This is a genomic window from Thermodesulfovibrio sp. TK500a, from assembly GCF_055381765.1.
Window position 1 is genome coordinate 1892168 of sequence record NZ_AP041606.1, and the last position, 57671, is coordinate 1949838.

Below are 57671 nucleotides of genomic sequence, written 5' to 3' on the forward strand. Positions count from 1 at the left end.
ACCTATAAAATTAATATTATTAGAATTTGAAATGAAAAAGAGAAAATTTAAACTCAAAAATAGAATTCCTATAGACAATCTTCATTTCCATTATTTTACTGAGAATAGTATAATGGATTACTTATCAAAAGTTGGAAAACTTATTGATATTAAAAAGTGTTATGGTTCAAATTCTATTTTTGCTGCGATAAAACCTCATATTTAATAAAATAATCATTTTCAAGTAAATTACAAATCTATCATTGGCTAGTTATGATTTCTTAAATCTAAAAATTTGTTGTTAATTTAATCAGAAAACATGATGACATCGCATGATAAAGGAATTCTTTAAAAATAGCTTATTATATTTCTTGAGTAATATTTTAATAAAAGGTTTGCAGGTTCTTTTGTTACCAATATATACGAGATTTCTATCTCCCTATGATTATGGAGTTCTTGATTTGTTTAATGTTGTCTTTACATTCATAAATATTATATTTACTGTAGAAATCACACAAGCCATAGCAAGATATTATCAGGAAAGTAAAAATTTGAAGCAAAACAAAGAATATATATCAACAGCCTTCCTATTCACCTTATTTATATATTCAATCTATTTATTGAAATGCATTGTTTTTGCTGAAAGTCTTGCAGAATTTTTGATTGGGGGAAAGACATCTAAAAAAATTTTTATTTTAGGTAGCGTTTCTATATTTTTTAATGGTCTTTTTTACTTTACAATAAATCTTCTTAAGTGGAGAGTAGAACCAGGAAAACATCTAATCATTTCAATAATAAATTCAACTCTAACGATTACTATTTCAATACCTTTGTTGATTCATTACAATCTAAAAATTGAAGCAATATTTTTAGCACAGATAATAACAAATTTTTTAACTACTATTTTGGCAATCTATTATTCAAGAGATGATTACGCAATTATATTTAAATATAAGAAATTTCAAAAACTTGTTAGATTCTCTTTTCCTTTGATGTTATCAAGCATGGCAATGATAGGATTTATTTACGAAGATAGAATCTTTATAAACTATATGTTAGGAATAAATGATTTAGGCTTATACGGCGTAGCATATAGATTTTCAACTATAGCTGGATTATTTATGTATGGCTTTCAAAATTCACTTATGCCACTAATATATAGGGATTATAGTGACATTGAAACCCCAAATAAGATTGCTCATATTTTTCTTTTTTTTTATTTTTCTGGTTATTTCTGTAACATCTTTTACAATTATTTTTTCTCGTGATTTAATAGTATTACTAACAACAGAATCTTACTATGGTTCCTATACTGCTATTCCTTTTCTAACAATGGCTACTTTTTTTTTGAATAGTTATATATTTACGCCCGGAATGTGGATTAGAGGAAAAACAAAAATTTTTTTTATTATTACAATTACAGCTTTTCTGATAAATAGCATTTTAAACTACATATTTATTAAATTAACTGGATTTAATGGTGCTGCAATGGCTACATTAGTATCATCGATAATATTTTTTTCTTTGAATATTCTTATCTCTCAGAGATATTATCCTATTCCCTATAAATTAGAAAAGATAATTTTTATTCTATTATTTGCCATAATGAGTTTTGTCATTAGTTTGTTTATTTCAGCAAATAATCAATCGATTATTACAAAGATTTCTCTATATTTATTAATTAATTTTGCTTATTTGTTTTTTTTAATTGACAAGCAAAAAATTTTTCCTTTCATAAGAAATCTAGTTGAACTAAAAAAGAAAAAATAGATGAATATTTTAATTACTGGAGCAAATGGCTTAATTGGTAGACATTTAGTTGCACTTCTTAGTAAAAAAAATAAAATTTATGCTATTGTGAGAGAAAAGACAGGGATTCAATTTGAAACTAACAATAATGTATTTATTAAAGAAATGGATTTAACTAAATTTGATACTCAAGAATTGCCGACTAAAATTGATGCTATATATTATCTGGCCCAATCCAGAAGATTCAGGGAGTTCCCAGAGGGGAGCGAGGATACTTTGTTAGTGAATGTTGTCGCACCGATAAAATTGGCTAATTGGGCGATAAAGAATAATGTAAAATTTTTCTTATATGCCTCAAGCGGGGGTGTCTATACAAATCCAAATCAACCAGTAAAAGAATTTTTGGAGATAAATGCAAATGAAAAATTGGGATTTTATCTCAATAGTAAGCTAAGTGCGGAGATGCTTTTAAGAAATTATGCTCGTATGTTTAAAACATTCGTTATTTTACGCTTATTTTTTGTCTATGGTCCAGGACAAAACAAGTCAATGCTAATCCCAAGATTGATTAATAATGTCAAAAATAAAATAGAAATATTATTAAATGGGGAAGAGGGTATAAGCATAAATCCTATTTATGTTTATGATGCTGTTGAAGCAATAGAAAAAACTTTATATTTAAATGGTGAGTACATTTTCAACATAGCAGGAGACGAAATAGTTACGATAAAGGGTATTTGTACTAAAATACAGGAGATAACAGGTATAGAACCTATTTATAAAAGAGTAGAAGAAATCCAGAATGATTTAATAGCAGATATTACCTTAATGAAAACTTTACTTCATGTACCTAAAATTTCTATAAAAGAAGGATTACAAAGACTAATAAAGGAGGATTTCAATGACGAATACTGAGAGAAGTTTCAGGGACAAATGGGAAAAAAATGAAAAGGCTTTTTTTGAAATAACAAATAAAGAAGGAAGCGAAATTCAAAATTGGATTTTAAATAGAAATGGTTGGAAAGATTTAAAAGAATTAAGAGAGTTTTTAAAAAACAAAAAAAGGATACTTGATGCAGGATGTGGAAATGGAAGAGTAACGAAATTGCTCAGAGAAAATAGCCCTTGCGAAACCGAGATAATAGGCATTGATCTGGTCTCAGCCTCAATTGCCCACAAAAATCTTAAAGGTTATAAGAATATTTTTTTCTATGAAAGAGATTTATTAAGTAATCTAAGGGATTTAGGTAAATTTGATTTTATATATTGCCAAGAAGTGTTGCACCATACTAAAGATCCAAGGACTGCTTTTAATAATTTAATCCAAATACTTGAAGAAGAAGGGATAATAGCTATATATGTTTATAAGAAAAAAGCTCCCATAAGAGAGTTTACAGATGATTATATTAGAAATATCATAAAAAAATGAACTATGACGAAACCATGAAATTAGCAGATAAAATAACCATATTAGGCAAAACACTTAGTGACACAAATTGTTTTATAAAAGTTCCTACTATTAAAGAGTTGGGTATTGTTGGAGGAGAATATAGTATTCAGAGATTTATCTATCATTTCTTTATGAAATGTTTTTGGAATGATGATCTTACTTTTGAGGAGAATAGATTAGTTAATTATGACTGGTATCACCCTGAAGATTGTTCAAGACATACTTTGGAGGAGGTTATTACTTGGTTTGAAGAATCAGGCCTCTTAATAGTTCATAAATTTGAAGATTTTTACGGCATAACTGTGCATGGAAAGAAGTTATCATGAGAGTCTTGCACTTACCTACATCTGTAGGAGGAATGCCTTGGAGTTTAGCTCAAGCAGAGAGAAAGCTTGGCTTGGAATCTAAAGTTCTTCTCACTGAGCAAAATTGGTTAGATTACCCTTACGATTTTTGTTTGCATTTGGAAAACAAAACAAGATTTGAAAAATTAATAATGAAAATTAAAACTTTTTTTGAAGTGAGGGATAAGTATGATGTTTTTCATTTTAATTTTGGTAGCACACTAATAGATTATTTTAACTATGGAATACATCTGATTGATTTACCATTCTATAAGGGTAAAAAAGTATTTACCTACAATGGTTGTGATGCAAGACAAAAATATCCTACGATAAAAAGGACTCAATTTTCCGCTTGTCTTGAGGAAAATTGTTATGGAGGTATATGTAATAGTGGAGATAGAGATCACATAAAGAAAAAGCGAATTGAAAAAGTCTCAAAATATGCAGACCATATTTTTACAGTGAACCCTGATCTAATGTATTTTTTGCCTGAGAAAAAGAGTAGTTTTTTGCCATATGCAGTTGCTGGGTGGGATAGTATTAAATTTGATGATTATAAGATAAAAAACAAGCTCTGTTTAGTTCATGCTCCAACAAACAGAGGAGCAAAAGGTTCAAAATATATATTAAAAGCTTTAGAAAATCTTAAAAATAGATACAAAAATATTGAGATTTTAATAATTGAAAATATTCCAAATAAAGATGCGCTAAACTTATATAAAAAAGCTCATATCGTAATTGACCAAGTCCTTATCGGCTGGTATGGAGGCTTAGCAGTAGAGGTTATGAAAATGGGAAAGCCTGTTGCAGTGTTTATAAGAGACGAGGATTTGAAATTTATACCAAAAGAAATGGCAAAACAGCTAAAGGATACAATTATAAATGTAAATCCATTTAATCTAGAAGAGGAACTAAGCAAGTATATAGAGAATACAAATTTACTAATTCAGAAAAGTCAAGCATCTTTAGAATATGTCTATAGATGGCACGATCCTAAATATGTAGCATCTATCACAAAAAGCGTATATGAGAAATATTTATGAGTCAATCTAAATGTGCGGTATTGCTGGAATAGTATATAAACACCAAAATCTTCTCCGAGATGAGATAAAAATCATGACCGATACCTTGGCTCACAGAGGTCCTGATGGAGAGGGTTTCTATTTTGGAGAAAATTTTGCCCTCGGACACAGAAGACTGGCTATTATTGACCTTTCCCCCTTAGGTCATCAACCGATGATTTATAAAAGGGGAAAAGAGGAATATGTGATTGTATTTAATGGGGAAATTTATAACTATATTGAATTAAGAGAAGAGTTAAGAACATATGGCTACATGTTTAACACTAATACAGATACTGAGGTTATATTAGCTGCATATGATATGTGGGGAACTGAGTGTCTTAAGAAATTCAATGGAATGTGGGCTTTTGTTATATTTGACAGGAGAAAAAATATTTTTTTTGGTTCCAGAGATAGATTCGGTGTAAAGCCTTTTTATTACCTAAACAACAACAAAGTGTTTGCATTTGCTTCGGAAATAAAAGCATTATTGAAGCTTCCTCATCAAAAATTAGAATTAGAGGAAGAGATTATATTTGACTATTTATTATTAGGTTATGAAGAACAGGACAATTCAATATTCAAGGGAGTATATGAACTATATCCTTCCAGTGCTTTTATTCTAAATCTTGATGACTTTTCTTTTAGAGAATGGAGATATTATGAGTTGGCATATGTTGATAAATATGAAAAATTTGATGAAAAACAATTGTGGAAATATAGAGAAGAAGTTAAAGAACTGATATTTAATGCTGTAAAACTAAGATTGAGGTCAGATGTGCCTGTAGGTTCTTGCCTAAGTGGTGGTTTAGATAGTTCTACTATTGTGTGTGTAATAAATGAAATTATAAAGAAAGAAACTGTTCCACAAGTAGGATTCAAGCAGAATGTTTTTACGGCTACTTATACAGACAAAGCAGTTGATGAGAGCAAATACGCTGAGGCAGTTGTAAAACATACGCAAACTGAATGGCATCAAACCTATCCCACAGCAGAAAATTTGATAAATGATTTAGAGGATTTGATTTACTATCAAGAAATTCCTTTTGGCTCTACAAGTATATATGCCCAATACAGTGTCATGAGGTTAGCAAAAGAAAAAGGCGTTAAGGTTCTGCTTGATGGACAGGGAGGAGATGAACTCTTTACAGGTTACATTGGATATTATCCAGTTTTCTATAGAGAGATTTTGATGAATTTTGATTTGAAAACATTTTGTAACGAATTGAAAAATATAAGAAATTCTCCTATTTCAATAAAGAATTTAACACATATATTCATTAGAAACTTCGTTGCTCATACGATACCTGATAGATTATTAGCCATCTTTTACTTACTATTAACTAACAGGGCTAAGTATTTTAATAGGGAGTTTCTAAGCAAATTTAAATATAGGATTGAAAAGTATGTGGAAGAATTGCCTAAAACTCTTAATCAACAACTTCATCAATATATTACTGGTAAGAATTTAAAAACTTTGCTAAGGTATGAGGATAGAAACTCAATGAGATTTAGCATTGAGTCAAGAACCCCTTTTGCAGATGATATAAATCTTATTGAGTGCTTGTTCAAAATGCCATCAACATATAAAATTCATAAAGGATGGAGTAAGTATATTTTGAGAGAAGCCATGAGAGGAATTATTCCAGAAAAGATTCGTCTGCGGACAGACAAGGTTGGCTTTGCAACACCAGAGAAAAACTGGCTTTTGAGTAAGAGAGATTTTATTGAGGACATCTTACATTCAAATAATGACCTAATAAAGGATTATCTTAGTTTAAACAGGCTTCTGAAAGACTATGGGAGTGGTAAAATATTCAAAGAAGGATTTCTCCTGTGGAGAGTTATTAATTTTATAATATGGAGAAACATTTACAGGGTTTAGAGGAAATAGTCGAATATATATTTGGAAAATAGTAAAAATCGCTAAATGTATTAGCAAGTTCAATAAACAATGTTGAAAATTTTATCCGTAGTTGGTGCAAGACCTCAGTTTATAAAAGCGGGTATTATTACAAGAAAATTAAGGGAAAAGGGCATAAAAGAAATCTTAGTTCACACTGGACAGCATTATGATTATAATCTGTCAGAAATATTTTTTAGAGAACTTGAAATTCCTGAACCAGACTATTATTTAGGAGTAGGGTCTGGGTTGCATGGAGAGCAAACTGGTAAAATGCTAATTGAAATAGAAAAAATATTATTAAGTGAAAAACCTGAGATTGTTATAGTATATGGAGATACAAATTCTACTTTGGCAGGAGCACTTGCTGCATCAAAGCTTCACATTCCTGTTGCACACGTAGAGGCAGGCTTGAGAAGTTACAATAAAAATATGCCTGAAGAGATAAATAGAATATTGACTGACCATATTTCTAATTATCTTTTTGCTCCTACAGATTTAGCGGTTGAGAACTTAAAAAAAGAAGGCATAATTGAAGGTGTTTATAAAGTAGGAGATGTTATGTATGATGTAGCCCTTGAAGCAATTAAAAAAGTTAATGAAAGAGATGTTTTGTCTAAATATAATCTAAAGTCTAAGAATTATATTTTAGTTACAATTCACAGGGCTGAAAATACTGACAATATTGATAATTTTAGAAACATTTGGCAAGCATTAAATGAACTTGCTTTAGAAGGATTCAAAATATTTTTTCCTGTTCATCCAAGAACAAAAAAAGTTATTAATGAGACTGGATTTGAACGGAATTCAAAAAATCTGATTCTTTCAGATCCGGTGAGCTATTTTGAGATGTTAGCTTTAGAAAAGAATGCAAAGCTCATAATAACAGACTCTGGTGGAGTGCAAAAGGAAGGTTACTTTTTCGGAACTCCGTGTGTAATTACAAGAAAAGAGACGGAATGGGTAGAGTTGGTGGAGCTTGGGTTCAATTCTTTAGCAAGTACAGATAAAGAGAAAATAAAAAGGGAAGTTTATTCAAAAATTAATACTTGTACTAATGAAATCAAATCAGGTTTATATGGTAAGGGCATTGCATCAAATATTATTGTAGATGTTTTCATTAATAGACAAAGAAATGAAAAATAAATCAAAATTTAGAGCATTAGTATGTTGTTTAGCAGACCCAAGTAAAAATCCGAGACCAAACAGGATTATTAACCTTTTAAACGAATTAAATTTTACAGTTGATATATTTTCTCACAAAAAAAGTTCAGAGTTAAAAGTTAATAAAGAGTATGTAATACCTAATTTAAACACGACAATGACAAGTAAACTTTCCAGAGGATTTTTAAAACTATTTAGAAAATTCTCCCCTTCTCTAACAGCAAAAATAAAAATTACTGAAAAGTTAGCTCGAATTTCAAATTTAAGAAAAATTGAATTTAAAGTTTATAATTTAATTGTCATAGAAAATTTAGAGTTTTTACCTATAGTTATGAATTTAAAAGATAAGAACAACATGGTAATATGTGATCTAAGAGAATACTATCCTCTGGAATTCGAAAATTCCTTTTTTTTTAGATTTTTTGAATCTGATTTCAGAGAAATTATATGTAAAAATTTTTTATCAAAATGTGACTTAATTATGACAGTATCGAATGGTCTATCTGACGCATATGAAAAAAATTTCGGTATAAAGCCAATAGTTGTTTACAGTACTCCTTTTTATAATAATTTAAGTCCTAACATTGTATGTGACAAAAAAATAAAATGTGTTCATCATGGCATTGCAAATAGAGATAGGAAATTAGAAAACATGATTTACATGTTTAAATATTTAGACAATAGATTTTATTTAGATTTTTATCTAGTTGGCAATAAAAATTATATAAACGAGCTAAAGAGAAAATCTGAACCATTTAAAGAGAGAATTAGATTTTTAGATCCCATTCCATTCAATCAAATAATTACTTCCCTTCATAATTATGACATAGGGCTTTATCTTTTGGAAGATACCAATTTTAATACAAGGTTTTCCTTACCAAATAAATTTTTTGAATTTATACAGGCAAGACTAATGGTTGCTATTGGTCCTTCCCCTGAAATGTCAAAAATAGTAGAGCAATATGAACTTGGAGTTGTCAGTGAAAATTTTAAACCCTACTCTTTAGCTAAAAAATTAAATTCTTTGCAAGCAGATGCTATTTTAAAATTTAAACAAAATTCATCGGTAGCAGCAAGAATTTTTTGTTATGAAAATGAGGCTACTAAAATAAAATCAAAAATAGAGGAAATTTTTAATAGAAAATCAAAAATTACTATTATTTAAGGATGTAAGTTTTGCCTGCTTAAAAAAGCAAAAATATCAAAAAATATAATAATGTAAATGTATAACATTTAAATAAGAGGATAAATAAATGCATATTTTATATGTATATGGAGCTTCAAGCTTTGGCGGTGCAACTAAAAGTTTACTTTATTTGATAAATAAACTCTTAGAATTTAATGAAAATGTAAGTATATCAATATTAACAATAAAAAAATTGAAAAAATACTTTGATGAAGAGAAATTTAATTGTATTGGAATAAGATGGATATCTAAGTTTGATATAACTCAATATGGACATTATAGGGGTTTACGATGGTTAGTATTATTTAGAGAAGTACTTTTTCTGGCAAGTTCTATTCTCAAACTTTACAAGATAATACGTTCAATAAAACCTGATATTGTTCATTTAAATGATGCTACTTTCTTTTTTTATGCTCCGATAATAAAATTTTTTCAAAAAGATATAAAAGTTATTCTTCATGTCCGTTGTCTAATTCACGATAAAAAAAATTTGAGAATCAAATTTTTCAAACATATATTGGACAATTACATAGATCAAATTATTTCTATTGATGAGACTGTTAGAGAAAATTTACTCCAACTAACCAGGCGGGAAATACAAACGATCCATAATGGATTTGAGATAAATAATTATCTAAATACAAGTAAATCAAGTCGCTGTTTTTCTGTAGGCTTTATAGGTGTATTATATCGTGCAAAAGGAATATACGAACTAATGGAAGCAATTAAAATTTTATTGTTAAAAAAGGAAATTAAAGATATTAAGTTTATAATAGCAGGATTAAATACAAGAGAGATTAAAAATTCTTTATTTAGGGTGATTCTAAAAAAATTGAAGCTTTATGAGGATACAGAAAAAGATTTGCTTGATTTCATCAAAATTCATAATTTTGAAGAAAACGTAATTTACATGGGGTTTGTTGAAGATGTTAATACTTTTTATACTAAAATTGATCTTTTAGTCTTTCCATCTCATCTAAATGCAGTTGGAAGACCTGTATTTGAAGCGGGATTTTATGGAATTCCGAGTATTGTTGCTGTCAGAAATCCTAAACCAGATACTATTATAGATATGGAAACTGGTATTTGTATTGATTATCCAGATCCTGAGAAAATTGCTGAGAAAATTGAATTGTTATACAAAGACCGAGCCTTACTAGAGAAACTTGGTAGAGGTGCAAAAAGGTTAGTTAATAAGTATTTTGATGCTAAATTGAATGCTAAAAGAATAATGGATATTTATAATATATTACATTGACAAGAAATGTGTATGAAAATTCTCATTACTGGTGGCTCAGGTTTTATCGGAACAAATTATGTAGATTATGCAATGTCAAAAGGTTGCGAAGTAATTAACATTGATATAAAGCCTCCATTTAAAGAAGAACATCACAAATATTGGGAAAATTGTGACATTATGGATTATCAAAAACTAAAGTCAATTATTTTTGAATTCCAACCAAAATACGTAGTCCATCTTGCTGCAAAGACAGGAGCCCACTCTATAACAGACATACAGGAGTTTGCTCCTAACATGCAGGGAGTGAAGAATTTGATTAAGGCATTAATAGATTATAGTGGCTTAATGAGTGAAAGGGTAAATGGGATCAGGGAAGGATGTTTAAAAAGAGTTATTTTTACTTCATCGCTGCTTGTGTGCAAAATGGGATATATTCCTAAGCATGATGAGGATTATATGCCAACTACTGCTTATGGACAAAGTAAAGTAGAAGGGGAAAAGATTGTACGTAATTGGCAGAATTTGCCCTTTGAATGGACTATCATACGACCTATTTCTGTTTGGGGACCTTGGATGATTGAACCTTATATTAATTTTTTTAGAGCCATCAAGCAAGGTTGGTATTTTCATATAGGGCATGGTCATTATAAACGCTCCATGGGATACGTGGAAAATATCGCCCATGAGATACATAGTATTTTACTTGCACCAAGTGAAAAAGTTCATAAAAAGACTTTCTATGTAGGAGACCCAGAGCCAACAGATCTACATGATTTTGCTGAGTTGGTAAGAGAAAAAATGAAAGCTCCGAGAATTCACAAAATGCCGATGTGGATGGCGAAAACTTTTGCAAAAGTTGGAGATATGTTAAAATTTTTAGGTTGGACCAATGTGCCCCTCACAAGTTTTAGGCTTAACAACATTACTACTGAATATGTTTTTGATTTATCTCCCATTTTAGAGGTATGTGATGGCAAGCTTCCTTATGATAGAGAAACTGCCGTAGAGAAAACGGTGGAGTGGTTTAAAAAATGCTGCAACTAATCCAGAACTATCGCACGGGAAAGATTGAATTGGTTGATGTTCCGGTGCCAAACTTGGCAGCAAATACCTTGTTAGTTAAAAATTATGCATCATTAGTGAGTATTGGCACTGAACGCTCAATAATAGAGCTCGGCAGAAAATCGTTGCTGGGTAAGGCACGAGCCCGTCCAGATTTGGTAAAGAGATTTTTAGATAAGGCAAAGAAAGAGGGATTCTTGAAAACTTTTCAGGAAGCAATGGGAAGACTGGACAATCCTGTACCTCTTGGATACAGTTCTGCAGGAGTTGTAGTTGAAGTTGGAGGTAATATTCATAAATTTGCCCCAGGTGACAGGGTTGCTTGCATTGGTGCGGGATATGCCTCTCATGCAGAATATGTGACAGTGCCTGAGAATCTTTGCTGTAGAATTCCAGAAAATGTTAGCTTTGAAGAAGCTTCTTTTGGAATGCTTGGGATAATTGCCATGCATGGTATAAGATGCGGTAATCTAACCTTTGGTGAAAGGGTTGCTGTTATTGGACTTGGTTTGCTTGGATTGTTAACTATTCAGATTTTGAAAGCGTATGGTTTCATGGTTATGGGATTTGATATTGATGAGTCAAAAGTTGAAATGGCAAGAAAATTAGGAGTAGATGAAGTTAGCTCAGATGCTGAGAATTTTAAAAATTTGGTTGATAAATACACAAATGGATTTGGTGCAGATACTGTAATAATTACTGCTGCAACAAAATCTGATGCTCCTATTCATTTGGCAGTAGATATAGCAAGGTTTCGCGGCAGAATTGTTGTTGTAGGAGTTGCCGATATTCACCCTGATAGAAATGAACTCTGGCATAAAGAATTAGAACTTATAGTCTCCAAGGCAGCAGGTCCTGGTAGTCTTGACCCAATCTATGAAAATAAAGGCATTGATTATCCGTTGGGCTATGTTAGATGGACAGAGAATAGAAATCTTGAGGAGTTTTTGAGACTTATCTCTGAAAAAAAGGTCAATTTGGAGCAACTCATTACTCACAGATTCCCAATCGAAGAGGCTGTTCAAGTTTATGAGAATATGATGAATAACAGAGGCGGACCCTATGTGGGGGTTGTTCTAAAATACTCTGCTGAAAGAGAGATAACACAGGAAAGATTTAAAAAGATAAAAGAGGCACTAAAAATTTCTTCTGTAACATTGGGGGTAATCGGCGCTGGATTATTCGGTAAGGCTTTACTGATTCCAGCTCTGTCAAAGCTATCCGATGTTCGCTTTCATACTCTTTCTACAAGCTCTGGTATAAATGCATATCATGTTGCAAAAAAATATGGCTTTGAGAATGTTACGACTGATTATAGAGAGATTTTAAAAAATGAAGAAATAAACTCCGTAGTCATACTAACCCCACACCGTCTTCATGCAAAAATGGTTATAGAATGTTTGAAGGCAGGAAAGCATGTTTTTGTAGAGAAGCCATTATGTATCAATGAAGAGGAGTTAAAAGAGATAACAGATATATATTCCTCTCTGACGGATGATGAACAATCTCTTCCCTTTCTTATGGTTGGTTACAATAGAAGATTTTCCCCTCATACTGAAAAACTAAAAAGTTTCCTGAATAATCGTAAAGACCCGCTAATGATTAATTACAGAGTCAACGCTGGCTTTGTTCCACCTGAGCACTGGGTTCATTCTGAAGAAGAGGGAGGGGGAAGAATTATTGGAGAGATATGTCATTTCATTGATTTGATTATTTATCTGACAAATAGTTTACCTTTGCAGGTTTATGCAGAGAGAGTTTCTGGTAACAATAAGACCATAGTTAATGACGACAACGTTTCAATTGTAATCAAATTCAGGGAAGGTTCTGTGGGTAATATTTTCTACTCTGCCTCAGGAGATAAGGCATTCTCAAGAGAGAGAATAGAGGTTTACTCTGAGGGTAAGACATTAATTATTGAAGATTTCAAAAACTCTTATTTCTGGTTAGGGGGCAGGACTAAAAAGTTTAAAACTTTAAATCAGGAGATAGGCTATAAGGAAGAATTATCTCATTTCATAAATGTAATCAAAGGGAATGAAAAACCAAAAATAACCTACGATGAAATTTATTACTCCACCCTTGCAACCTTCAAAATCAACGAATCTCTCTCAAAGGGTACAGTAATTCACCTATGAAGGTGCTATTAATAACTGATTCCTATCCTCCAGAGATTCGCTCCGCCTCTCATTTGATGCTGGAGCTGTCTGAAGGGTTGAGAGACAAAGGTTTTGAGGTTACTGTTGCTACAACCTATCCAGAATATAATTTAGCCAACGAGCAGAGGAATAAAAAATATCCAGAGTTTACTGAAGAAAATCAAATTAAGGTCATTAGAATAAAAACTCTGCCACATCACAAAGTAAATTTTATTATCAGAGGCATTTCTCAGATTAGCATGCCCTATATATTTGAGAGTAAAATTAAAAAATACTTAAAAAAAGTAGACATAATTATTGTTTACAGCCCTCCTCTGCCACTTGCAATGCTTGGAACTAAGCTCAAGAAAATTTTTAATGCAAAATTTTTCCTAAATGTTCAGGACATATTCCCTCAAAATGCTATTGATTTAGGAGTATTAAAGAATCCTCTTTTAATAAAGTTTTTTAAATACATGGAGCGAAATGCTTACATAAACTCAGATTTAATTTTTGTCCACTCTGAGGGTAACTCATACTTTTTAAAAAAGAATCATCCAGACATTGCAACCAAATTTATAGTCCTTCATAATTGGATTGATACAAAACAGTTTGAGGGGCTGTCAAGGACTAACAAATACAGGAAGCTATATGACATAGAGGATAAATTCATTATACTCTTCGCCGGAGTTATAGGACCCTCTCAAGGTCTTGATTTTGTCATAGAACTAGCTGAAAAGTTACAGGATTTAAAAGATTTGGTGTTCCTATTTGTTGGTGATGGCATGGAGAAAACAAAACTACAGGATTTAGCCAGAGCCAAGAATTTAAATAATGTTATTTTCAAGCCCTTTGTATCTAAAGACGAATATCCCTATCTTGTTAAGGATTGTGATGTGGGGCTTGTATCTTTATCCAGCAAAAACAAAACTCCTGTGGTGCCAGGGAAGATTCTTGGATATATGGCTGCAAAACTTCCTGTTTTAGCTTTTTTGAATAGGGAAAGTGATGGGCACAGTATAATTAAAAATGCCGATTGTGGTTTAAGTTGCATTCATGGAGATATTCATGCAGCAGAGAAGTTAGTGAGAGAAATTTACAGAAATAAAATTTCACTCAGCACATACGGCGAGAATGGTTATAAATATTTGGTGAATAATTTTGAAAGGGAAATTTGTATTCAAAAGCTGATAGAAAATTTTTAAGGAGGTAGCTTAATGAACTATTATGAAAAAAGAGTAAAATTGGTTGATGAGTATCTGGGGAAATTAGATTTAGAGAAAGATTTAATAAAGTATTACGAGGGACGAAATATTTTAGTGACCGGTGGAGCTGGTGCTATTGGAAGCAATTTAATAATCGCACTTTCAAAGTTAGTTGGCAGTAGGGGTAAAGTTATTGTTCTTGATAATCTATCAGCAATAAAAGTCAGAGATCCGTGGAATGTGACACCTCTTCCAAATATAATGTTTGTGTTTGGTGATGTAAGAAATGATGTTGACCTGAAGAGAGTTTTCAAAGAGGATATAAGCATTGTTTTTCATCTTGCTGCCTTCTTTGCAAATCAGAATTCGGTGGATTATCCCGAGATTTCAGCAGAAGTTGATGTTATTGGTCAAATTAAATTACTTGAATACTCCCGTTTGGGAAAGATAGAAAAGTTCATATATGCATCAAGTGGATGTGCTATATATGGTTCCTATCCTAAACTACCATTGAAAGAAGACTTTATTTCCATGCATCTTACTACTCCCTATCAGATAAACAAGATGACGGGAGAGATGTACTGTAATTTCTATCATCATCATTATGATTTGCCAATTGTGAATTGTAGATTTTTTAATTCCTACGGTCCTGGTGAAGTGCCAGGACAGTATAGAAACGTTATACCCAATTTTATTTATTGGTCAATTAAGGGGCTTTCTTTGCCAATCACTGGATCAGGAGAGGAAACAAGAGATTTCACCTATGTTTTAGATCTTGTGCAGGGACTTATAAAGGCTGGTTATTATAAAAAGGCTATAGGTGAGAATTTTAATCTTGCGGCTGGAAGAGAGATTTCAATCAAGGAAGTAGCATCTATGGTCTTGGAAGCAACAGGGAATAAGGCAGGATTAATTTTTAAGGAAAGAAGAAAATGGGATACTAAACCGAGACTTCTTGCCTCAATCGAAAAGGCAAAAAAGCTCATAGGTTATCAGCCCATTGTTGATTTTAAAGAGGGTTTTGATGCAAATATTGAGTGGTTTAGAGATAATTGGGAAAAGATAGAAGCTTTAGCTGATTTTCCACCAGGGATGAGTAGCGCCGTGAGGTGAAGTTTCATAATGTTATTAAATGTTTTAGGCTCAGTTTAGGAATTTTTTGATTAAGGAGTAAAGAGATTTTGAAAAAAATATTAATGATATTTGGAACAAGGCCAGAGGCAATAAAGATGGCTCCTCTTCACCGGGAATTGAAGAAATATCCAAAAGATTTTGATGTTAAAGTTTGTGTAACTGCTCAACATAGACAGATGCTGGATCAGGTTTTGAACTTTTTTGACATAAAGCCAGACTACGACCTAAATTTGATGAGGGATAATCAGAGCCTCTTTAATATAACGTCTGAAAGTATTTTAGAACTTGAGAAGGTTTACGATGACTTCAATCCTCATATTGTTTTAGTTCAAGGAGATACAACAACATCTTTCACAGGCGCGCTTTCAGCCTATTACAAAAAAATAAAAGTTGCCCACATTGAGGCAGGGCTCAGAAGCGGTAATAAATATTCGCCCTTTCCTGAAGAGATAAACAGAGTCTTAGTTGGACACATTGCGGATTATCATTTTGCTCCTACGGAAAAGGCAAAACAAAATTTGTATAACGAGGGAATAAGGGAATACGTTTGGGTTGTTGGAAATACAGTGATTGATGCCCTATTTTTGGGATTAGAAATCTTAGAGGAAAATGAGGATCTCAGGTCTAAAATTGAACTTTTTTTTAATGGAATTTTTGAATTTCATCGAGAAAAGATAATATTAGTTACAGGGCATAGAAGAGAAAGCTTTGGTGAAGGATTTGAAAATATTTGCTATGCCTTAAAAGAGATTGCTGAGATTTATCCAGAATTAAAAATAATCTATCCGGTTCATTTAAATCCTAATGTGAGAGAACCAGTTAATAAAATATTAAATGGGATTAGAAATATTTTTCTCTTAGAGCCTCTGGAATATCCATATTTGATTTGGTTAATGTCAAAATGTTTTCTAATATTGACTGATTCTGGTGGAATTCAAGAAGAAGCACCATCTTTAGGAAAGCCTGTATTGGTCATGAGAGAAGTAACAGAAAGAGTTGAGGGAATAGAGGCTGGAACTGCACGACTCGTAGGCACTAAGAAAGAAAATATTGTAAAAGCAGTTCAGACTCTAATTGAAAATCCCTATGAATATCAAAAAATGACAAAGGCTATAAACCCTTACGGAGATGGATTGGCAAGCAAGAGAATTGTGGAGATAATAAGAAGTATTCGAGATTAATAAGGTTTTAAATTTAAATTGTTTAAGAATAACATAAAAATAATGTATTGGAATGATGAGAATATCAGAGGCTCTATAAAATGACGCTTTTTTGTCACCCTGAGGCAAAGCTGAAGGGTCTTATCTATTTAGCTAAGGAGATTCCTCTTTGCTTACGCTCCTCGGAATGACAAATAACAGCTCGGAATGAAAAAAGGAATGATAACGAAAGAACATAGAGGGCATAAGTTTCTAAAAAATATACCAATAACTTTGGAGGTTTTGAATGAACGAACAAGAGCGAAAGGAGCAATGCTCTGACGAGATTGACCTTTATGAACTGCTTCTTGTGCTTAAAAAGAGGCTCAAGCTTATTGTTGCTGTTTCTTTCATGGGGCTTTTAATTGGAGGCTTGGTAGCCTTTCTATCTCCCAATATTTATCAGGCAAGGGCAACTTTGTGGGTAGATTCGTTTATTGGACAATCTCTTATCGAAGGATATACAACAAGAGATAACAGAACCTCATTCATCATTCCCTTAGGACAGACTAAGTCACCAGAGGTTAATAATCTATCCCTATCAATACTTAACAGCCTTGAGTTTAAAAAGAAGGTGCTTGAGAGATTGATAAAACAGTATGGAGAAAGCGAAGATATGCTCAGTTTGACCAAATCAATCAATAAAGGCAAAGGAGACGTTGTTTTTAAGGCTGAGGTAGACAAAAAGACAGGGAGCATTAATCTAATTTCTGAACAGAAGGATAAAAAAGTTGCTGAGGATATTCTCAGATATGCAATAGATGAATTTGAAAAAGAGCTTGAAAAAACCTCTCAGACCTACGCGGAGGCAATAGCAACACAAAAAGAGAAAATTAAGAACAACAAAAATTTTATATTAAGTGTTATAGAAAAGCCAACCTCTCTTGAATATCCTATAAAACCAAAAAGAAAACTTATTATAGCTGTGGCTGGGATAAGTGCACTATTTTCAGGGATTTTTCTTGCCTTTATTGCTGAGTGGTGGAGCAATGTTAAAAAGAGAAGAACAGAATGAATGACAGAGCAAATGGTAGGTTAAGGCAATGCTTTCAGTATTGATTTCCTTCTTACTTTCCTTCTTAGTTTGCCTTTTGATTGTAAGGTATAGCCACATTCATGGGCATTTGACTTCAGACCCTGTGGAAGGAGGTCCGCAGAAATTTCATAAAAATCCTACTCCGAGGATAGGAGGACTTTCAATTTTGTTTGGGCTTATAGGTGCATCTTTGATTTTTTATCTACAAAATAGAGATTTTGTCTCAAACTTTACCCTTGCCTTAATGTGCTCTACTCCCCTATTTGCAGGAGGTATAACGGAGGATTTAACTAAAAAAATCTCTCCAAAGGCAAGGCTTGCTACGGCGATTGTCTCTGGAGTTTTGGCTTTTCTATTGATTGATGCCAAAATTGAAAGGGTAGATATTCCGTATTTAGACGATTTACTAAAGTTAATTCCTTTATCTTTTATTTTCTCTGTTTTCGCAATTGTTGGACTTTCAAATGCAATAAACATAATTGATGGGTTTAATGGTCTTGCAAGTGGAGTATCAATCATAATCCTTACAGGACTCGCATATGTGCCTTCAAGGTAAATGACATTTTTATTCTCTTTAGCTGTTTTGTAATTATCGCGGCAATATTTGGTTTTTTTATCTGGAACTATCCAAGAGGGTGCATTTTTCTTGGAGATTGCGGGGCTTATCTCTTGGGTTTTCTCATTGCAATAATGTCTATCCTACTTGTAAGGAGAAATTCTCAGGTTTCAGCTTGGCTTCCTATGCTTCTTTTGATATATCCTGTTTGGGAGACTATATTTTCAATATACAGGAGGAGGATTAAGAAAGGAGTATCACCTTCGAGTCCTGACAGATTGCATTTTCACTCTCTCGTTTACAAAAGAATTGTAACATGGGCATTAGGAACAAAAGATGCGAGATACTTAACAAGAAGAAATTCAGCCACTTCTGTTTATCTTTGGGGGCTTACACTTTTGAGTTTTATTCCAGCAGTGCTTTTTTGGAATAGCAGTTTGCTCTTACAAATATGCACATTTTCGTGGATTTTGATTTATCTTTGGATTTACAGGAAAATCGTTAGATTTAAACTTCGTAGATTTTCCCAATGAGATGATATTAGGATGTTAAAGATTCCTCACTTCGCTTCGCTTTTTGTTCGGAATGACAATTCTAATTTTCTGAATGAGTTTTCTTCTGAATATGCTTTCCACTGTCACCCTGAGCCTTTTTCTGTCACCCCGAGCGAAAGCGAGGGGTCTCCTATGCCTTTTCATTCCGAATAGACTCTATGTCCCTGAGGAAGCATATAATAAAAAATGAGATTCCTCGTCGCTTACGCTCCTCGGAATGACATTAAAATAAAAAACTCGGAATAACATTAGAAGAAAAAATCTCGAAAAGACATTAGAAAAAAACTTAGGAACATTAGATAAAAGAACATCCGAACGACATTAGAGAAAAAATTAAGAATGATAGGAAAAGAAAAAACAGCATAAAGAAAAAAGGCTTTGTAATGAGAAGTAACAATCTTCAGGATGACAAATAGAACGCCTGTAGTTTGTTGATTCTCAATAAATCACTTTTAAACAGTCTCTATGATATAATTGAAAATATAAAATTCAGAGAGGAGCAATAATGAGAAAGTTTCTATTTATTTCCTTATTTTTACTGCTTTTTCCAATAGGTTGTGACTATACAATTCAAAAGAAGGCAGAACTTCCTTTTCAGGAGATTTACCTAAGGAACGTTGAAAATCTCACCCTTGAGCCAGGGTTACAGGATAGATTTAGAAATATTGCCTACAAAGTATTAGTTGAAAACGGCTTCACTGTTACTCCCTCTGCCGAACGGATAATGGATGTGCAGCTAACAAACTACAGGCTTTCCACCCTTTCAGAGATTGGGCTTAATACCGTTGAATATCAAGTCAGCATGAATGTTAAAGTGTTAATATTAGACAACTCTGGCAGGAAAATCAGGGAGTTTACTCCTGCATCACCTTTTACGACTTATTTTAGAACATCAAGGGAACTTCAAAGAATAATTGCCAACAGAAATCTCGCCATAGAGAGCCTGATGCGCGATATCTGCGACGATATGATTAGAAAACTAATTTTTTCAGAAAAAGGCTCTTAAAGCTTATTCATATCCAAGCATTTCAGAGAACTGCTTCTTAGAAGCACCGCATAACGGACATACCCATTCCTCATTTAAGTCTTCGAAGCATACTCCTGGTGGAATTTTGCCTTTTTTATCACCTTTTTCTGGATTATAGATGTAACCACATCTTCCGCATACCCACGGTGTCATTTTCTTGTTTTCTTTTTCCTCTTCAATTAGTAACATTTCTTTCCCGCAACAAACAAGAGTTCCCTTACCTGCTTCTAATACTTTTACTGTGTTACCACAGATTTCACACTTGTAAATCTGACCGATTTCAGTCATTTTTTCCTCCTTTTATTTCGCCATTTATGTCATCCCGAGATTTTAGGAGACCCCTCGCTAACGCTCGGGGTGACAACAAAGAAACTCTGGGTGACAAAAAGTTAAGATTTTCCTTAGACTTTGCTCTCAGGTGAACCTTCATTTTCATTAATTATATCAAAAAGCTCGCTCTTTCTGTAATTTAAGTCTTCGACACTGCTGTCCAAAATAATCTAAATTCATAGAGTCATCCCTTATAAAGCAAGGCTTTTAGACAGATAAATCCGTATTTTCCTAAATTCCCGCTAAATAGGCATTAGAGATTATACATTAATAATAATGTTTCAATCGTAACTGTTTTTCTATCAATGATTTTATTGGATGAATAAAAAACTATTGCAATTTAATGCTGATTTATTTTATAATGCCTACATAGGCATTATGAGTTATATACGATATAAAACTTTCGGAAATCGAAAATACGCATACGAGGTTACTTCATTCTGGGATTCAAAACAGCAAAAACCCAGACAAAAGGTGAAATATTTAGGAAGGGTTGATGAACAAGGAAACATTATAGAGAAAAGGATTCCTCAACAAAAAGAAAAGTTAATTTTAGATTTCGGTGATACTTATCTTCTGTATGAGTTTATCAAGAAGACAGAACTTATCGAAATAATTAACAGTATTTTTGGAGAATATTCGAAGGAACTTCTTTCTCTTATTTGTTATCGAATCAGTAATCCCTCTGCAATGAATTATGCAAAGATTTGGTATGAAGGTAATATTGCACGTTTTTTATTTGATGGAGCAAATCTTAGTTCACAGAGGATAAGTAAACTTTTAGAGAAAATAGGGGATGAGAAACTACAAAGAGATTTCTTTATTCGGTATCTGTCTTGTATAAAAGGCAATAGAAAAGGTGTAATTATTGATACTACAGCATTACCGAATCAGATTGGGTTATCTTTTAATGCATGGGGGTATAATGATGGAGAAATAGACCAACAGATAAGATTTCTTTTTGTTATTGATAGAGAGACCTCTTATCCTTTGTTTTTCAGGTATTTACCTGGCAATATAGTTGATGTATCTTCCTTAAGGGTGACAATTGAAGAACTCACAAAAGCAGGTATAAGAGATAATTTTGTCCTAATAGATGCAGGATTTTTTTCTGAGGAAAACATTAGAGAGTTAAATGAGAAGGGGATAGAGTTTCTTACGAGGCTACCTTCATCGAGGATTTTGTATAAGGAACTTATAAAAGAGGAGGCAGGGGCATTAGAGAAGTTTGAGCATGCAGTCAAGTATGGTAAGAGGGTTCTTTTTGTAAAGAGAAAAGAGGTTGAATTATATGGGAAGAACGTATATTCATATCTTGTTTTAGATCCTGAGAGAAAAGGAAGAGAGATGAAGAAGCTCCTTATTAGTGCGCTTGATGGGGAGGAAGAGGAAATTGAATATAAGTTGCTTAAGCAAGGGATAATGATACTTATTTCATCTTTTCCGATTGATACAAAAGAGGTAGTTTCTTGTTATTACTTGAGGCAAAGGGCTGAGATGCTGTTTGGATTTTTTAAGGATGATTTGAAGTTAATACCACTTAGAGTTCACAAGGAAGAGACATTGCGGGGGTATCTATTTCTTATATTTATTGTTTTAACGGTATTTGTGAGACTGAAAGGAGCGATAGGGAGAGATTATACTGTAGAGGAAATACTCTTTGTGATGAGGAATTTAAAGTGTAAGGTCTATGAAAATGAGATAATTGTTCAGGAACTTACGAAACAACAGAGAGAGATTTTAGATACATTGAATATCATAGTGCCTAAAAAGTCTGGAATTTAGGAATTTTTAAATTTTGTCAAAATTACAGACAATCCGGTTGAGGAATTTTTAAAGAGATTTTTTACTATTAATCTTGATTCACCAACTTCAATAATTGTAACTTCTATCATTGAAAGTTTAAAATGTAAGATCTATGAAAATGAAATAATTATTCAGGAACTTACACAACAGAGAGAGATTTTAAATACATTGAATATTATAGTGCCTAAAAAGTCTGGAATTTAGGATTTTCAAAATCAGGTTCCTCTCTTTTTTTCTTCTCTCTTTCATTATAGGGTTTGTTTATTTTGGCAAAACAATTTTACCCTATCGAGGCTTCCTTCTAAAAATTATTTTGGACAGATGTGAAATCTAATTAATCTTTATTTGCCGATGGGGAACCTTTAGCCTCATCGGCTCTCAAATTTCATATAGAAAAATAAAACAATTTTTGCTATACTTTTTACATGAAGCTAACTGTAATCATAGAAAAAGATGAACACGGATATTTCGCATACTGTCCAGAATTCAAAGGTTGTATGTCTCAGGGAGATTCTTTTGATGAGGCTATGGCTAACATTAAAGAAGCAATTGAACTTTATCTTGAAACACTCACAGAAGAAGAAAAAAAAGGACTCTTAAGAAAAGAAATACATACCTCTACCGTAGAGGTTTAAGTTGCCAAAACTTCCACGGTTAACTGCTCAGGAAGCCGAATCTATCTTACTTAAAGCAGGCTTTCAACTTATAAGAACAAAAGGAAGCCATAGAATCTACATGAAAGAAGATAAAAGAATCGTTATCCCTTTTCATGCTGGTAAAACTCTGCATCCAAAAATTGTAAAAGAAATATTTGAGGCTTTAGAAGATTAATCCATCAGGTATTATAGTTTCAGATTGCCAAAATACAATTTCTCTTTGTAAATCAATATTTTACACTGGCAAAGGGCTTTTTGCCAGTCATTGCCAAAATGCCAATCTAACCATCCAAACTTCATTACTTAAATGTTATATCACTGCTATCCAAAATAATTTAAATTCATAGAATCATCCCTTATAAAGCAAGGCTTTTAGACAGGTTAATCCGTGTTTTGAAAATCAGGTTACCCCTCTTTTTTTACTCTCTCTTTCATTATAGGGTTTGTGTATTTTGGCAAAACAATTTTACCCTATCGAGGCTTCCTTCTAAAAATTATTTTGGACAGATGTGAGTCTCCGATATTTTTCATTACTACTGTTTCCCTTAATTGCAAAGAAGCTGAGCGGGAGGCAAAGTAATACAAGGAAATATTGTTTTCATAAAGGAGTAGTTTTTGTTAAAATGAAGACGCAGCAAAAATGGGGAAATTGCCAATGGATAGAGTTATAATTGTATCGCACGGTAGCCTTAAAAAAGAGGCTAATAATCTACAGAAGTTGACTGAGCTTGTAAGTAAAAAAATATCATTCAACTTGGAAAATATAAAGCATGCCTATCTACAACATGCCACTCCATCAGTAGAGGATACGATAAGGCAATGCATTAATGAAGGAGCTATGAAAATTATTATTTTCCCCCTTTTCATATCCTCTGGCAAACACGTAAAAAATGATATCCCTGAAATCATATCGAAATTCAAAAAGGAAACCCCCCATATTGACATAGTTTATACAGAACCATTAGGTCTCGATGAAAAGATAGCAGAGATAATTGCAGAAAGAATAAAAGAAGCCATAAAATCAGGCGATGAACCTATCTAAGCGAAAATCTTTTACTGCTATTTTTGCAATCGCATTTATTTCATTTTTTATATCCTTTATAATGTATCTTTTTGATTTTTTTAAGACTTTTGAATATAGCATCTACGATTTGCTGTCAAGAAATATAAATACTACAAAGAAGTCAGAAGCTATATATCTTATATACATCGACCAGACGAGCCTTGAAGAGTTAAGTAAGCAAGGTATCACATGGCCGTGGCCAAGACAGATTTATGCCCCTATTATAGATTTCCTCTCAGAGGCCGATGCGGTTTTTATTGATATTTTATTTACTGAAAGTTCATCTTACGGCGTAGAGGATGACATTATTTTGGCAGAATCCATAAAAAAGGCAGGAAATGTTTATTTGCCTGTAGCTTTATCGAAAGCTAAAAGAGATTTTGATGAAAAATATTTAGATAAGATTTCTACACCTACTTATTTGGCTAAAGATTACGGCTTTCAATCTGCCATATTTCCTATCGAACCTTTAAAAAATAATGCAAAAGGGTTAGGAAATGTGAGCATATGGCCAGATGAAGACGGTGTTTATAGGCGAGTGCAACTTTTTTTCAGAATAAAAGAACATGTAATTCCAAATTTCGTAATGACTTACATGATACAAAGAAAACAAGTTCAAGTTAGAGAAAATTCAGTATTACTTGGAGATGTAGTTATTCCTCTTTATCATAACAGCCTTCTTTTAAAGTATTCCTCTGACAAACAGCCTTTCAGAGTATATTCCTTCGCAGAAGTTCTATTTTCTGCAACTTCTCCAGTTAATAGCTCTGAGATAAAAAAGGAGACTTTCAGAGGGAAAAAGGTTTTTATAGGTCTTTCTGCAGCAGGGCTTTTTGACCTAAAACCTACACCTGTATCAAATAAAACTCCCGGAGTATTTGTCCATGCTACCACTTTGGCAAACCTTATCGAGAGGGATTTTTTCAGAATCTTTCCGAAAGCTTTAGTTTTGACAATTGCCTTTATTGTATCCCTCATTGTCTCTTTTATATTCATAAGACAGCATTCAATGAAAATAAATCTTCTGTCATTCTTAGGGATACTAATGCTGCTTAGTTTTTCCGAAATAATTTTCTTTAGATTTTCTATTTATATGGATTTTCTTCCATCCTTTATAGCTCTCATGAGCAGCTCCATTCTCTCGTTAATTTACAGTTATGCTACAGAAGGAAGAGAAAAAAGCTTTATTAAAAAAACTTTTTTACAGTATATGGACAAACGAATTGTCGAACATCTTCTTGCCAACCCTGAATTAATATCTGCAGGAGGACAGAAGAAGACTGTTACCGTTTTCTTTGCAGACATAGCAGGTTTTACCACTATCTCAGAAAAACTCTCTGCCGAAGAAACGGCCATGATGTTACACCGAGTGCTTAATCGATTGACAGAGGTGGTGATAAAAAATTATGGAGTAGTTGATAAATACATAGGAGACTGCATAATGGCTTTTTGGGGAGCACCTCTTAAAACTGAAGAAGACGAGGTAAATGCCTGCAGAACTGCCTTAGAGTGCATGGATGCCTTAAAGGAAATTAATAAAGAATTTGTGAGAGAAGGCTTGCCCCAAATCAATATAAGAATTGGTATTCACACGGGCGATGTTGTCGTTGGCAACATAGGCAGCGATAGGCTTTTTAATTATACCGTCATAGGAGATACTGTTAATATTGCTTCAAGACTTGAGTCGGCAAATAAGTTTTTTAAGACCAAAATTATAATCAGCGAGGATACTTTCTATATGATATCCGATAGATTTATTGTAAGGCAGCTTGGAATAATAACAGTAAAGGGAAAAACAAGGCCTATAGGAATATATGAATTACTATCTGACACAGAAAAGGCTGACCAGAAGGTTATTGATTTTGCAGAAAAATTTAATCGAGCCTTTGCTCTTTTTAAAGATAAAAAATGGGATGAATCAAGGGAGATATTCAAGTTATTAATCGGTGATTTTTCCAATGATTTTCCAACCCAATTTTATCTTAAAAAAATTGAAGAATTGAGTGAAGCCAGAGAGTTGACAGAAAACTGGTTTGTTGTTAAAATTGAAGAGAAATGAATTATAGGTTAATCATAACTCTCACCTTTCTCATATTATTAATCTCCTCAGTAGCTTTTGCAGAAACGATGACAGTAATAACAAAAACGAATGTTATCAGAGAAACTCCCCGATTTTTCGGTCCTGTAAAAGCTTATGTAAAATACGGAGATGTAATTGAAGCTCTAAGCAGAGATGGAGATTGGTTTAGAGTAAGATTTAGAAATATAACAGGCTTTATCCATAAAACAGCTGTCGAGAAAAGAACCGTGTCTGTTTCAGCAACAAATAATCAAAGAACAGGAGTTTCAGAAGGAGAGATTACTCTCGCAGGAAAGGGGTTCAATCCCCAAGTGGAAAGAGCCTACAGAAACAAGTATCCCCAGATGAGATACGACCTTGTTGATAGAGTTGAAAGATACAACGCTTCTGAAGCAGATTTGGTTTCATTCATAAGAGCGGGAGGACTTACGGAGCCGAGATGAGAAGTAAGATTTTTTCAATTATAATTCTAATTCTTTTCTTAGCTTCATGCAAAACAATGGACATGGATAAGGCAATAGACATGACTTTTACGGTCATTCAAGAGACCTCAAAGGCTTCCCGTCCAATCTCCGATGAAGAGGAATATTTTGTCGGCAGAGCAGTAGCGGCAAGACTATTTCAATCTTATCCTTTACTTGAAAACAGCCGACTGACAAATTACGTAAATTTAATCGGCAACACAGTAGCTCTTAATTCAGAAAAACCATTTACTTACGGTGGCTATCACTTTGCAATACTGGACACCAACGAGATAAATGCATTTGCCTGTCCTGGCGGTATAATCATGATAACAAGAGGAATGATTAATCTTGCCAATAACGAAGATGAACTTGCCGCAATTCTTGCCCATGAGATAGCCCATATAAACAATAGAGACGGTATAGAGTCAATAAAACAGGCTCGATGGACTGAAGCCCTTACTGTAATCGGCACAAAAGCAGCAAAACAGTATGGTTCAGAAGACCTCGTTAAGCTGGTAAATATTTTTGAAGGTTCAATAGATGATGTCCTGAAAACTCTTGTAGTAAATGGTTATAGCAGGACACAAGAATACGCTGCTGACGAAAAAGCTCTAATATATCTTGCAAAAGCTGGCTACAATCCAGAGGCTCTTTTAAATGTTTTAAACAAATTGAAAGCTCAGGAAAGAATATCAAATACGGGATTTCTTAAAACCCATCCTGACAACGAAGACAGAATAACAAACATTAAGAATAAAATCCCTGAAGTTAACACTGACCTTAAAGCCTTTCAGAATAGGACTGCCAGGTTCAATTCTTATCTGAGGAGATAATACGATATATTTTTTGTCGTTTTTTTACTGAAGTTTCATGTCATAAGTTTGTGTATCTTAGAGAGAATCAGAGCGTTAATTTACTAAAGTCCTCCCAATTTTTTATAATACTCAACATGAAGATAGCCATTGGTGCAGACCATGCAGGATTTGAGCTTAAAGAGCTATTGTCTAAATTAATAAAAGAATCAGGCCATGAACTAACTGATATGGGCACGGGCTCGAATTGTTCTGTTGACTATCCAGACTTTGCAGAGGCCGTTGCTAAAGCTGTTTCAGAGGGAAGATACGAAAGAGGTGTTCTCATATGTGGCACAGGAATTGGAATGTCTATTGTGGCAAACAAATTTAAAAATATAAGGGCAGCCCTTTGCAACGACCTTTTTACCGCAAAAATGTCAAGACTTCATAACGACGCCAACATACTCTGCATGGGGGCGAGAGTCATAGGAACAGGACTTGCAAAGGAGATATTGCTTACGTGGCTCAATACAGAATTTGAAGGTAATAGACATCTAAAGAGAGTTGAGAAAATAAATCTCATAGAAAGGAAGGTTGTTGATAAATGAAGATGAAAAGCTTAAGGGAAGTAGATGCAGAGATTTACTCTTTAATTCAGAAAGAGAAAAAGAGAGAGAACGACAAGATTCTCATGATTGCCTCTGAAAACTATGCAAGCAGGGCAGTCATGGAAGCTCAGGGTTCTGTCTTTACAAATAAATATGCCGAAGGTTATCCCGGCAGAAGATACTATGGTGGATGTCAATATGCCGATGAAGTTGAAAGGCTTGCCCAAGAGAGAGCAAAGGAGCTTTTCAAAGTAGAACATGTAAATGTTCAGCCTCATTCAGGCAGTCAGGCAAACATGGCAGTATACTTTGCTTTTCTACAACCGGGAGACACGATAATGGGAATGAGCTTAACTCACGGAGGACACCTTTCTCATGGTTCTCCTGTTAATTTTACAGGCAAGCTCTACAAAACAGTATTTTATGGAGTAGACAAAGACACTGGATATATAAACATGGACGAAGTAAGAAAACTCGCCCATGAATACAGACCAAAAATAATAATTACCGGTGCAAGCGCCTATCCAAGAATAATTGATTTCAAAGCCTTCTCCGAGATTGCCAAAGAGGTGGGAGCATATCTCATGGCTGATATTGCCCATATTGCTGGTTTAGTTGCCACAGGAATTCATCCTTCTCCCTCTGAACACTCAGATTTCATAACCACAACGACTCATAAAACTTTGAGAGGTCCCAGAGGTGGTGTGGTCATGTGCAGAGCAGACCATGCTAAAGCTATAGATAAGGCTGTTTTCCCTGGTATACAGGGTGGTCCTCTTGTGCATGTAATTGCTGCAAAGGCCGTGGCATTTAAGGAAGCTCTGTCAGAGGATTTTAAAGAGTATCAGAGAAGAGTTGTAAAAAATGCAAAAGCCCTTGCCGATGCTTTGAAAAAGAGAGGATTCAAGCTTGTCTCAGGTGGAACAGATAATCACCTCATGCTTGTTGACCTGACAAATATGAATTTAACGGGAAAAGAAGTTGAGGAGGCTCTTGATAAAGCGGGAATAACAGTTAATAAAAACACCATTCCCTTTGATACTAAGCCACCAACGGTTACCTCAGGTATAAGAATTGGAACTCCTTGTGTGACAACGAGGGGAATGGGAGAAGAGGAAATGGAAGAGATTGCAGAGATTATTTATATGGTTGTAAGAAACATATCAAATAACTCTGTCCTAATGGAAATGAAGAAAAAAGTTCAGACATTATGTAAAAGATTTCCAGTCTATTAAAAGTTAATTATACATTTAAGTGAGTCTTTTGCAAGAGCTGTTATTTCATAGGCTTTTTTTGTGTCATCGAGGTTAAATCGATGAGTTATTAACAGTTCGCTTCGAACTATTTTTCTCTCAATAAAATTAAGAGCTGTTTTCATGTCTTCTGGCCCGCAAGAGTAACTTGTTGTTATGGTTATGTCTTTGAAATAAAGGTCGTTGACTGACAAAAGCAGTCTTTCATCAGGAGGAGTGGGAGTAAAAATCAGCAGAGTTCCACCTCTTGACACAAGCCTTAATGATTGGGCAATTAGTTCAGTTTTTCCAGGCCCTACTATTACAGCTTGAGCCATCATTCCATTGGTTAAGGCAGATAATTTTTCGACTACATCTTCTTTTGATGCATCTATGACGAAGTCTGCACCTGCCTGTAAAGCTTTTTCAAGTCTAAAAGGAACAATGTCAACTCCTATTAATTTTTCCCCTCCGAATTCTCTCGCAAGCATAAGATGAATCTGCCCCATCACACCAAGACCTATTACTACTAACGTATCGCCTTTTCTGATATTTACTCGCCTTAGCGATTTCACAACACAGGCAGTGGGTTCTACAAGAGCAGCTTCTTCAAAGGATATGTTATCGGGAATTTTAAGGGTATCGTTTATTAAGTTTTCATAGGGAAGAATAATATATTCAGAAAGACCGCCAGGTATTATCTTTGAATTTCTCCATGTTTCACATTGGACATAATCACCTCTTTTACAGAAAAAACAACTCATACAGGGTGCATGATGATGAACAACAACCCTGTCTCCTTCTTTTAGGTTTGTCTTCTCTTTTACTTCATCTCCTATTTTTACAATTTCCCCTGAAATTTCATGTCCCAATACAAGGGGAGCTTTTTTCTCTATATACCAAGGCATTACATCGCCAGAGCATATACCGCAGGCTTTTACCTTTACCAGAGCCTCTCTTGATGAAGGCTCTGGTAAAGGGATTTTCTCGATTCTTATATCGCCAAATCTGTATAATTTTGCTACTTTCAATTATACCTTTACGCCTTTTATTGAGTCTGTTAATTTTCTTATAACTTCATTTAGATTTTCAACTTCCTGAGAAACCATGTCTGTAGTGCCTTTCACTTCTTGTGCAAGAGCGCTCGACTTCTCTGCATATCTGGCTACTTCTTCACTGGCCGAGGACTGTTCTTCAGTGGCTGTAGCAATCTGAGTAATTGAATCTTTTACTTTTTGAGAAAAATCGGCAATGTTGTTCAGAGATTTCTTTACCTCATTCAATGCTTTTAGTGCTTCTGCAACCTCTTTAGCAGTTAAGTCCATATTTTTAAGAGACTCTCTTGATTCGTTCTGGACAGCATAAATCTTAGAGGTAATCTCGTCCGTAGCCTTTATTGTTCTTTCGGCAAGTTTACGCACTTCATCGGCTACCACTGCAAATCCTCTTCCCTGTTCACCTGCCCTCGCTGCCTCAATTGCAGCATTAAGGGCAAGTAGGTTTGTCTGGTCTGCGATATCCTTAATAACAGTCACAATGTCTCCTATTTCTTCTACTTTGCTGTTAAGGGCATCCATCGTTTTCTTTAGTTCAATCGTTGAATTATTAGCAGACTGGACAGTTTTCATTGCAGAATCAGACAATCTAACTCCATCGTTTGATACATTTCTTGACTCACTGGCAATGTCAGAGGCACTTGCTGCATTTTTGGCTATGTCTGTAATAGTCTGGCTCATTTCTTCTGCAGCAGTGGCTATCTGATGTGCTTGGGAAGTCTGCTCATCGGCTTTTTTCTTTACACTTTCTATGTTTTGCTCTAAAGTGCCAATGACGCTGTTTACCATTGTGGCGGAATTTTTAATCTCTCTTACAAGCTGTTGGGTGAATTCTTCAACTTTTATAATGCTTCTTGCAATAAGGCCTATTTCGTCTTTCCTATTCCTATATCCCTTTCCAAATCCAACTTTGCTGAAGTCTCCCTTGGCCACATCTTCGAGTTTATTTGCCATATCTGGAATGGGCTTAAGTGCTCTTTGAGTAACTATGAGTATTGTAAAGGAAACTAAAACTGCACCAATTATGTTAACAAGCCACATGATATTTCTCACAGTAGCAACCTCAGCAGCTATCTCTTCAAGGTAGCTACCTGAACCAATCAACCAATTCCAAGCAGGATAATGAGTGTAGGCAACTACTTTTTCTCTTGCAAAGGTCTCATTAGGATTTTTCCAGGGATAATAAATTAAACCTTCTTTCTTTTCTATCATCTCTTTTATAAATTCTCTTCCTTTAGCATCTTTAGCATCAAGAATGCTTTTACCCTCTAAGGCAGGATGAACGATAACAAGGCCTTTGTTTTTTTCAGAAGTATCAAGTACATACATATAGCCTGTTTTACCTACTTTTATGGAACGGATAAAATCTTTAAAATGTTTCATAGTGTTTGTTATATCAAAGCCTATAAAATAGACGCCAGTGATGTTACCAGATGCATCTTTAACGGGTACATATTTTGTCATGTATTCCTTTCCAAAGAGAGTTGCCTTGCCTAAATAAGTCTCACCTTTTAAAAGTAATGGATAGGCCGGATGTGCCCTATCCAGAGTAGTTCCAACTGCTCTTGTGCCGTCTTCTTTTTTAAGAGATGTGGCAATACGTAAGAAATCATCTCCCTTTTTCTCAAAGATTGTTGCAACTGAGCCACCGGTCATAGCAGTGAATTTGTCACAGACATCATTATTAGGTTTAATCCCTGGTGCCATACTTTGAAATATCTTCATAAACTTATCAGCAGCATCTTTTGCAGACTGGTCAAAAACAACTATTTGTTCTTTTACTAAAAGAACTTCTCTTTTAAGAGATTGAATGTTGTAATGCTCAATTTTTGACTTTGTCTGCAGATAAATCACGATTGCAACACAGGAATAAACAATCAAGATTGACAGAACAGACATGACAAACAACTTCTTGCTTAAAGACAGAGAATTAAATAAAGATAGTGACCTTTTAAACATATCCAAAACCCTCCCCCTGAAATTTCTTTTTTTATAGTTTTTTATAGCTTCTTTCTAATGGCAAATAAGTTATAATTATATACCATGAAAAATAAAAAAAGACAAGATAATTTTTTTTGCGAAATCAAAGAGAGAAAGATAATTAACCAGAGTAGAATAATACGTTACAAAAATAATAGATGGCAGGGCATTAAAAATATTCCTTATAAAAGCAGTTATGGCAACTGGAGCTTGATTGAGAGATTTCCAATAGTATACAGCGAAGATGCCCAATTTGAGGTGCGATATTTCGAAATATCCTCTGGAGGCAGGTCATCCCTTGAGTATCACAATCATGTTCATGTCATAATCTGTGTAAAGGGTAGGGGAAAACTAAGGATTGCAGATAAAACTCGAACTCTCAATTATCTTGATATAGCCTATGTAGCACCTAATGAAGTGCATCAACTTTTAAATCCATTCAAAGAACCATTTGGTTTTATTTGTATTGTCGACAGAGAAAGAGATAAACCTGTTGAAATAGAGGAATAATTGGGAGGTAAGATGGAGGTCTACGTTGATATTATCAATAAAATCAGAGCTGATTATGTAGATATTTTTATGGAAGAAAGGCAGACTTCACAGATAAATATGGAGGAAAATAAAATCCAAAAAAGCTCTGTTTCTTTTGATAAAGGAATTGGAGTAAGGGTCATAAGAGATGGCAAGACAACCTATGCCTACACAAATGATTTAAGCAAAAGCGGAATTGAGGAACTCGTTGCAAAATTAATAAAAAATGAATGTCACCAGAAATTTTTAAACTTTAAAAAAATAAATGGCAGAGCATTTATAATTAAGAGCAATCCTCAGCAGGTAGATATAAAGGAGAAACTCAATTTTGTAAAAAAGGCCAATGACCATGTATGGTCAATGGATGGAAGAATAAGGCAGGTTAGGGTTTTGTATACCGATTCCTTACAAAGAATAAAAATAGCAAATTCAGATGGTTTCTATACAGAAGAGGAGCGTATTTACACGCTTTTTTTAGTGCACGTAACCGCTTTTGAAGAAGGAGTTTTGCAAACAGGCTATGAAGCAGAGGGAGGACTAAAGGGTTTTGAGCTGTTTGAAGAGATAGTTCCTGAAGCTCTTGCTGAAAAAGCAGCAAAGAGAGCTTTAATGATGCTACGGGCAAGAAGAATAAAAGGCGGAAGAATGCCTGTTGTTATTGCAGCAGAGGCAGGCGGGACAATGATACATGAAGCCATTGGTCATGGCCTTGAAGCTGACCTCGTTCAAGAAGGGCTTTCAGTTTACAGTGGTAAGATTGGTCAGAGGATTGCTTCAGAAGCAATTACAGTAATTGATGACCCCACACTTCCTAACATGCGAGGTTCTTATGTTTTTGACGATGAGGGAACACAAGCTCAAAAAACAGTGCTTGTTGACAAGGGAATATTGATAAATTATCTCTATGACAGATATACGGCTATGAAAGAGGGTAAAAAATCTACTGGCAACGGAAGAAGACAGTCATACGAGCATTATCCCATTCCGAGAATGAGTAATACTTTTATAGCTCCTGGGAAGGCTAATCCAGAAGAGATAGTCCGTTCTGTTGACAAGGGTTTTTTTGTGAAAAAAATGGGCGGTGGTCAGGTGAATACTGTAAATGGCGAATTTGTCTTCGAAGTTCAAGAGGGATATTTAATTGAAAATGGAGCAGTAACAGAACCAGTCAGAGGGGCTATCCTAATAGGAACAGGACAGGAAATTCTTCAAAAAATAGATATGGTAGGAAATGACCTTGGTTTTTCCATTGGCACATGCGGGAAAAATTCGCAAGGCGTTCCAGTGACAGATGGAATGCCTACGGTGAGAATTCCAGAAATAGTGGTAGGTGGACAGTCAGATTAGTTGTTTTTGTTTTTCTCTCTATGTGGTATTATTACCACAGGTTAGTTTTTGAAAATATTGCTATTATTTGTTTTTATCTTGGCATGTCATTTGCATCTTACAAAATTTAATGCCTTTTCAGAAGACCATAAAATCTGAAATTTCCCTTTCAGGTGTGGGAATTCACACGGGAAAAAGAATTAACTTAAAGCTTATCCCCGCTGAAAGAGACACGGGTATTGTATTTTTCAGAAAAGATAAGGGTATCTATTTAAAAGCAAAACTTCCCTTCGTAACTGATACTACCTTTGCAACTACAATCGGCATTGATGGAATAAAGGTTAGAACAGTTGAGCATCTTCTTGCAACCATATATGCTTTTGGGATTACTAATCTATTAATCGAATTGGATGGTAGCGAAATACCAGTGCTTGATGGAAGCTCGTTAGATTTCACAAGGGCACTTCTAAAAATCGGAATTGCAAAGCAAGGAAAGACCATTCCTATTTTAAGAATCAAAAAACCCTTTGTATATGAAGAGGCAGTGTCTCGGATTATTGCTAAACCTCATAACGGCTTTAAAATAACATATAAGATTTTCTATGACCATCCATTGATTATGGAACAGTCTTTATCATTAGAAATCAATGAACAAAATTTCATTAAAGAGATATCTCCAGCAAGAACATTCGGATTCTTGAAAGACATACAGTATCTTATGAAAAATGGATTTGCAAGAGGTGGCTCTCTTGAAAATGCAGTAGTGCTTGATGAAAGAGGGGTTGTGGGAGGAAGTCTTAGATTTAAAGACGAGTTTGTAAGGCATAAAATACTCGATGCAGTTGGAGACCTCTCTCTTGCAGGCTTTCCTCTTCAAGGACATTTTATCTTTGAGAGAGGAGGACATACTTCGCATATAAACTTTTTAAGAAGCCTTACTGAATCACCTGTTTTTGAATTAATAGAAGAAGCTCAATTTTCCTTTCAACTCTCTGCCCAGCCAGCGTAATCAGTCTTCTGCCCAGTGTTTTGGGTCAAAGGCATCTCTTAAGGCCTCTCCGAGTAGATTAAATGATAGGACAGTGAGAAAAATTGCTATGCCAGGGAAAAAGCTCATCCACCAAGCAACGGTTATGTAGTCTTTTCCTACACTTAAGATGCCTCCCCAGCTTGGTTCAGGAGGTTGAATTCCAAGGCCTAAAAAACTCAGACCACTTTCTATTAAAATAGCACCGCCCACTGAAAATGTGGCTGCTACAATCACAGGATAAATGGCATTAGGAATTATATGCTTAAATATAATTCTTCCAGAACTGGCACCAATGGCTCTGGCAGCTAAAATGAACTCTCTTTCTTTTATGGATAAAACCTCTGCTCTTACAAGTCTTGCCACATCCATCCACCCTGTAAGGCCTATTACTACCATTATTATGTATACACTTGGTTCAAGAACAGCTACAGTGGCAAGAATCAGAAAAAGTGTTGGAAAAGCCAACATCACATCTACTGTTCTCATAATCAGTGTATCGATAAATCCTCCGTAGTATCCTGCTATTGCGCCTAAGATTGTGCCTATGATTATGGCTATGCCCATGGCTATAAATCCGACTTTAAGTGATACTCTTGCTCCGTATACTATTCTTGAAAATACATCCCTTCCAAGCTCGTCAGTTCCGAAGATATGCTCTGCCGAAGGAGGTTCAAGAACTTTATATACGTTGATTTGATATGGGTCGTAGGGAGCAATAAGAGGAGCTAAAACAGCAGTTAAGAATATGACAGCTATGAATATGGCGGCCAAGATGGCTACTTTATTTTTTGAGATTCTTTTGGCTGTAATACTAAACATCTCTCTTAATCCTAATTCTTGGGTCAACAAAAAAGTAGGCAATATCTGCAATAAGATTTCCAAGCAAGGTTAGCAAAGCTCCAATTAGGAGAATTCCCATGATTGTCGGATAATCTCTTGCCATGGCAGAAGCGTAAAATAGCTGACCCATTCCGGGGATTGAGAATATGCTTTCAAATATAACGCTTCCTCCAATCAATCCTGGTATAGCAAGTCCAAGGAGAGTGACTACAGGCAAGAGGGCATTCCTTAAAGCGTGCTTAAGTATCACAGCTCTCTCCGGCAAGCCCTTTGCTCTTGCAGTTCTCACATACTCTTGTCTGAGAGCTTCGAGCATGCTCGAACGGGTGTAGCGAGACATGCCAGCAAGGCCTGTAAAAGACATAATTACAACAGGTAAAATTAAATGTTTAAACCAATCCAGCAATCTTTCATGAAAAGGTAAAGCTTCTGCCCCTACACTCTGAATACCCGATATGGGAAGCCAGCCGAGATTGACTCCAAAAATAATCATTCCAAGCAGCGCAAGCCAGAAAGTAGGAACTGAAAATCCTGTAAATACAAAAACAGTCAGAGCCCTATCAAATACGCTTCCCGGTTTTAGTGCCGAATAGACACCTATTGGAATTGCGACGGAGAAAATGAATAAAAGAGATAGAAGATTTAATGTTACTGTTACAGGTAATCTATCTATAATCTTTTCTTTTACATCTCTTCCATCAACAAAGCTTTTACCAAAATTTAAGGTCAAAACCATTTTTAGCCAGTTGAAGTATCTTTCATGTATAGGTCTGTCAAGTCCGTAAAGTTTTTTCAAAGCTTCCATTGCCTCAGGCGAGGCTTTAGGAGACATCTCTTCTTGAAGCATAGCAGGCGAACCAGGAGCAAGATTAATGACTAAGAAACAGATTAGGGTAATACCAAACAGAATTGGTATCATTAGAAAAAATCGCCTCAATAAATAAGAAAGCATAGATAAAATTTTACAATAAAAGAGAGCGATTGACCAAATAAAAAAACCTTTAAGTCTTACACTTATTTTATTCTTTCATATTTCCGTCTATATCAATTATCTTTTCCTCTAATGGAATTTCTACTTGAGCCTTTTTCATTGCCTCCTTTACTATCCAGCTAAGACCACCACAACATGGAACAGTCATTCTTAAAACAGTAATATATCTAATGTTATTTAGCCTGAAAATCTCTGCGAGCTTTTCTAAATAAAAACCAGCATCGTCAAGCTTCGGACAGGCAATCAAAAGCTTTTTGTTGCCGAGGATTTTTTCATGAAACTTTTTGAATGAGAAGGCAGTGCAGTCAGCTGCTACAAGAAGTTCGGCATTTTTTAGAAAAGGTGCATTAACGGAGACTAATTTCATCTGAATTGGCCAGTTGTTAAGCTTATGATTATGAGCGAAATCTAAACATTCACATTGAGTTTGTTCCCTTTGGTTTATTAATCTTAAATGTAACTTGACTGCTTCTTCATCAAAAGGCTTTGCCTCTCTCTCTATGATTGTTATGGCTCCTTTGGGACAGCTACCTAAACAAGCACCGAGTCCATCACAGAAAATTTCGTTCACTAATTTTGCTTTGCCTTCAACAATCTTTATTGCACCCTCTGCACAAGCATTAACACAAAGCCCGCAACCATCACACTTTGTTTCATCGATATTAATAATAGCTCTCTTAGCCATGTTTATCCTCCAGTGCTTTTAATATTTCTTGCTTTCATTTTATCAAAGAAGATTTAAGCAATATTATGATTTTAATCATATTTTCAAATGCCTTTTGCTTTGAAAGGAGTATAGGCTTGGGCTATAATATTTAAAATCAATTGGCAGGAGGCTTACATGCAGGATATTTCAATAATTATTGGAAGATACATAATTACCATGAATGAAAAGGAAGAGATTATAGAAAATGGTGCGGTTGTAGTTGAAAAGGGTATTATTAGAGAAATTGGAAAAAGGAACGAAATTTTGGATAAATACAAAAACTTGGCAGTTCACATCTATGGAGATGAAAATTCAGCGGTAATGCCTGGTTTTATAAACAGCCATACTCATGCGGCAATGGTTCTTTTCAGGGGAATCGCCGATGACCTTCCACTTAAGGTATGGCTTACAGAACACATTTGGCCTAAAGAGAGTAAATTCTTAAGTCAAGAGTTTGTATTTGACGGCACCTGTCTTGCCTGTCTTGAGATGTTAAAAAGCGGAACTACTACATTCAATGATATGTATTTTTTCACTGATTCAATTGCCTCTGCTGTGAAGAAAATTAGAATAGGAGCTGTTATAGGTCAGGGAATTCTTGATTTCCCCACTCCTTCTGGCAAGAATGCCGATGAATATTTAAAAAAAGCACAAGATTTTGCTGAAAAATATAAAAACGACCCATTAGTAATACCTGCTGTAGCTCCCCATGCTATTTACACGTGTAGCAAGGAGACTCTTCTTAAATCTAAAGAGCTTGCTTTGAAAAACAATATTCCAGTGCATATTCATCTAAGTGAGACTTTTCAGGAAGTAGAGGACTGTATGAAGAAAAACGGCAAAAGACCCGTAGTATATCTGAATGAAATAGGATTTTTTGAAGGAAAAATAACAGCTGCCCATGCTGTATGGCTCAATGATAGAGAGATTGATATTATGGCTGAAAGAGAAATAGGGATTGCCCATTGTATTGAAAGCAATCTAAAGTTATCAAGCGGCATAGCTCCGATTGCAAGGTTAGTTAAAAAGGGAGTGAGAGTTGGCATGGGCACTGATGGAGCGGCAAGTAACAACAATCTTGATATTCTTGAAGAAATATCCATTGCTGCCAAGATACAGAAGGGAATAACTGCTGACCCTACGGTGCTTAACGTAAAAACATGTATGAAAATGCTGACTATATGGCCTGCTCAGGCTTTGGGAATTGATAAGGAAAGAGGGAGTATTGAATCTGGTAAGAGGGCAGATTTGGTTGTTATGAAACTTAACAAACCGCATCTTCAACCTATTTATGACATATATTCGACAATTATATACTCTGCTAAGTCTTCTGACATAGAGGATGTCTTTGTCAACGGAGTTCCTATAATTCTTAAAGGTAAGCATCAATTTTGCGACGAAGATGAGATAATAAATAAAGCAAACTGGTGGGCTGAAAGGATAAAAAGTTAATCTTTTAAAAGCTCATATAAAAGCAGTTCTAAGCTACAAGACTTTCCTTGTCGTAATGCTACATTTGTAGAGTAAAGAAGGGAGTATGCCCTTTCATTCATGGCTATTCGATTGCTAAAATGCCAATTAAGAGCGCCTAAAACCATGTCATAGTCTGAGGGCTGAAGATTGTTGATTATCTTGAAGGCTACAGAAAAGTCCTTTTTTTTGATTGCTTCGACAAGGTCAAAGGCCTTATACTCTAACGTTTCTGTTAATATTTCTTTTATATCGGATATATCAACATTTGAATTGTCTATGAGAAGGGATATCTTTTCTAACTCAGAGGAGATTAAACCGGGCTGTGCTCCTGTTATTTCTATGAGGTAGTATATGGCACTTCTACTGAGTTTTATTTGTAATTTTTCAGACTTATAAACTATCCATTCGGCCAGTTCTCTTTCAGAGACCTCAAGATTGAAAATGGCTACATTTTTTTTCTTTTTCAAATATGAAATCTCATCGGCAATATCTTTTGAAGAGGCATTACAAAGAATGAGCATGCTTACATTTTTAAATTTAGCATTTGTAATCTCTTCAAGCCATTCAATTCGTTTTTCAAGCTTTTTTATTTTTTCAAAATTGTAGACAACGATAATTCTTTTTTCTGAAAAAAGAGAAATAGATGATATTGTAATTTTTTTGTCTACTTCTTCAGGGGTCTCGTATACTTCTACTGAGAGAGGTGGAAAGTTATCCAGTAAGAGTTTTTTTAATTCCGAGAGAAAAAATAAATCTGACGAGTGGCATAAATATATATTTAGAGGCAGTCCCTTCTTAATTTCTTCTTCAAACTTTTTAATTGCAAGCATAATAATATTATAATCGAAAATTAATAAATCTGAAGGCATAAAACCTCAATTGAAGCCTAAAGAATTGAACTTAAATGTTCACTCTGCTATACTTAAACAATGGATATACATCAGTTAAAAATATTCATAGCAGTATTTAAAAATCGGAGTTTTTCAAAGGCAGGAAAGGAGTTATATCTTACCCAGCCAACAATTAGTGAACACATCAAGACTCTTGAGAATGAGTTAGAGCTAAAACTCTTTGATAGAGTCGGTAAGACTGTAATTCCCACAAAAGATGCTCAAATTCTCTACGAACAAGCCCTTGAAATTGTTGAAAAAATTGAACTGATAAAAGACTCTATTCAGAAAATAAAAACCGTTCCCTCTGGCAGTGTTTCAATCGGAGCAAGCAGCATTCCAGGAACTTACATATTACCAGAACTTATTTCGACGTTTAATAAAAAATATCCTCAGATTTTTCTACATATATTAATTTCGGACTCTAAATCAGTTATAGAAAGCCTTATCTCTGGAGAAATATTAATTGGAGTTGTAGGCACTGCAATAAAAGACCCTCGAATTAAATATGAGCCATTTATGAATGATGAACTTGTCATTGCAACTCCTTACCCCTTTAAGAAGAGTTATATCTCCCCCAAAGAGTTATCGGAGTATCCTTTTATAATGCGAGAGGAAGGTTCTGGAACAAGAAAGGAGATGGAAAAATGGCTTAGTAAGATTGGTGTCAATTTAGATAATTTAAGGATTGTTTGCACCCTTGGCAGCACAGACGCAATTAAAGAAGCAATAAAAAAAGGAGTTGGTATTTCAATTCTTTCCATACATTCAATCAAAGATGAGATAGAATGCAAAAGACTTAAAGCAGTGAAGATTGACAATTACGAGATGAAAAGAGTCTTTTACATAGCAAGAAACTCTAAGAGGAGTTTGCCCTTTGTGCACCAACTTTTCTATGATTTTCTTAAGGAAAAAGCTTTTACTGTATGATATTGTCAAGTCCTTCGGGAGAAAAACCTACCATTCTCTTTCCATTTTGCGATATGAATGTAGGAGTTCCGTTTATCTGAAGTTTTGGCATAAGTGTAACAGAAGCTTCAATTTTCTTATTTCCCTCTTCACATATCTGACCTGTCCACTTTGAATTTAAGTAGCCGTTATAATCCATTCCTGAACAAATAGCTTTTATAGATTTTTCTTTTGCCTGTGGATGAAGCCTTTCAAGTGGGAATAATATAACCTTGACCTCAACTTTTCTCTTATCTGCCCATGTCTTAACAGCTTCTTTTGCCTGTTCGCAGAATGGACAGTCTGGGTCTGTAATCATGTAAACGTATTTATCTGCTCCTTCTGGCTTATATGAGAAAGCTACCACTTTGTTGAGCTCGTCTTTTAGGTTTTTAAATACTTCTTGTTGAAGCCTATTTAGAGTTGTTTTAGCCAAGAATTCACCATTTCTATAAATATCACCAAATATAAAAGTTTTACCATCCGGAAAGGCATAAAATATGTTATAACTACCACCTCTCAGTATTACGATTTGACAGAGATTTGTATCTTTTATCTCGTTTTTTTCAACAATTTTTTCGAAATCAACTTTGAGTTGTTCTTTAATTGATTCCTCTTTTACATTTCCGCAAGGATTTGGAGAAATATTACAACCCGAAATAAATAAGAAAGCAGAGATAGCAAATATAAAAAAATTAAAACTTTTCATCTTTTTTCTCCTTTTATTTGTAATTAAAGAAGTTTAACAAAATCTGTTGTCACTAAGTCAACCTAATGCCTTAAACTCTTAAAGCCACATTAGTTTATCGAAGTCAGGGGTAGGAACATGAACTTTTATGAAGCCTGTAAAGGGTATTTTTTCAACTATGTAGCTATTTTTTAATATCTCTATCAGGAAACAAATGTTCTCTTCTTGTTTGATTTCTATTATGTCAAAGGGTAATTCAATTTCGACAATTTCCTCATAGGCTACAGTATCTATCTCATCCTTTTTTATCCAATTTTCTCCGTCCCTTATCATTACTGAAGCTAACCTTTTTTTAAAGTCGTCGTATGTAATTTTTATGCTTCGAGGCTCAAAGATTACAATGTTAATTTTAAGCTCTTCTATTTCTTTCAAAGGATATCTGGGGTCTAATCTTATAAACAGGCTTTTTCTGTTAAATCCGTAATACAGATAGCTGAAGAGACTTTCTGACCGGTGCATGCTTCCTCCGAGTCTCTCTAAATTGAATTTTCCTGCTTCGAGCCATTCAAAGTATCCTGTTACTTTACCGTCTATTTTTGGATATATAAAACCTTTTGGTTCAAGTTCAGGTTTGATTTCTCTCATAGCTTTGCTGATTGGAATATGTAGAAAGTCTGGAGGTTCTTTTCCGATTTTAAGATATACGCTCATTAGATGATGTCTGTAAATCTCGTCAAACACGTCTTTTGTGTCTGTATAATGCTCATCCCCATACCACCAGTTCCAGTCGCTTCCTTCGGCAATGTAAATTTCTTCCCACGCTTCTGATAAATTTACTTGGGGGTTTTCTTGTCTGAATTTTATAAGTTCCTGTCTTGTTTTGTAGAGATAGTCCCAAGAAAGATTATCCTCTTCATGTCCTATCCATATTGAAAAATTCGCATTTATCCACGAGCCCGGAAAAACTTTACTTAATGATTTTCTCTCATTGTTAACTGATAGGTATTCGGAGAATGTTACTGTGGTCAGTTCTTTGTCATTTTGTAGTTTTTCATAGAGGGCATTCAAAAAATCGAAGCCGTCATTTTCATAATACTCCCAAGCGTTCTCTCCATCGAGTATTACAGAAACAATTGAATTAGGAGGGGATTTTTTAATTTTTCCAATAAAATCATCTACAGCCTTTTTAGCATCCCAACGAGAGTAGACAAAACCTATTAGGTCAGAGAGAACGTGGTCTCTGAAAAAAATATCAACTCCCTCGAAATTGTAAGTCCTATAGAGTAAGTCAGGAGCTATTAAGTTCCCAGCATGTCTTATCTTAACACCTAAAGATTTTTCAAGTATTTCTTCATCAGTAGCAATCCATTTTATTCCTGCCTTATTAATTAGCCTTATAACCTCCTCACTCACAGACCCCTCTGATGGCCACATTCCCTTCGGTTTTGAGCCAAAGGTTTCTTCAAAAAAATCAATGGCTTTCTTAATCTGTGTTTCTGCATCTTCAGGTGCTCTGAAGTTATTCTCTGGAAGTGTGACCCAGGGCATGCATTCTTTTGCTTTGTAGTTATCACAGAGAAGCGGTAAAATAGGATGATAAAATGGTGTTACCGAAAGTTCTATCTGGCCTGAGTTAAACATTTCTCTGTAAGTGGGTATGATTTTTCTCATTAGATTGAGATGTTTATCAAGAATATAACTCTTTTCTTCCTCTGAAAAATTTCGTCCTTTTTTTATTATTTCAATCAGAACAGGGTCTTCGTTTCGGTGCAGGGGGTCAATCCAGGTGAGATTAAATAGAACTTGCAGGTCTCGTATATCCTGAGGGGTAAATTTTTTGGCTATTTTTTCTAAATTTCCATAACTTTTACCCCTTTTTTCAAGCAGTTCGGCGTATCTACGAAAAGGTTTTACCATGGTATCCCAGTTGGCAAGGAAAAAGTTTTCAATTATGAAAATTTTCTGTTCAAGGCTTAAATCCTCAGCTTTAATAAGACTGTATTCAAAGAAAATGTCTGTTATTCCCCTTTCATAATCCATTAATTGCTTTAGAAGAGAAGGTACTACGTTAAAGGTAACCTTAACTTTTGGAAAGTTTTTTAGAATTAAAAGCATATCAAGATAATCTTTTGTAGCATGAAGCCTAACCCATGGAAGCATGAATTTGCCCTTCAAAGGGTCATAATAGTAGGGTTGATGCATGTGCCAGAGTACTGCGATATTAATACTCATTTGTCTTCGCTTTTAAACTGAAAAATCATCTCTCCTGGCTTTACAAGGCCAAACTTTTCTCTGGCACATTTTTCAAAGTATGCCGGGTCTTTTTTTAACAAGTCGATTTCTTTTTTCAGAGAGTTGTTTTCATTAGAAATTGAATTAATCTCTGTTAGGAGTCTCTGCTCATTTTTCTTAAGCTGTCTGTATTTTAAATATCCCATGTCCCCAAAGAAGAAGCTATAGCCAAGGAATAGAATTATGCTTACAAATATGAGCAAAAAGGTTAAGCTTTTTCGTTTTTGCTCTTTAATAAGCTGCTCTTTGAGGACATTTCTTCGCATATTTAAAATCCTAAATTATAAAAAGCGGAAATTCCTCTATAGACAGCGGTATCAGCAAGTTCTTCTTCTATCTGAAGAAGCCTGTTGTATTTAGCTATTCTTTCACCTCTTGAAAGTGAACCAGTTTTTATGAAGCCCGTATTGCATGCTACAGCAAGGTCTGCTATCATAGTATCTTCTGTTTCTCCTGACCGATGCGATATTACAGCGGTATACTTGTTATTCTTTGTTATTTCTATTGCCTCAAGGGTTTCTGATACTGTTCCAATCTGATTGAGCTTTATGAGAATAGAATTAGCTATGGAACGGTTCATAGCTTCTTTTATAATAGATGGATTGGTCACAACGAGGTCATCAGCAACTAACTGAATTTTTTTCCCCAGTCTTTTTGTAAGTAATTCCCATCCCTCCCAGTCTGCTTCGGACATTCCATCTTCTATAGAAATAATAGGATATTTCTCAACAAGAGATTCGTAATAACTTACAAGTTCCTCTGAGTTCATCTCCTTACCATCTATTGAGTAAACTCTTTCCTTATAAAACTCTGAAGCAGCTGAATCAATGGCAATGTGAAAATCTTTGCCAGGAGCATAATTGGCTTTCTTTATTGATTCGATTATTAACTTTATTGCCTCTTCGTTATTTTTGAGCATAGGAGCAAAACCTCCTTCATCACCAACAGAAGTATTAAGTCCCTTTTTCTTTAGAATACCTTTCAAAGTATGAAAAACTTCAACAGAAGCTCTTAGGGCTTCTGAAAAGCAGGTAAATCCTGTAGGAACAATCATAAACTCCTGTATGTCAAGATTGTTGTCTGCATGAACGCCTCCGTTTATTACATTCATCATGGGAACAGGAAGCACTTTTGCGTGAGTTCCTCCAATGTATCTGTAAAGGGGAAGCCCGCACTCTTCTGCAGATGCTTTACAAACAGCCATTGATACAGCTAAGATAGCATTTGCACCAAGCTTACTTTTGTTCTCTGTACCGTCAAGCTCTATCATCAACTTATCAATTGCTTCTTGCTCAGAAGATTCCATGCCCACAATCTCTGGTGCTATTTCATTGATAACATTTTCTATTGCTTTGGTAACTCCTTTGCCCATGTATCTTTTTTTGTCTCCATCCCTTAACTCCAATGCTTCTCTTGTTCCTGTTGATGCACCCGATGGAACAGTGGCAATTCCTGTTATGCCAGACTCAAGAAGAACTTCTACCTGTATTGTTGGGTTTCCTCTTGAGTCAAGAACCTCTCTTGCTATAATGTCAATAATTTCTCCCATTACTTAGACCTCCTTTCAGAAAAGTTTAACTATAATATCTTAAAATTGCAAATTCAATCAATGCCGAAAATAACATTACAAAAGTTCCTGGAATAACCTTTCTGTAAATTCCTTTCATATCAGCTTTAAAGTAGTTTCTGGTAAGAATTAAACATAGATGAAGAGGAGAAATCATTACTCCTGTGTATCCAGCTACAAAGGCAAGAGATATTTCATATGGGAAGGTTTCCTTAAGATGAAGCAAAAGTGGAAATGTGCTGCCAACAAATCCAACGCTAACTCCAGTTATCAATCCAACAAAAAGGGGTAAAAAAATAAAAACATAGATGGGCTCTATTCCTAAATGAGTTATTTCAGAGGCAACTGCATCTACAGCACCAGAAAATTTAAGCATTTCCTCAAAGATTATTACACCGACCACAAGTAATACAACATCAAGGGTGAAGCCATATCGAATTATTTCAAATAGTTTTTTCATCTTGACCTTGAACCAAAGGCAGAGAAATAAAATATTTAAAAAAAGTGAGATATAAAGGTCTATCTTGAAAATAACTACGGGAACGAGCACGAGACAAATGGGAATAAAACTGTAAATATTCTTGAAAATATCCTTTTTATCTTGACTGTCTTCGTTTTTTACATTCCTCATGCTTATAATAAATCCAAAGATGACGAAAATTATAGCTATAGGAAGGTTATAGATAATTAAATCTCTTAAAGAAACGCCAGATATAGCAGATGCTAAAACGATACCTGGATATAGTGGCAAGATAAGCTCCCATGGATGTCTATACCAATAGTTTACAAAAGCCTTTTCATCGGCTGTCATATTGGTGTTCTTTGTTGAAGATTCTACCATTGGCGCAGAAAGATATGCTCCTCCAAGAGATGGTAACATTCCAATTATCAAAGGCATGGATATTATAGAAATTTTCTTATTCGTAAAAATGACTTGTGAGAGTTCTGTCATCTTACTCATAAGGCCAGTTTGTTTTAAGGCGTATTCAAAGGATTTAATAAGGGTAAGAGATAAAAAAAGATTTAGAGATACCTTAGATGTCAATCCATTGAAAATAACTGATGGCAATTTGTAAAAATCAATCGAATAAAAAACAAGAAACAAGAGAGAACTAAAAATTAATGCATAGCCTATATATATTTTTCTGCTTAAAAGAAAAAGTATGAAAATGAAGATTAAGAGTACTTTAACTATGTCAGGCATTTCTTCTTATCGGTCTAATTTGTGAATTGCCTCTCCGTAAATGTCAGCAACTGCCTCGGCAATGCACTCAGACAGAGTAGGGTGGGAATGAATTAATTCCTTAAGTTCTTTTGCTTTTACCTTTAATTTTACAGCCAGAGAAAGCTCATGAATTATCTCGGAAGCCTTCGGTCCGATTATATGCGCGCCTATTATGGTATCTGTAGCTGAATCGGTAATTACTTTTACAAAACCATCAATCTCACCAATTGCATGGGCTTTCCCAATAGCTCTGAAAGGAAAAATTCCTTTTTTTATCTTAAACCCTTTTTCAGAAGCTTCTTTTTCTTTAAGTCCTACAGAAGCCACTTCTGAGACAGTAAAAATTGTTGATGGAATGACGCTGTAGTCCATAACGATATTGCTGCCCGTAGCATTCTTTGCCGCTATTTCTCCCTCCTTGTATGCCACATGAGCAAGAAGCCATTTGCCATTTATATCACCGACTGCATAAATGTCCTCTATATTAGTCCTTAAATAGTCATCAACAACAACCTCTCCCTTTTTCCCAAACTTTAATTCAAGATTTTTAGTTAATTCTGTATTGTAAGCTCTTCCTACTGCAACAAGAAGAAGAGAGGACACTATCTTTTTCCCATTTGAAAGAAGAATTTCAAGCCCTTCATCATTTTTTTTCAAATCTTCAATTTTTACATCCGTATGAAAATCAATTTTTCTTTTTTTGAATAATCTTTCAAGAGCTACGGATATTTCTTCGTCTTCCATAGGCAAAATTCTTGGCATTAGCTCAATTAAGGTTACCTTGCTTCCTAAAAGACTAAAAATCCATGCAAACTCAACCCCTATTGCACCAGCACCAAGAATTGCTATAGACTTCGGAATTTCTTTGATTTTCCATACATCATCGCTTGATATAATTCGGCTACCATCAAATCTGAGTGTAGGAATTTCGGCAGGTCTTGAACCGGTAGCTATAATAACCCTATCTGCTGATATTATCTCTGATGTTTGCTTTAATCGAATCCTCTTGGAGTCTAATAATTCCGCATCATCTTTGATTATTCTGATACCCGAAGTTTTTAGAAGCATAGCGAGCCCTTTTCTTTGTGTTTCTACTACACTATCTTTTTTTTCCATCAAAGCCTGAATATTAACAGATTCATCATTTAGAAATTTTTTAGAATCGAATTTTAAATTTTTTGACTTATCAAAGATTTCTAAAGAGTGTATTATTGTTTTTGTTGGTATGCACCCTCTATTCAAACAAGTTCCACCAAGTTCATCCCTTTCAATTAGAGTAACATTGGCACCAACTCTTCTTGCTGTCAATGCAGATACATAACCTGCCGGACCTCCTCCAATGACAACAATATTTTTCATTTCTCTTCTTCAAGATAGGATTCGTATTCCTCTTGGTCCATTAAATCTTCAAGTTCATCTGAATTATCCATTTCAATAACAGCAATCCATCCCTTTCCATATGGGTCTTCATTGATAATTTCAGGATGGTCTACAAGTTCTTCATTAATCTGGACAACTATACCGCTTACCGGAGCGATTACAGGTGAGGAGGTTTTTGTTGATTCAATTTCTGCGAGTTCTGTGTCTGCGTCTACATGAGAATCTACCTCAGGAAGTTCAATGTAGATTATGTCTCCAAGAGATTCCTGTGCATAGTCAGTTATTCCTACCTTTACTTTCTTACTTTTACCTGACAATTTAACCCACGTATGCTCTTTGTGAAACCTGTAATTTTCTAAACTCATTTCCCCTCCATTTTTAAATTATATTCTGATTATTTACTTTGATATAACTCAATTTGTCAAGCGAAAAATAGGGACTACTGTCTTTTTTCAGTTAAATCTTTTATTTTTTCACGAATATCTATAAAAAGATAGATAACAAATGAAAGTACAAATACTGCACCTGAGGAAATTAAAAAGATAGCAAAGAAAGCCTGTAAAATATTATTTGTTTTAATAAAGCTGACCTGTCCTGCATTGAAAGCGAGAATAATGCTACCAAGCAGACCAAAAATAACATAGAATGATAGAATAGTTTCTCCGTATTTTAGAAATAATTTTTTCACATCAACCTCCTGAAGACGAATAATATCATCATAACAAAAAATTAAAAGTCAAGCAAAATTTTTATTTTGAGGTCTGACGTTATCAGTTCGTTAATTTTGGAAACTTTATTTGTTTTTTGCTATAATTTTCTTAAGCCCCCTTAGCTCAGTAGGATAGAGCACAGGTTTCCTAAACCTGGTGTCGCAGGTTCGATTCCTGCAGGGGGCATTAATAAAATCAAAAAGTTTTATAAAACAATTTACTTTCTCTTCGTAAATTAACTATAACTCGCTAATAATTGACAACGAATAACTAAAAAATATATAATTCAACATTAAAAACTAAAAGGCGCGTAGCTCAGTGGGAGAGCGCTTCCTTGACGCGGAAGAGGTCGTGGGTTCGATCCCCTCCGCGCCTATTGATTTTTAAGGATTTTTTAGCCTTCCTATTTCGCCTCTGATGAAATTGTGATAAAATTGTGATAAAGTTTGTTTTCTAATGCCCTTACAGCTTCTCTTTTATGAGCTTCTGAAAGATGAGCATATCTAAGGGTCATTGTAATTGTCTTGTGTCCAAGTAGCTCCTGAACGGTTCTCAGGTCAACTCCTGCCATCACAAGCTGACTTGCAAAAGTATGTCTTAAATCGTGAAAAGTAAAATCCCTTATGCCAGCTTTCTTAAGTGCAGTGGCAAAACTTCTCTTAAACTCGGTAAGTCTCGTTCCTGTTTTTGGATTGATGAATACGTAATCAGTGTCAAGCCTTCTTTGTGTGTAAAGTTGTCTAAACAGTGTCTTTAAGCTCTCATTCATAGGTATCTCTCTTCTCTCACCGTTTTTGGTTTTTTCAAGAAGTATGAGTCCATTTTGCAGGTCAATGTTCTCCCATTTAAGATTAAGTATCTCTCCTCTCCGCATTCCTGTATTAAGTGCGGTAAAAACGATTGGATAAAGATAATTATCACAGTGTGATAAAAGCCTTTGTATTTCCTCTTGGTTAAGGTATTTAAGCCTCTTTGTCTCTCCTTTAAGAGGTTTAACCTTGTCAATCTTCTTAAAGGTAGCCTCATCTATCAGTTCCCAATCAAGAGCCTTTCTAAATGCGTGCTTCACAATGTGAAGGAGTTTGTTAACAGTAGCTGGTTTTCTTGTTGTTGCAAGTTCGCTAACAAACAAATCAATGTGTCTCGTATTGAAATCCATCAAAGGAGTTGACTTAAACCATTCGGGAATCATACTTAGTGAGTATCGTTTTGTATTATATGAACTTTGTTTTTTACAGAAAGGCAGATACTGCTCAACAAAAAACTGATTGAATGTTATCTTTTCCTTTTTCTCTGGTTGGATTACTGCTACATTGCCAATTTTAAGCTCAAGAAGGATCTTGGCATAAACAGCCTCAGCTTCCTTTTTATCTCTGCACTTTGTAGAAAATCTAATCTGTTCGCCGTTGTGAGTTAGAGAAGCCCAATAAAATTTTCCTCTCCTGTATAAGCCCATAGTTACCTCCTAACTATGGCTTAAATACAGGGTTTCCATTGTCAAAGACCTTTGTCCTTAACATAATTTACCCCCTCTTTAAGATTTTTTCAAGCACTCTTTTAGCTATCAAATCTGTTTTTTCATTTGGCTCATAGGTGATTGTTCTTTCAGAGATAAGCTTCATTAAATCTGTCTCTCTAAACCTCAATGCCCTATTTGAAAGCTTTACACAGGGAAGCTTTCCTTCTTTCACATAGTTATAAACTGTTCTTTTTGATATCCCAAGAATCTTAGAAACCTCAGAAATCTTCAGTAACCTTAGAGTACTCTCAGTCCCCTCTGATTCATTTCTTTTTATATTCCACTTAACGTTATATTTCCTTTCTTGTGAATTATCCATCTCATATAAAAAATAAAAATCTCTCTAAAAGTTGGACTGAAAATTATTTTTTTTAGGTTTTAAAAAAATTTGATTATGTTAAGTGATAATTTTTTTGATAAAAGAACGTTTTCTCTGTTTTCATATAACAGGCGATAGAATTTCTCATGATTGTTTTAATAAAATTGAAAATGAAGTAATAGATAATCTTTTTTATTTTTTTAGTATTATTTTTATAGAAATCCTTCCAACGTAGATGCTGCGGCGCAGCAGCATCTACCATAAATCATTAAGCCAGTCTTTGCTCATTTTTTAAATAAATAGAAATTAAGTTATTGAATGTATAAAATTTAATTTTAATCGTATGCAGGAAATTTTCATTGTTGCGAAAAAGTTTGATATAACATATTGAATTATAATTAAAAATTTTAGAAAATTAAGGATTTTTAATGAAAGTTTACCCTAAAGATAAAGTAGAGGAATCGCTACAGTCTATTAAAATTACACCATCCTTCTTTGCCAAATCTTTGACCCTATCAGTAAATCCATTTTGGCTGAATAAAATGTATTTGTTTTTCTGCCTTTTACCATAGTAGAGGATACTTTTTGATTTTTCAACAAGCTCGTGATAAATGTTTTCGCCTACTTTTTTGTTGCTCCACTTACATTCGCCAAAATAAACCGTCTTTGTTTCATCATCTAATGCAACTATGTCTATTTCACTGTCTTTTGTCCACCACTTGCCAATATGGTTAAACTTTACCAGTCCATTCTGCATTAATATTTCGCATATTTCTATGCAGGCATCTTCGAAAACAGAGGATACATGATGCTCAAACTGTTCTTTTATGTAATTCAATAAGACATCTCCTCTTCCAATCTCTATCCATCTTCTGTGTGGAAATATGAATTTAAACCAAAAGTTAAAATATCTATCAAAAATACGATACAAACCTAATTTACTCTTCTCAGGGTTTTTCTCTGTCACTGGAATTTCTTTCTTAACATATCTTAGTGATTTAAGTATGTCAAGGTATCTTGAAACCATGCTTTTTTCAAAGCCTGTCTCATTTATAATCTCTGAAAGTTTATGTTTTCCCTGTGCTATTGCCTTCAAAATTACAAAGTAGTTTCTTGGCTCTCTTAATTCCTCTCTTACGATGAACTCTACTTCGTTGTATAAGAATGTGCTCTTATCTAAAACAAGGTCTTCTATGTTTGAAAATATGTCTTTTTTAGTATCAATTTTTTCAAGATATGCGGGAATTGTTCCAAAGACAGAATAAATTTTTACTATATCAGAGATTTTTCTGTTTGGAAAAAGTTCAAAAAGGGCTGATATGTTCATTTCCTTGATTTCCAAGGAAGCGGTTCTTCTTCCATAAAGAGGTGCTTTATAATGGAGGACTTCCTTTTCCATCATACCAACACTTGAACCCATAAGAATTAAAAATATCTGAGAGTCATTTAGATATTGGTCTATACCCTTTTGAAATATTGATGATATGGCAGGATTAGAGTTAATAAGATAAGGAAATTCATCTATTACCAGTATTAATCTATCCTTTGATTTATCTTTCAAATATCTAAAAAGCTGATACCAATCTTTAAACCCAGCCTCAGTGAGTATCTGGTCTCTGAAAAAAATTCCGACTTCTTTGCCTAAGTTTTTAAGTTGTTCTCTCTCTGAAACTGCATCGGCAAGATAATATATGGCGGGTTTATCTCTGATAAACTCCTGAATTAACCTTGTTTTGCCAACTCTTCTTCTTCCATATATGGGAACGAACTGAAAGCCTTCTTTAGAGTATAATCTGTTAAGTGATTCTAATTCATTTTTTCTGTTGATAAATTTCAATTCTCCCATAGTATAATCCTGTTTAGTATAATTATAATTATACTTAAAAGATGGTTAAAACGCAAGAAATTTTAATATTTCAATTTAGTAAAAAAATAAAAATTTCATAAAAAAGAGATTTGTAAGTGTTTAGGTCATATTTATTAATATAAAAATGCAGCGGCGCCGCTGCATTTTTATATTCTGAAAATGGCTTGACATACTTTTTAAACTAACTTTATAAAATTTCAAAAGATAAAAATGTCATGCTTCAATCTCATTTACAAGTTTTATTATTTTTTCATTTATTTCTTGATACTTTTTGAACCACTCGGAAGCATCAGGAATTAAGTTTTTATCAAAATATTTATCTATTGCTTTTTCAGCTAAAGATAAAATTAGCTCTGGTTCAAGGGCATCAAGTTCGTAGCATTCTGTAAGTTTAAGTTCTTCCAGAAATCCCTTTATTCTCGTGTCTTTTTCTTTTAAAGGCATGGGTATAAGCCCTTCTGTCTGGTCTGGATTTACTGCTATTCTTTCAATTGTTACGGGTAAATCTGAAAACTTTTTCTGTATAACTTCGTAAATATTCCATCCTGAAGGGTCAAGGTCCCCAAAGTAGAGAATAATGCATTCTTTGCCTTTTCTTATCTGTTCTTTAAATCTCTCTTTTGCTTCATGAATCTTGGTAAGGGAAGAGTATCCCCTGCTTGGATAGAGATTAAGTTGATGCTTATCTGCAATTTTTTTGAAAAGCTTAAGTAAAGCATCTTTTTCAATCCAAAGCTCTAAGTGGTAGTCTTGATTTTCCCATATATCAATCTCTGGTGGCTTAAGTGAAGATATTACGGCATCTTTAACTATATCTTTTGGATTTGTTTTTATTGAGATAGTTTTTGGCTTTAAAAGATATCTTGAACGATCTTCAAATGCGAAATAATCAATTATCCCCATCTCTCTTGCATCGGTAAGCTGAGCCACTAAATTTGAATAACTGTTCTCTGCATTGCTTATTAATCCTTTACTTACAAGCTGGTAGTAAACCTGTCTTATAGTAACAGCACCATATTTTGAATTCAATTCATCAATTATCTTTTTGCAAAGCAGAAGAAAAACATATCTCCAGGGTTTCATTGATTTTCCATATTTTTTTAAAATGTTTTCTTTTGTGATATTCTTTTTTTCAGCTATTTTTTGACAGTCTTCTTTAATTAGAATCCAGTCCTTTTCACCGGCAGCTGATTTTATGGAGATATTTTTGTAAAAGTTTTTAATGTGTCTTGAAATTTTGTATGGTATTTTTACTCTTTCTTTATTTTTATCAGCATAACGAATGTTCGGAGAGTGATATATAAAAAGGCATTTAATTGACTTCTTTTTCTGAAGCTCATTAAGCAAGGATGTTAGATTGACAACATAACCATCCTTGTCTGAGGAAAAAGATATTGAATCAACTGTGCTTCCATTAACACATAAAATATTGTCTTTAAGCTCTCTACTTGCAATTATTTCAATGGTTTCGTTATTTGAAAGTGAAAATTTTTTGTAACTAAGAACCTCAATTCTTTGAGCAATCGCATTTTTACCGTAAAAGAATGCTTTAATCGGTTTTGCAACTTTTTTCAAAAATTCATAAAATTCGGAAAATCTGTCTTGATTGATTTTCTGAATTTTTGAGTTTTTTATGTCAAACAGTTCTGATATTTCTCTGTGTTTATATCCCTGCTCAAGATAAAGTCTTATTAACTTCTCAAGCTCTTTATCTGTATAAGAGGCAATATCGTACTTTAATGGCTTTTTAAGTTCGGCTCTCTCATAAACATTACCGTTAAAAGTGAACTTAATATGTGGGTTTGTTCTGATATAATTCCTAATATATTCATGGGTTTTTTCTAATTCTATATCATTTTCAAAAAATAGGGGGATAACAAATTCTACCTCTTCAAGATATTGGTTTGGAAGTTCGGAACAATAGATTTTAAGTACCCCATTTGATGATGAGGCTTCTCTACTTATTAACTCAATCTTGAACTGTTTTTGATTAGAGTTAATTACCACTGGATGGTTATCTATATCAGAGAGCATTATAGCAATCATAAGCCCCTGTCCAATTGCCCCTCTTTGATAAGATTTCTTTAGATACTTGCTTGTAATTCTCTCTGAGAAATCGGAAACAACTTTGATTTGTTCTTTTGTAAAGATGCCCTTGTTTTTAACGATGAAAATGTTATATTTTAAACTAATTTCAACTGTGTAATCTTTTTTTTCAGCCTCATCGCAGGCATTATCGAGAATCTCTTTAACTACCACTGTTGAACGATTAAATCCCGGTGGTATGTATCTTTTGAGTTCTTCTAAATCAGTAAACTGTCTAAAAACTGGAATTTTTAAATCCATTCTAAACCTCCTTCTATTTTTATTTTCGATTAAATTATACCCAAATAAATTTTTCACTAAATTTTCTCCTTACAATAAAAAAATAAAAAACATAGAAAATTTTTAATAAAAAGTTGAAAATTTTGAATTTTCTTTTTTAAATAATGAAAGACAAAACCTTATCAGTTTTATCAATTATTTCTTCCTGCAAATAAACTCATTTAAAAAATCTCACAATAATTGCCACTACCTTTTCATGAAAATTGATTTACTTTCATGAAGCCCCAAAAAAGTATGGAAAGTTCAGATCTGTCAATTTTGTAGGATTAGGTAGCATTAAAAAATTGATTCCATAGCATATGCTATCATTCATAAAATTATTATTTTTCCAACTTCAAACTCCCCTCATATCCATTTCAAGGTATTTTGATGGCGAGATTTATTGCCTGCACCTTTAGCATTTCTTTCCTTAGGTGATTTATTATGTTCGTATTTTGAGCAAATCAGATTCATCCGAATTAGATTGATCATTTCTTGAAAATTTTCTCAACAATCTCTGGGAATTTCCTCTTTTTTACAAAAAATTCTGCAAAAATCATACCGTATTCATTTACATTGAACCCTTTTTTCTCTATTTTCTTACCATCATATTGCAAAAACATTCTCATAGCTGATGACTTAAACCTCTTGAATAGTTTTATCAGACTAAATTTCCCAAAATCTTTTAAGACTGCTGTTTCTATCTCCTGAGAAATGTAGTATATTAGAAACGTGGTTCTTGCTAAACCATTTTTATTAAGGAATGACATAAGATATTTAACATCCTTTTGGCTTAATTTTCTCTCAAGGGAGGGATTTTTTTTCTTGTTCGTGAAAAAACATGCAATAAGCTTCTCTGTTGTATCAATTAAGTCCCCATATTTTTCAACATAATAGTCTGTCTTTTGAGTATAAAAGTTAGTGTAAACTTCCAAAGAGAGCTTTTCTCTGTTTATTTTTAAATCTAAAATTTCGTAATATGTTCCAGATAGATTTTCTTTAAAATATTTATAGTATCTCTTTATTCCCATTATTTCACTTTTTGTGAAGTATTTGTTTAAATCAATGTTCTTGATTGAAAGAATCTGATTTTTAACCCTTTTATGATAGGGTATCATTATCGTGTCAAGAACAAATAGGAATTTCCATATTATTTTTGGCTGATTCCAATTGATTTTTTTCCAAACCACAATTCCCGACTTGAGGTTTTTGTATAGGTAAGGATGTAGTTTTAAGTGGAAGTAATTTTTTTCTCTAACTATATCAATTGGCCTGAACTTGATACTTTTTATTTTCTTTTTCTTTTTATCCTTTTCAGACCAGAAGCAATAATTTTTGAACTCTATCTCTTTTGCAAAAAAATTTATTGAGTCTTCAATTTTCTTGTATGAGCTTTTATCTTTCCCCCATCTTAGTAGCGAGATAATTTTTCTACAGCTGAAAGTTATTGTCTGTTGTCTTTGAGTGCTAAACAATTTCATTAAGCCAAACCAAAATTGTATGTGTTTCCAGTCTACTTTATTGTAGACGAGATATTTATTAATGTTACTCTCTATACAGATTTCCTCTATAGAATCAGCTGATGCCTTTTCCCTCTCTTTTGTTTCAGGTTGTTCCAAATTCTCTCTTTTATAAACTTTGTCGTGTTTTTGTTTTGTGTTTTCAGGTTCACTTAATTGCTCACTATTTTTAACATTATCATGAATAGAGACATCCGAAAAGAGATCGTCCAAATCTACATAATCTTCATAAGAATCCTTCTCGGTGATTTTTTCTTGTTCCTCATTTCTTTCATTCAGAATTCTCTCTCCAGATTCAATACTTTTTGTTTCTTTCATTTTAAACCTCCCTGTTGTTTTTATTAAAAAATAAAAATCCTCATGAAATTGAAAATTATTTAAGTAGATGGGGATAGAGAGATTGAAATTGTTTTTTTAAACTTAGAAAATTAAAGTGTCAGATGATTTATTGAATTAAAAAGTAAGAAAGTAGAACTTTTAATTTCAGATTACATAACTCCAAAGTAAAGAGCTTTTGGATTTTTCCTGATTTTTGAATGAAATGTCCTGATTTTTATTAAAAGTGTCCTGACTTTTATAAAGATTTGTCCTATTTTTTATAAGTTGTCCTGTTTTTGATTGATTTTTATTGTAAAGTCATTGATATTTATGGATTTTTTCATGATATAACCAGAAAAAAAATAACATTGCTAAAATTAAAAACACAAAAAATTTAAGAAAAAAAGAAAAAAGGAATATATATATTTAAACAATATTTTAATTAATTAGATTATATTTATTTAAATTAAAAATAAAATAACATTGCTAAGTTCAAAAAATTTCCAGAGAAATTTTTTGAATAGCTTTAGAAATTTCAAAATTTAAAATATTAATAAAAATTATTATTTAAAACAGTAAAATTATAGGGTCTCAAAATTTTAATAAAAATTAGAAGAATTTAGAAAGATCTTTTAAATTACTAATGTTTATTAATTTCCTATTCAGCCAAAAATTACCAAAACTGATTTAATTATAAATTTTTAAAAATTTCAAGGTTTAAATGATGCGGTTCCATAGAATTGTATTGGAATCATAAAGGACTTAAAATTGTTATTTATTTTTATTAGTAAAAAAATCTGAAAATAAATAGCTTAATTTGAAATTTATCACTCAATCCTTTATTCTGATCACCTTTTCTCTTTTTTAGAAATTATTTAATATTAAGGGAGGTCAGTTTTATTGAAAATTTTCACAACTAATACGTCTTATCGAATCTTTAGTATATTAAGCAAATGCTAATTTACCCTTTGGTTGAGGGATTTCTCTGCCTAAAGATTTTGCAGTTTCTATCCATTCCTCAATTACTACCTTAACATTATTAACTGCTTCTTCATAGGTTTTGCCATCAGCCATGCATCCTGGAAGTTCTGGCACTTCAGCTATGAAAGCCT

Annotated in this window: 52 protein-coding genes, 2 tRNA genes and 1 pseudogene (1 of these 55 cut by a window edge); 34 read left to right on the forward strand and 21 right to left on the reverse strand. The window is 33.8% G+C overall.

What is annotated here, in order from left to right; genetic code table 11:
* The first annotated feature begins 311 nt into the window (after window positions 1-311).
* From ACZ430_RS09995 to lptE, 18 genes and pseudogenes are all read left to right on the forward strand, one after another.
* Window positions 312-1247, forward strand: a complete 936-nt coding sequence (locus ACZ430_RS09995) for a lipopolysaccharide biosynthesis protein (protein WP_464910586.1) — start codon at window positions 312-314, stop codon at window positions 1245-1247.
* 502 nt (window positions 1248-1749) lie between these two features.
* A complete protein-coding gene (locus ACZ430_RS10000) occupies window positions 1750-2643 on the forward strand; it encodes an NAD-dependent epimerase/dehydratase family protein (RefSeq protein ID WP_297213215.1) in 894 nt (297 codons plus the stop codon).
* On the forward strand, window positions 2630-3157 hold the full coding sequence (locus ACZ430_RS10005; RefSeq protein ID WP_297213212.1) for a class I SAM-dependent methyltransferase: 528 nt from the start codon (window positions 2630-2632) through the stop codon (window positions 3155-3157). Before ACZ430_RS10000 ends, ACZ430_RS10005 begins: the two co-directional genes overlap by 14 nt.
* On the forward strand, window positions 3154-3504 hold the full coding sequence (locus ACZ430_RS10010) for a hypothetical protein (protein WP_297213209.1): 351 nt from the start codon (window positions 3154-3156) through the stop codon (window positions 3502-3504). The genes ACZ430_RS10005 and ACZ430_RS10010 overlap by 4 nt, the downstream gene beginning before the upstream one ends.
* A 32-nt stretch (window positions 3505-3536) precedes the next feature.
* Window positions 3537-4565, forward strand: a complete 1029-nt coding sequence (locus ACZ430_RS10015) for a hypothetical protein (RefSeq protein ID WP_297213206.1) — start codon at window positions 3537-3539, stop codon at window positions 4563-4565.
* 10 nt (window positions 4566-4575) lie between these two features.
* Window positions 4576-6468, forward strand: coding sequence for an asparagine synthase (glutamine-hydrolyzing) (gene asnB, locus ACZ430_RS10020; RefSeq protein ID WP_297213204.1), 1893 nt, complete (start codon window positions 4576-4578; stop codon window positions 6466-6468).
* A 72-nt stretch (window positions 6469-6540) separates the two neighbouring features.
* Entirely contained in the window at window positions 6541-7632 is a 1092-nt protein-coding gene (wecB, locus tag ACZ430_RS10025; protein ID WP_366934819.1) for a non-hydrolyzing UDP-N-acetylglucosamine 2-epimerase, read from the forward strand.
* The gene (locus tag ACZ430_RS10030) at window positions 7622-8815 is read left to right on the forward strand and encodes a glycosyltransferase family protein (protein WP_464910587.1); all 1194 of its coding nucleotides are present in this window, start codon (window positions 7622-7624) and stop codon (window positions 8813-8815) included. Before wecB (ACZ430_RS10025) ends, ACZ430_RS10030 begins: the two co-directional genes overlap by 11 nt.
* 88 nt (window positions 8816-8903) lie before the next feature.
* Entirely contained in the window at window positions 8904-10094 is a 1191-nt protein-coding gene (locus ACZ430_RS10035; protein ID WP_297213196.1) for a glycosyltransferase family 4 protein, read from the forward strand.
* Window positions 10095-10106: 12 nt separating this feature from the next.
* A complete protein-coding gene (locus ACZ430_RS10040; RefSeq protein WP_297213193.1) occupies window positions 10107-11120 on the forward strand; it encodes an NAD-dependent epimerase/dehydratase family protein in 1014 nt (337 codons plus the stop codon).
* A complete protein-coding gene (locus ACZ430_RS10045) occupies window positions 11108-13276 on the forward strand; it encodes a bi-domain-containing oxidoreductase (protein ID WP_297213190.1) in 2169 nt (722 codons plus the stop codon). Before ACZ430_RS10040 ends, ACZ430_RS10045 begins: the two co-directional genes overlap by 13 nt.
* Window positions 13273-14481, forward strand: a complete 1209-nt coding sequence (locus tag ACZ430_RS10050; RefSeq protein WP_297213187.1) for a glycosyltransferase family 4 protein — start codon at window positions 13273-13275, stop codon at window positions 14479-14481. The genes ACZ430_RS10045 and ACZ430_RS10050 overlap by 4 nt, the downstream gene beginning before the upstream one ends.
* 12 nt (window positions 14482-14493) lie before the next feature.
* Window positions 14494-15594, forward strand: coding sequence for an NAD-dependent epimerase/dehydratase family protein (locus ACZ430_RS10055; RefSeq protein WP_297213184.1), 1101 nt, complete (start codon window positions 14494-14496; stop codon window positions 15592-15594).
* Window positions 15595-15662: 68 nt separating this feature from the next.
* Window positions 15663-16796: a non-hydrolyzing UDP-N-acetylglucosamine 2-epimerase gene (gene wecB / locus ACZ430_RS10060; RefSeq protein WP_297213181.1), complete on the forward strand. Its 1134-nt coding sequence runs from the start codon at window positions 15663-15665 to the stop codon at window positions 16794-16796.
* Window positions 16797-17061: 265 nt separating this feature from the next.
* Window positions 17062-17829 carry a Wzz/FepE/Etk N-terminal domain-containing protein gene (locus ACZ430_RS10065; protein WP_297213178.1) on the forward strand — a complete coding sequence of 256 codons (768 nt, stop codon included), beginning with the start codon at window positions 17062-17064 and terminating at the stop codon, window positions 17827-17829.
* Between the two features lie 265 nt (window positions 17830-18094).
* Window positions 18095-18495: pseudogene (locus tag ACZ430_RS10070) on the forward strand (MraY family glycosyltransferase); the annotation flags it as partial.
* 45 nt (window positions 18496-18540) lie between these two features.
* Window positions 18541-18939 carry a hypothetical protein gene (locus ACZ430_RS10075; RefSeq protein WP_464910776.1) on the forward strand — a complete coding sequence of 133 codons (399 nt, stop codon included), beginning with the start codon at window positions 18541-18543 and terminating at the stop codon, window positions 18937-18939.
* Between the two features lie 526 nt (window positions 18940-19465).
* A complete protein-coding gene (gene lptE, locus ACZ430_RS10080; RefSeq protein ID WP_297213173.1) occupies window positions 19466-19966 on the forward strand; it encodes an LPS assembly lipoprotein LptE in 501 nt (166 codons plus the stop codon).
* Window positions 19967-19969: 3 nt separating this feature from the next.
* Here the strand turns inward: lptE and ACZ430_RS10085 are convergent, their stop codons facing one another.
* On the reverse strand, window positions 19970-20275 hold the full coding sequence (locus tag ACZ430_RS10085) for a rubredoxin (RefSeq protein WP_297213169.1): 306 nt from the start codon (window positions 20273-20275) through the stop codon (window positions 19970-19972).
* Window positions 20276-20635: 360 nt separating this feature from the next.
* Between ACZ430_RS10085 and ACZ430_RS10090 the strand changes: the two genes are divergently transcribed.
* From ACZ430_RS10090 to ACZ430_RS10130, 9 genes are all read left to right on the forward strand, one after another.
* Window positions 20636-22102 carry an IS1634 family transposase gene (locus ACZ430_RS10090; protein ID WP_440871064.1) on the forward strand — a complete coding sequence of 489 codons (1467 nt, stop codon included), beginning with the start codon at window positions 20636-20638 and terminating at the stop codon, window positions 22100-22102.
* 446 nt (window positions 22103-22548) lie between these two features.
* On the forward strand, window positions 22549-22758 hold the full coding sequence (locus ACZ430_RS10095; protein WP_297213163.1) for a type II toxin-antitoxin system HicB family antitoxin: 210 nt from the start codon (window positions 22549-22551) through the stop codon (window positions 22756-22758).
* Window position 22759: 1 nt separating this feature from the next.
* Window positions 22760-22954, forward strand: a complete 195-nt coding sequence (locus ACZ430_RS10100) for a type II toxin-antitoxin system HicA family toxin (protein ID WP_297213161.1) — start codon at window positions 22760-22762, stop codon at window positions 22952-22954.
* A 480-nt stretch (window positions 22955-23434) separates the two neighbouring features.
* Entirely contained in the window at window positions 23435-23821 is a 387-nt protein-coding gene (locus ACZ430_RS10105) for a sirohydrochlorin chelatase (RefSeq protein ID WP_297213158.1), read from the forward strand.
* A 61-nt stretch (window positions 23822-23882) separates the two neighbouring features.
* Entirely contained in the window at window positions 23883-25901 is a 2019-nt protein-coding gene (locus tag ACZ430_RS10110) for a CHASE2 domain-containing protein (RefSeq protein WP_297213155.1), read from the forward strand.
* Window positions 25898-26365, forward strand: coding sequence for an SH3 domain-containing protein (locus tag ACZ430_RS10115; RefSeq protein WP_297213152.1), 468 nt, complete (start codon window positions 25898-25900; stop codon window positions 26363-26365). The genes ACZ430_RS10110 and ACZ430_RS10115 overlap by 4 nt, the downstream gene beginning before the upstream one ends.
* A complete protein-coding gene (locus ACZ430_RS10120) occupies window positions 26362-27219 on the forward strand; it encodes a M48 family metalloprotease (protein ID WP_297213149.1) in 858 nt (285 codons plus the stop codon). The genes ACZ430_RS10115 and ACZ430_RS10120 overlap by 4 nt, the downstream gene beginning before the upstream one ends.
* Before the next feature lie 116 nt (window positions 27220-27335).
* On the forward strand, window positions 27336-27788 hold the full coding sequence (gene rpiB / locus ACZ430_RS10125) for a ribose 5-phosphate isomerase B (protein ID WP_297213146.1): 453 nt from the start codon (window positions 27336-27338) through the stop codon (window positions 27786-27788).
* 2 nt (window positions 27789-27790) lie between these two features.
* The gene (locus tag ACZ430_RS10130; protein ID WP_297213142.1) at window positions 27791-29023 is read left to right on the forward strand and encodes a serine hydroxymethyltransferase; all 1233 of its coding nucleotides are present in this window, start codon (window positions 27791-27793) and stop codon (window positions 29021-29023) included.
* Here the strand turns inward: ACZ430_RS10130 and ACZ430_RS10135 are convergent.
* Complete coding sequence (locus ACZ430_RS10135; RefSeq protein WP_297213139.1) at window positions 29020-30051, reverse strand: zinc-dependent dehydrogenase; 1032 nt, start codon at window positions 30049-30051, stop codon at window positions 29020-29022. The two genes, ACZ430_RS10130 and ACZ430_RS10135, sit on opposite strands and share 4 nt — an antisense overlap.
* Window positions 30052-32034 (reverse strand): methyl-accepting chemotaxis protein, encoded by a 1983-nt coding sequence (locus tag ACZ430_RS10140; RefSeq protein WP_297213137.1) that lies wholly within the window; start codon window positions 32032-32034, stop codon window positions 30052-30054.
* A gap of 84 nt (window positions 32035-32118) precedes the next feature.
* On the opposite strand from ACZ430_RS10140, the gene ACZ430_RS10145 reads away from it, so the two are divergent.
* The 3 genes from ACZ430_RS10145 to lpxC all read left to right on the forward strand — a co-directional run bounded on the left by ACZ430_RS10145 (window position 32119) and on the right by lpxC (window position 34921).
* Window positions 32119-32565 carry a cupin domain-containing protein gene (locus ACZ430_RS10145; RefSeq protein WP_297213134.1) on the forward strand — a complete coding sequence of 149 codons (447 nt, stop codon included), beginning with the start codon at window positions 32119-32121 and terminating at the stop codon, window positions 32563-32565.
* A gap of 12 nt (window positions 32566-32577) precedes the next feature.
* On the forward strand, window positions 32578-33933 hold the full coding sequence (locus ACZ430_RS10150; protein ID WP_297213131.1) for a TldD/PmbA family protein: 1356 nt from the start codon (window positions 32578-32580) through the stop codon (window positions 33931-33933).
* Window positions 33934-34042: 109 nt separating this feature from the next.
* The gene (gene lpxC / locus ACZ430_RS10155) at window positions 34043-34921 is read left to right on the forward strand and encodes a UDP-3-O-acyl-N-acetylglucosamine deacetylase (RefSeq protein ID WP_297213127.1); all 879 of its coding nucleotides are present in this window, start codon (window positions 34043-34045) and stop codon (window positions 34919-34921) included.
* Here lpxC and opp4C read toward each other — a convergent pair whose 3' ends face one another.
* The 3 genes from opp4C to ACZ430_RS10170 form a co-directional block, all read right to left on the reverse strand.
* Window positions 34922-35761: an oligopeptide ABC transporter permease gene (gene opp4C, locus ACZ430_RS10160; RefSeq protein ID WP_297213123.1), complete on the reverse strand. Its 840-nt coding sequence runs from the start codon at window positions 35759-35761 to the stop codon at window positions 34922-34924.
* Window positions 35754-36734, reverse strand: a complete 981-nt coding sequence (locus ACZ430_RS10165; protein ID WP_297213120.1) for an ABC transporter permease — start codon at window positions 36732-36734, stop codon at window positions 35754-35756. The genes opp4C and ACZ430_RS10165 overlap by 8 nt, the downstream gene beginning before the upstream one ends.
* Window positions 36735-36801: 67 nt before the next feature.
* Complete coding sequence (locus tag ACZ430_RS10170) at window positions 36802-37458, reverse strand: ATP-binding protein (RefSeq protein WP_297213117.1); 657 nt, start codon at window positions 37456-37458, stop codon at window positions 36802-36804.
* 156 nt (window positions 37459-37614) lie between these two features.
* Between ACZ430_RS10170 and ACZ430_RS10175 the strand changes: the two genes are divergently transcribed.
* The gene (locus tag ACZ430_RS10175; RefSeq protein ID WP_297213114.1) at window positions 37615-38931 is read left to right on the forward strand and encodes an amidohydrolase family protein; all 1317 of its coding nucleotides are present in this window, start codon (window positions 37615-37617) and stop codon (window positions 38929-38931) included.
* Here the strand turns inward: ACZ430_RS10175 and holA are convergent.
* Window positions 38928-39821 (reverse strand): DNA polymerase III subunit delta, encoded by an 894-nt coding sequence (gene holA / locus ACZ430_RS10180; RefSeq protein WP_464910588.1) that lies wholly within the window; start codon window positions 39819-39821, stop codon window positions 38928-38930. The genes ACZ430_RS10175 and holA overlap by 4 nt on opposite strands.
* A 60-nt stretch (window positions 39822-39881) precedes the next feature.
* Here holA and ACZ430_RS10185 point away from each other — a divergent pair, with 60 nt between their 5' ends.
* Window positions 39882-40772, forward strand: coding sequence for a selenium metabolism-associated LysR family transcriptional regulator (locus ACZ430_RS10185; RefSeq protein ID WP_297213108.1), 891 nt, complete (start codon window positions 39882-39884; stop codon window positions 40770-40772).
* Here ACZ430_RS10185 and ACZ430_RS10190 read toward each other — a convergent pair.
* The 8 genes from ACZ430_RS10190 to ACZ430_RS10225 form a co-directional block, all read right to left on the reverse strand.
* Window positions 40762-41499, reverse strand: a complete 738-nt coding sequence (locus ACZ430_RS10190; RefSeq protein WP_297213106.1) for a thioredoxin fold domain-containing protein — start codon at window positions 41497-41499, stop codon at window positions 40762-40764. The two genes, ACZ430_RS10185 and ACZ430_RS10190, sit on opposite strands and share 11 nt — an antisense overlap.
* Before the next feature lie 78 nt (window positions 41500-41577).
* Window positions 41578-43710, reverse strand: coding sequence for a glycoside hydrolase family 57 protein (locus ACZ430_RS10195; RefSeq protein WP_297213103.1), 2133 nt, complete (start codon window positions 43708-43710; stop codon window positions 41578-41580).
* Window positions 43707-44036: an FtsB family cell division protein gene (locus ACZ430_RS10200; protein ID WP_297213100.1), complete on the reverse strand. Its 330-nt coding sequence runs from the start codon at window positions 44034-44036 to the stop codon at window positions 43707-43709. The genes ACZ430_RS10195 and ACZ430_RS10200 overlap by 4 nt, the downstream gene beginning before the upstream one ends.
* Before the next feature lie 2 nt (window positions 44037-44038).
* Window positions 44039-45319 carry a phosphopyruvate hydratase gene (gene eno / locus ACZ430_RS10205; RefSeq protein ID WP_297213098.1) on the reverse strand — a complete coding sequence of 427 codons (1281 nt, stop codon included), beginning with the start codon at window positions 45317-45319 and terminating at the stop codon, window positions 44039-44041.
* A gap of 25 nt (window positions 45320-45344) precedes the next feature.
* Entirely contained in the window at window positions 45345-46541 is a 1197-nt protein-coding gene (locus ACZ430_RS10210) for a DUF401 family protein (protein WP_297213094.1), read from the reverse strand.
* 6 nt (window positions 46542-46547) lie between these two features.
* Window positions 46548-47921, reverse strand: coding sequence for a dihydrolipoyl dehydrogenase (gene lpdA, locus ACZ430_RS10215; RefSeq protein WP_297213092.1), 1374 nt, complete (start codon window positions 47919-47921; stop codon window positions 46548-46550).
* The gene (gene gcvH, locus ACZ430_RS10220) at window positions 47918-48307 is read right to left on the reverse strand and encodes a glycine cleavage system protein GcvH (protein WP_297213090.1); all 390 of its coding nucleotides are present in this window, start codon (window positions 48305-48307) and stop codon (window positions 47918-47920) included. The genes lpdA and gcvH overlap by 4 nt, the downstream gene beginning before the upstream one ends.
* A gap of 74 nt (window positions 48308-48381) precedes the next feature.
* On the reverse strand, window positions 48382-48630 hold the full coding sequence (locus ACZ430_RS10225; RefSeq protein WP_297213088.1) for a hypothetical protein: 249 nt from the start codon (window positions 48628-48630) through the stop codon (window positions 48382-48384).
* Window positions 48631-48764: 134 nt separating this feature from the next.
* Here ACZ430_RS10225 and ACZ430_RS10230 point away from each other — a divergent pair.
* A tRNA-Arg gene (locus ACZ430_RS10230) sits at window positions 48765-48838 on the forward strand.
* A 118-nt stretch (window positions 48839-48956) separates the two neighbouring features.
* A tRNA-Val gene (locus ACZ430_RS10235) sits at window positions 48957-49028 on the forward strand.
* Between the two features lie 27 nt (window positions 49029-49055).
* On the opposite strand, the gene ACZ430_RS10240 is transcribed toward ACZ430_RS10235, so the two are convergent.
* The 6 genes from ACZ430_RS10240 to ACZ430_RS10265 form a co-directional block, all read right to left on the reverse strand.
* A complete protein-coding gene (locus tag ACZ430_RS10240) occupies window positions 49056-50108 on the reverse strand; it encodes a tyrosine-type recombinase/integrase (RefSeq protein WP_297213086.1) in 1053 nt (350 codons plus the stop codon).
* Window positions 50109-50175: 67 nt separating this feature from the next.
* Entirely contained in the window at window positions 50176-50490 is a 315-nt protein-coding gene (locus ACZ430_RS10245; protein WP_297213084.1) for a helix-turn-helix transcriptional regulator, read from the reverse strand.
* A 436-nt stretch (window positions 50491-50926) separates the two neighbouring features.
* Complete coding sequence (locus ACZ430_RS10250; protein WP_297213082.1) at window positions 50927-52336, reverse strand: AAA family ATPase; 1410 nt, start codon at window positions 52334-52336, stop codon at window positions 50927-50929.
* 234 nt (window positions 52337-52570) lie between these two features.
* Window positions 52571-54703, reverse strand: a complete 2133-nt coding sequence (locus ACZ430_RS10255) for a hypothetical protein (protein WP_297213080.1) — start codon at window positions 54701-54703, stop codon at window positions 52571-52573.
* A 506-nt stretch (window positions 54704-55209) separates the two neighbouring features.
* Window positions 55210-56559: a hypothetical protein gene (locus ACZ430_RS10260; protein WP_297213078.1), complete on the reverse strand. Its 1350-nt coding sequence runs from the start codon at window positions 56557-56559 to the stop codon at window positions 55210-55212.
* A gap of 945 nt (window positions 56560-57504) precedes the next feature.
* Window positions 57505-57671: the 3' portion of a type II toxin-antitoxin system HicB family antitoxin gene (locus ACZ430_RS10265; RefSeq protein ID WP_297213076.1), read on the reverse strand. 43 nt of this gene lie beyond the right edge of the window; the window shows 167 of its 210 coding nt (coding positions 44-210); the start codon falls outside the window, past its right edge; the stop codon is at window positions 57505-57507.

Bases quoted from the DNA above. Each gene is read 5' to 3' on its own strand.
- ACZ430_RS09995 (WP_464910586.1), top strand. From the start codon at position 312: ATGATAAAGGAATTCTTTAAAAATAGCTTATTATATTTCTTGAGTAAT.
- ACZ430_RS10000 (WP_297213215.1), top strand. From the start codon at position 1,750: ATGAATATTTTAATTACTGGAGCAAATGGCTTAATTGGTAGACATTTA.
- ACZ430_RS10005 (WP_297213212.1), top strand. From the start codon at position 2,630: ATGACGAATACTGAGAGAAGTTTCAGGGACAAATGGGAAAAAAATGAA.
- ACZ430_RS10010 (WP_297213209.1), top strand. From the start codon at position 3,154: ATGAACTATGACGAAACCATGAAATTAGCAGATAAAATAACCATATTA.
- ACZ430_RS10015 (WP_297213206.1), top strand. From the start codon at position 3,537: ATGCCTTGGAGTTTAGCTCAAGCAGAGAGAAAGCTTGGCTTGGAATCT.
- asnB (WP_297213204.1), top strand. From the start codon at position 4,576: ATGTGCGGTATTGCTGGAATAGTATATAAACACCAAAATCTTCTCCGA.
- ACZ430_RS10030 (WP_464910587.1), top strand. From the start codon at position 7,622: ATGAAAAATAAATCAAAATTTAGAGCATTAGTATGTTGTTTAGCAGAC.
- ACZ430_RS10035 (WP_297213196.1), top strand. From the start codon at position 8,904: ATGCATATTTTATATGTATATGGAGCTTCAAGCTTTGGCGGTGCAACT.
- ACZ430_RS10040 (WP_297213193.1), top strand. From the start codon at position 10,107: ATGAAAATTCTCATTACTGGTGGCTCAGGTTTTATCGGAACAAATTAT.
- ACZ430_RS10045 (WP_297213190.1), top strand. From the start codon at position 11,108: ATGCTGCAACTAATCCAGAACTATCGCACGGGAAAGATTGAATTGGTT.
- ACZ430_RS10050 (WP_297213187.1), top strand. From the start codon at position 13,273: ATGAAGGTGCTATTAATAACTGATTCCTATCCTCCAGAGATTCGCTCC.
- ACZ430_RS10055 (WP_297213184.1), top strand. From the start codon at position 14,494: ATGAACTATTATGAAAAAAGAGTAAAATTGGTTGATGAGTATCTGGGG.
- ACZ430_RS10065 (WP_297213178.1), top strand. From the start codon at position 17,062: ATGAACGAACAAGAGCGAAAGGAGCAATGCTCTGACGAGATTGACCTT.
- ACZ430_RS10075 (WP_464910776.1), top strand. From the start codon at position 18,541: ATGTCTATCCTACTTGTAAGGAGAAATTCTCAGGTTTCAGCTTGGCTT.
- lptE (WP_297213173.1), top strand. From the start codon at position 19,466: ATGAGAAAGTTTCTATTTATTTCCTTATTTTTACTGCTTTTTCCAATA.
- ACZ430_RS10085 (WP_297213169.1), bottom strand. From the start codon at position 20,275: ATGACTGAAATCGGTCAGATTTACAAGTGTGAAATCTGTGGTAACACA.
- ACZ430_RS10090 (WP_440871064.1), top strand. From the start codon at position 20,636: ATGAATAAAAAACTATTGCAATTTAATGCTGATTTATTTTATAATGCC.
- ACZ430_RS10095 (WP_297213163.1), top strand. From the start codon at position 22,549: ATGAAGCTAACTGTAATCATAGAAAAAGATGAACACGGATATTTCGCA.
- ACZ430_RS10105 (WP_297213158.1), top strand. From the start codon at position 23,435: ATGGATAGAGTTATAATTGTATCGCACGGTAGCCTTAAAAAAGAGGCT.
- ACZ430_RS10110 (WP_297213155.1), top strand. From the start codon at position 23,883: ATGTATCTTTTTGATTTTTTTAAGACTTTTGAATATAGCATCTACGAT.
- ACZ430_RS10115 (WP_297213152.1), top strand. From the start codon at position 25,898: ATGAATTATAGGTTAATCATAACTCTCACCTTTCTCATATTATTAATC.
- ACZ430_RS10120 (WP_297213149.1), top strand. From the start codon at position 26,362: ATGAGAAGTAAGATTTTTTCAATTATAATTCTAATTCTTTTCTTAGCT.
- rpiB (WP_297213146.1), top strand. From the start codon at position 27,336: ATGAAGATAGCCATTGGTGCAGACCATGCAGGATTTGAGCTTAAAGAG.
- ACZ430_RS10130 (WP_297213142.1), top strand. From the start codon at position 27,791: ATGAAAAGCTTAAGGGAAGTAGATGCAGAGATTTACTCTTTAATTCAG.
- ACZ430_RS10140 (WP_297213137.1), bottom strand. From the start codon at position 32,034: ATGTTTAAAAGGTCACTATCTTTATTTAATTCTCTGTCTTTAAGCAAG.
- ACZ430_RS10145 (WP_297213134.1), top strand. From the start codon at position 32,119: ATGAAAAATAAAAAAAGACAAGATAATTTTTTTTGCGAAATCAAAGAG.
- ACZ430_RS10150 (WP_297213131.1), top strand. From the start codon at position 32,578: ATGGAGGTCTACGTTGATATTATCAATAAAATCAGAGCTGATTATGTA.
- lpxC (WP_297213127.1), top strand. From the start codon at position 34,043: ATGCCTTTTCAGAAGACCATAAAATCTGAAATTTCCCTTTCAGGTGTG.
- opp4C (WP_297213123.1), bottom strand. From the start codon at position 35,761: ATGTTTAGTATTACAGCCAAAAGAATCTCAAAAAATAAAGTAGCCATC.
- ACZ430_RS10165 (WP_297213120.1), bottom strand. From the start codon at position 36,734: ATGCTTTCTTATTTATTGAGGCGATTTTTTCTAATGATACCAATTCTG.
- ACZ430_RS10170 (WP_297213117.1), bottom strand. From the start codon at position 37,458: ATGGCTAAGAGAGCTATTATTAATATCGATGAAACAAAGTGTGATGGT.
- ACZ430_RS10175 (WP_297213114.1), top strand. From the start codon at position 37,615: ATGCAGGATATTTCAATAATTATTGGAAGATACATAATTACCATGAAT.
- holA (WP_464910588.1), bottom strand. From the start codon at position 39,821: ATGCCTTCAGATTTATTAATTTTCGATTATAATATTATTATGCTTGCA.
- ACZ430_RS10185 (WP_297213108.1), top strand. From the start codon at position 39,882: ATGGATATACATCAGTTAAAAATATTCATAGCAGTATTTAAAAATCGG.
- ACZ430_RS10190 (WP_297213106.1), bottom strand. From the start codon at position 41,499: ATGAAAAGTTTTAATTTTTTTATATTTGCTATCTCTGCTTTCTTATTT.
- ACZ430_RS10195 (WP_297213103.1), bottom strand. From the start codon at position 43,710: ATGAGTATTAATATCGCAGTACTCTGGCACATGCATCAACCCTACTAT.
- ACZ430_RS10200 (WP_297213100.1), bottom strand. From the start codon at position 44,036: ATGCGAAGAAATGTCCTCAAAGAGCAGCTTATTAAAGAGCAAAAACGA.
- eno (WP_297213098.1), bottom strand. From the start codon at position 45,319: ATGGGAGAAATTATTGACATTATAGCAAGAGAGGTTCTTGACTCAAGA.
- ACZ430_RS10210 (WP_297213094.1), bottom strand. From the start codon at position 46,541: ATGCCTGACATAGTTAAAGTACTCTTAATCTTCATTTTCATACTTTTT.
- lpdA (WP_297213092.1), bottom strand. From the start codon at position 47,921: ATGAAAAATATTGTTGTCATTGGAGGAGGTCCGGCAGGTTATGTATCT.
- gcvH (WP_297213090.1), bottom strand. From the start codon at position 48,307: ATGAGTTTAGAAAATTACAGGTTTCACAAAGAGCATACGTGGGTTAAA.
- ACZ430_RS10240 (WP_297213086.1), bottom strand. From the start codon at position 50,108: ATGGGCTTATACAGGAGAGGAAAATTTTATTGGGCTTCTCTAACTCAC.
- ACZ430_RS10245 (WP_297213084.1), bottom strand. From the start codon at position 50,490: ATGGATAATTCACAAGAAAGGAAATATAACGTTAAGTGGAATATAAAA.
- ACZ430_RS10250 (WP_297213082.1), bottom strand. From the start codon at position 52,336: ATGGGAGAATTGAAATTTATCAACAGAAAAAATGAATTAGAATCACTT.
- ACZ430_RS10255 (WP_297213080.1), bottom strand. From the start codon at position 54,703: ATGGATTTAAAAATTCCAGTTTTTAGACAGTTTACTGATTTAGAAGAA.
- ACZ430_RS10260 (WP_297213078.1), bottom strand. From the start codon at position 56,559: ATGAAAGAAACAAAAAGTATTGAATCTGGAGAGAGAATTCTGAATGAA.